We start from the raw sequence: 41,141 nt of genomic DNA on the forward strand, positions 1-41,141 counted from the left end.
TGAGAAGAAACCGAAACATGCCAATTGTTGCTCTACTTGCTGTCTTCTTACTGGTATTTATTATTGTTATTGCGATTCGACATATAAAGGTGTACATCGTGTTTAGTTCTGGATTAGGACCTTTTATTATCATCGGCTTGATCATCTTACTGATTCTTTTTGTTTTTTTCAAAGGCTTGTAAAAAAGGATTTTACCGGAGATGTATCGAACATATTCTTATATAGCGTTTTGTTAAGGAGGAAAGATAGATGGATGTAAGGTACCCAATTGGGAAATTTCAAGTAGATAGTGAAATCACTATGGATCTCGTGCAGGGGTGGATCGAAGACGTGGATCAATTACCTGGACAATTACGGGAAGCGGTTGAGGTACTAAACGATGAACAGCTTGATACCCCTTATCGTGATGGAGGGTGGACAGTACGACAGGTTGTTCATCATTTAGCGGATAGTCATATGAATGCATATATTCGATTTAAGTTAGCTTTAACAGAGGAGAACCCGATCATTAAGCCATATGAAGAAGCGGAGTGGGCGAAATTACCAGACTCCGAGTTACCAGTTGAAGTTTCGTTAGCTATATTAGAAAATGTGCATTTACGTTTAGTGAAAATTTTAAACAGTTTAGGTCCAGAAGACTTAGAAAAAACATTCGTTCACCCTGATTCAGGGCTAACAGCGGTGGCAAAAAACATCGGATTGTATTCCTGGCATGGACGTCATCATCTTGCCCATATTACTTCCCTATGTTCTCGGAAGGGATGGAAAGTGTATTAATAAAAGGGGACTCCTTTTTAGCGGAGTCCACTCTAAAATTATTAATCTTTCCACTCAGAAAAGAAGACGCGCAAGTATTCTTCCATAAATTGATGTCGTTCCTCTGCAATCTTCTTCGCGTAATCCGTATTGATTCTATCCTTCAGTTTTAATAGTTTTTCATAAAAGTGATTGATTGCCGTTGACTTGCCGTTTCGATATTCCTCTTTTGTCATCGATTCTCTTGGTTTGATAGCAGGATCATGGATTAAATCGCCTTTAGAACCAGCATAAGCAAAGGTGCGTGCGATTCCAATTGCTCCTAGTGCATCTAAACGGTCCGCGTCTTGTACGACTTTGGCTTCAAGTGAAGTCAGAGCAGGTTGTCCACCACCTTTAAAAGAGATGGTTGAAATAATCGCAATGATTTTTTCAATTACTGATTGCTCAACCCCAATGCTTTCTAACCAATTCGTAACTTTTTTCAAACCTTCTACTTCAGATGCATTTAATTTTTCATCCGCAATATCATGTAGCAACGCTGCCATTTCACAAATAAATAAATCAGCTTTTTCCTCTGTCGCAATTCTTCTTGCCATTTCTGTTACACGGGCAATATGCCACCAGTCATGACCACTTGGATCATTCTGTAATTCGTTATGAACGTATTCCTTCGTTAGTGCTATCCAATTATCATGACTCACTAAATTCACCTACCAGAATTTCATCTTTATGAATGTAACTTATATAACAACAATTTCCATTGTAGATGATATTTTCTTTTATGGCTATCTAATTTCCGCATATTCTTTCCTTTTTGAGAAAGGATAAAAAGACGGAGGTTGATAGAAAATGAAGAAATTTTTATATGCTCTATTTTTCAGTGCATCGCTTTTCTCGCTTGCAGGCTGCGGGGACGATGAAATGCCTGAAGAAGGAGAAGAAATAGAAGAAATTGAAGAGGAAGATGAAATCGGAGACGGTGAAATAAATGATGAATGAGGAGGGCATGTGCTCTTCTCTTTTATTTTGTTCGCATGTAAATAGCCAAACAATAATATAGATAGAAGTAAACAGGCTAGGAATAACTTGGATTTTTATAAAAAGGGGGGCGTGACATGCTACACATCGTAGCTTGTATTAAACAGGTACCGGATACGAAAATCATAAAAATGAATCCGAAAACAAACACGATGGACCGAAGAACTGCTCCAGCAATACTAAATCCTTATGATGCACATGCGGTTGAAGAGGCGGTCAGAATAAGAAATCGTTATGGTGGGACTGTTTCCGTCGTGACGATGGGTCCACCACCAGCGGTAAAAGCGATCAAAAAATGTATTGAGATTGGTGCAGATGAGGGATATTTAATCACCGATCGAAGATTTGCAGGAGCAGACACTCTTGCCACAAGCTATGCAGTTACAAAAGCGATCGAAAAGATTTCCAAAACAAATCCTGTTGACTTGATAATTTGCGGAAAAATGTCCATTGACGGGGATACAGGACAAGTGGGACCAGGGATTGCAAGACGTCTTGATATTCCGCCACTTACATCTGTGAATAAGGTCGTGGAGGTCAATCAAGAACAGGGCTATGCCATTGTTCACCGAAAGTTTGAGGACGGTCATGAAGTGGTTCAATCGACTTTGCCATGCCTTCTCTCCGTTGAAAAAACAATTAATGAAGTCCCATATTCATCTTTCCCCAACATGTTAAAGGCAGCAAAATACGAACCCCATATTTGGTCTGTTGATGATTTAGAGAATGTGGATATTAAACAATTAGGCTTGAAGGGCTCGCCAACGATCGTTTCAAAAGTATGGACACCATCAAAGCCGGAAGGTGGCACACTCTTGGAAGGCGATGCAAAGGAACAAGTAGAACAATTGCTTTCTATCATTCTAGAAAAGAAAGAATTGTTTACTGTGAAGGAGGAATCTTAATGGATTTCCAAGATTACAAGGATGTTTGGGTGTTCATTGAGGAAAAGGATGGCGTAATTGCTCCGGTTTCTCTTGAATTATTAGGAGCTGGTAGAAAGTTGGCTGATAAAAGGGGTTCCGAGCTTGCAGGTGTGTTGATTGGTGAAAATATTAAACACCTGACTTCGACGTTATTTGAATATGGGGCAGATATTGTTTACGTCTATGACCAGCCTATTTTCAAGCATTATCGCACTGAATCCTTTATGAAGGCATTGCTTCATTGCTCAAACAAATATAAGCCGGAAATTATTTTATACGGAGCAACTTCTACGGGAAAAGACTTGGCGAGTGCTGTCGCGACAGACCTTCCAACTGGACTAACAGCGGACACGACAGAGTTAGATGTCGAGGAGGATACAGGATTACTTTTAGCAAGTCGTCCTGCCTTCGGTGGAAATATTATGGCGACGATTTTGTGTAAGAAGTATCGCCCTCAAATGGCTACTGTTCGAGCGAAAGTTATGAAAGCGCTCGCGCCTGTCCAAGGCCGAAAAGGGACTGTGATTGAGGAACATATAGACTTAGCGGAAGAGGATATTCGCACAAAAGTGTTAGAGATTGTGAAGGAAACAACAAAAAAGGTGCGTATTGATGAAGCTGATATTATTGTTGCTGGTGGAAAAGGTTTAGGGAGTGCAGAAGGCTTTCAGCTCATTCATAGACTAGCCGAAACATTAGGTGGAGTAGTTGGCGCTAGTCGTGATGTGGTGGAGGCTGGATGGGTCGCGCATGCTCATCAAGTCGGACAAACGGGCGTAACCGTTACCCCGAAAATCTATTTTGCGATCGGAATTTCAGGAGCAATTCAGCATATCGTTGGCATGAAAAACGCTGGATTAATTATTGCGATTAACAATGACAGTGAGGCTGCGATTTTTGAAGCATGTCATTACGGCATTGTTGGGGATGCCTTTGAAATTGTTCCGATCTTAATCGAAGGATTTAAAAATGCATTGACGAGGGAGGAGGTAAGTCATGTCAGAGAAGTTTGATGCAATTGTTGTAGGAGCAGGCCCAGCTGGCATATCGTGTGCTCATGACCTAGCAAAAGGAGGAGCGAATGTCCTATTAATTGAACGAGGCGAATACCCAGGTTCTAAGAACGTTATGGGTGGCGTCTTGTATCGAAAGATGATGGAGGATATTATCCCAGAGTTTTATAAGGAAGCACCACTTGAGCGACCTATAGTGGAACAACGATTTATGATGATGGAAAAAGAGTCCGCCCTTACTTTTAGCTACAAAGGTTTGGAATGGGGGAAGGAGCCGTATAACAACTTTACGGTATTACGAGCAAAATTTGACCAATGGTTTGCAGACAAAGCGGTTCAACAGGGAGCGATATTAATCAATGAGACAGTCGTTCTTGAATGCATTGTCGAGGATGGAAAAGTCGTTGGGGTGAGAACAGACCGTCCTGATGGAGAAGTGTATGCAGATGTCGTCGTACTTGCTGATGGTGTGAATTCATTATTGGCACAGTCATTAGGTTTTCATAAAGAATATAAGCCGAATGAAGTAGCATTAGCAACGATGGAAGTGCTCAAGCTTGATAAAAAAGTCATCGAGGACCGATTCAATTTAGAAGAAAATCAAGGCTGTACGATTGAATTGTTTGGCGATGCGACAAAAGGGATTGTTGGCACAGGATTTCTTTACACAAATAAGGACACATTGAGCCTTGGTGTAGGAACACTTTTATCAGGGTTAATCAAACATAAAATTAAGCCTTACGAATTATTAGAATATGTGAAAAATCATCCAATGATACGACCTTATATTCAAGGAAGCGAACCACAAGAATACTTAGCTCACCTCATTCCTGAAGGTGGCTACAATTCAATGGGGAAAATTGTAGGTGATGGCGTTATTGTCATTGGCGATGCTTCTCAACTTGTCAATGCGATTCATCGAGAAGGTTCGAACTTAGCTATGACATCGGGAAGGCTTGCAGCAGAAACTGTTCTTTTAGCGAAAGAAGCAGGAGATTTCTCAGAAAGAAGGCTTGATCATTATCGCGTCAAATTATTGGACGGATTTGTCGGCCAGGATATGAAAAAATACAAGGACTCCACTCATCATTTCGAAAAGTTCCCTCAATACTTCGAGCAGTATATTCCAATGATCAATCGGGCAGCCAGTCAAATGTTTACTGTTGATGGTTCGTCCAAATGGGAAAAACAGAAGAAAATTATGAAGGATCTTGGCTCTACCAAAGAAAAAATGAAACTTGCTCGTGATATTTATCGAGCTTGGAAGGTGGTCAAATAATGGGGGAACAGAAAAACGCTCAGTCCATTGAAGCGAAGCAATATCTTGTGCGCTTTAACGCAGATACGAAATCACATCTTCATGTGAAAGACGAAGATATTTGTTTAACCCAATGTCCTGATAAAATTTGTACGATTTTTTGTCCAGCAGAAATCTACAAATGGGAAGACATTCGCATGCATGTAGGCTATGAAGGCTGCCATGAGTGTGGAAGCTGTCGAATTGGATGTCCACATCAAAATATCCGATGGGAATATCCGAAAGGCGGTCATGGAATTGTCTTTAGGTTAGCATAAGGAATAGACGAGGGGTGGAGGACTAAGTTCTTTGCCCTTTTTATGTGGAGTAAAAGGTATGTACTTTTTTCACAAGGGATGACAAAAGGAGTGAGGAATGATCCTCTATAATTGTGGCAAGTATGGAGTGGCGATGAGCTGGTCGTTTTTTGCTTTTAATTCCATTTCTCTTAAACAGGCAATAGCTTCATGAAAGGTTGCATGATAAGGAGATTGAAAGTAGGGAAGAAATTGATTAAATGAGCCTATTTCATTTGAAGGAAAGATTACGACTCGCCAAGCGTATTTTTTTTCACGAGCTTCAAGGCCTTCTAATGCTAGCAACCAATGGGTAAAACCTGCAAACATTTTTTCATATTTGTCTTCACATTCAATTGCTTGTAAATCGGATTCGTTAATGGGAATAGGTGTAATTTGATAAAAATCGCGATAATTAAATCCTGTCATTAACATCCCCCCTATCGTAAAAGTAAGGTTAATAAACATTATATGAATGAAGTCAGAAAAAGATTTGTGTTTTCGAAATATTTTCATTTTACTTAAGGTTATGGCATGATGGTACCAGAGGTGATGCACGTGTTACGAGGAAATCAAACATATTTAAGAGAACTTAATGTAGCTGATGCAGATAGTTTACTAGAGTTACAGTTGAATAATCGCCCGTTCTTTGAACAGTTTTCAATGTTACGGACAGAAGAATACTATACGTTAGACAAGCAAAGGCACTTAATTGAAGAGTGGAAACTGAGTGCAGAAAAAGATGAAGAATATCGTTTCGGGGTATTTTTAGATGAGAACCTAATTGGTACAATCAATCTTTATCAAGTTATTCGCAGCTCCCTACAAAGTGCTGTCATTGGTTATTTTCTTGACCAAAAGCATAATGGAAAAGGGTATATGACGGAAGCGGTACAGCTTTTGATTGAATATGCTTTTAATGAATTGAAATTGCATCGAATTGAAGCCGGAGTTATGCCACATAATATTGGTTCGATTCGTGTACTTGAGAAATGTGGATTTCATAAAGAAGGAATGGCACGCAAAAATGTCAAAATTAATAATCGTTGGGAAGATCATCAGGTATTAGCAATCATTAATCCGCATGACGAATAGTTATTGGAAATGGGGAGGTACCTATGGAACATAAATACAATGATTTGATTGGGGAAATTCTTGAGAGGTCGGGGCAAAAGGACAATTTCGACGTGAAAGGGAAAGGCAAGCCGCTTCCGAAAGACTATCTTCAGATGGATACATTTCAGCACTTTCAAAAGATTGCCAAGGATGCTGGTTACCTGCCACCGTGGTTAAAACTGCAAAAGGAAATTTCACGAATGGTTCATGCTTGCGAAACGGCAAAGGAAGTAAAAGAAATAAATAAGAAAATTAAGCAGCATAATAAACTCTGCCCACTTCCATTGCAAAAAGGCTTGGTTAGCTTTGAAAATCTGGAAAAGGCGAAGGAAATTTGGTAATGGGAGCTATTACTTGGTTCTTCATCATTCTGAAAAGGCTTGGGAAAATTCCCAAGCCTTTTTATGGCTTTTCTATTATTTTTTTGCGGTCGGTCGCTTCTGGTATTTTTTCCATCCACCCCTTATTAATCGTAATCTTTATAGCATCTTCCACAAATAACGTGAAACTAATTAAGGACCTTGTGTACATAAAGCCGATATCATGTCGTCCGTTTACGGCCGCAGAGTTACCAAAGTTTCGAATTTTTATGGAAAACATATCTGTCTTATGGTAGAGCATCAACTTATCTGAAAAAGGTGCCACTGTCGAAGTGGTAACCAAATGGTCCAAAGTAGATGGGAAAGGTAAATTAGCTTCGCTCAGATAATCCATGTATTGTTGCAACGCTTTTTGTGTTAGTTCTGATCCTCTAAGGAACAATTCTTTGATCTTTTTGTCTTGTACCACTTGGCTAAAGCCCAGTAGGAGTGCCTTGCTCGCAATATTGGTTTCGATATTATCATAAAGATGGGTCACTTCTAATGCGTGTAAAGGGCGTACATGCCCAAGATAGCCATTTAAAAAGTCGCTCTCCACAAATTCTACCTTTTCTGGTATAGGAATCAGTGGGGGCTTTATAATAAATCCTTTTTTCATTAAAATGTCGTTGATTTCCTCCAGTAATTGCATGGTAGCGTGCATTGTATGGATGAAGAAATCCTTCACATCTTCACGATACATTAATGGGACAGCTATAAGATATAAACTCATTCCTGCTTTGGCAGCATATTTCAAATAATGAACGTAAAACTGGTCTTCAAAAAGACGAGGTGCATTTAAATTCGCATCCTTTTCTGTAAATCCAATCGGGATAGGAAAGTTCTCTTTTTCAAAAATGTTCTTAATCGTAAGTAGAAATTCCTCGCTTAGACTGAGTGCATGTTCTAACAGTTTCTTTATTTCATGATCATCCACATGCTTTAAAAAATAGAGAAGAATCCATTTCGACATGCTATTGCCCATGTAAGTTGCCCACAGCTTTCCCATTTCAGCGGCTGTAAGTTTTTCTAATTGTTCCGAATTATTGTCTTCCAAAAGAAAATCCCCCCTAGCTGTTTTTGTTTATTTTTTCCTTACAGAGAGAAAATATCCAAAAAATTGAACAGGGGGATCTAGACTATTCAATTATGCTTATCCATTGCTAATTTCAATCCGAATCCGATCAACACAATCCCCGTTGCTTTATCGAGGATACCTTGGACCTTAGGAGACATGAGCCATTCACGTAAAATATTAATAAATAGAACGTATACGATAAACCAGGCGATAGAAAGCAATGTGTACGTCGTACCCATGAGAATAAGTTGTAAGGTCGTATTCGTGTCCGTTGATACAAATTGCGGTAAAAATGTGATGAAAAAGACCGCGACCTTTGGATTTAGCACGTTGGATAATAAGCCTTGTTTGAAGGCCGATTTTTTTGGTTCTGGTTGTACCATGGCTTTTTGTTTGTCTTTTCTTTTGATAAAAGAGGACAAACCAAGGTAAATCAAGTAGATGGCTCCAATATATTTAATCATTTCGAAGGCAAAAGCTGACTGCATTAATATCGCTGAAAGTCCCAATGCAGCGGCAAACGTATGAACCAAGCAGCCAGATGTAATTCCAAGAGCGATTATAAAACCCGCTTGGCGTCCATCTGAAATCGTTCTTTTTGTAATGATGGCTGTATCAATTCCAGGACTCATAACGACAAATAATGAAAGCAGTAAAAAGGTCAAAAAATCATTCATACGCGTGGCTCCTTTTTCATGAGGTTAATTCACATAATTTAATGAATAGTTTAACATATTTTCGTGGATGAAAAAGGATAAATTGCACTAAAAAGCGAATAGGAGTAAAAGGTAATTTTATTAAAGGGGCTATTCTGATGTTATCAAGGGAAGAGATTCTTCTATTAATAGAGAATGACAAGTGGATGATGGAGATATTAGAAAATGTTAAAAAGCTAGGTCTGCCAGATTGGTGGATTTGTGCAGGGTTTGTACGGTCGAAAGTTTGGGATGTGTTACACGGTTTTGAGGAAAGAACGCCAATGCCTGATGTGGATGTCATTTATTTTGACGCCAATAATCTAGATGAAGTGGAAGAGAAGAGGTTAGAAGAAAAGCTGAGAATGATGCAACCAACGATTCCATGGTCGGTCAAGAATGAGGCGAGAATGCACTTGAAGAATGGCTTTCCTCCCTATAGTTCGTCGGTGGATGCCATTTCAAAGTTTCCAGAAACAGCGACGGCCCTAGGGGTAAAATTAGACGAGCGTAACAATCTTCTGTTAGCTGCCCCACATGGTATTAAGGACGTAACAAAACTTGTAGTAAGACCGACACCTTATTTTGCTGATTCTGATGATCGAATGCATATGTATCACGAAAGAATCGAGAAGAAGAACTGGAATTCGATTTGGCGTAATGTCAGTTTTTATTATGGCGAAAGGTAAATCAAATAATGAACGGTTGGGGGATTGATTATGATATTTGAAATAACGAATCAGGTGAGAGTGACAAACATTATGGATGGCCAAAAATGGTATGAAACAGTATTAAAAAAGAAACCTGATTTCATCCCCCATGAAGGATTCGCTGAGTGGGAGCTAATTCCAGGGTGTTGGTTGCAGGTAGCAGAAGGCATTCCTACGGTAGGAAATGGACCAATCCGATTTGGAGTAACCAATATTGAGTCTGAAAGAGAGAGGCTTGTAAAAGAGTTAGGAATTGAAGAATTCGAAATTCATTCAAGACCAGAGGTACCAGTAAAATGGGGAGCTTTTTCTGACCCTTGGGGAAATCAACTAGGTTTTTTTGAATATCAGGATAAAGTGGCAGAACAGGACCGAATCAAGATCATCCTTGGAAAGATAGAGGTGTAATGCACAGGGTTTGTCGAGAATCTAAAACAAAACAGCAAGGTTCGAATACCTTGTTGTTTTTATTACCTTTACAACGTAACAGTGTTATGTTACATTGACAACAAGAGGTGATCGTGATGGATGAAACACTCATATCCAAAAAGGATCTTTTAGAAGAAACGAATATTACGTATGGTCAGTTATATCGATGGAAGAGAAAGAAGTTAATTCCCGAGGATTGGTTTATAAGAAAATCTACATTTACAGGGCAGGAGACATTTTTCCCAAGAGAAAAAATCCTCGAGCGAGTGAACAGGATTAAGGAGTTGAAAGAGGATCTATCCTTAGATGAGTTAGCCAATGCTTTCTCACCGAGTACCAAAGACATCGAATTGTCTAAGGGAGATTTCGAGAAACATAACATTGTTTCGAAAAATACTATGCAAATTTACGAAGAGCAGCAAGGAACTTTGAAGACGATTACGTTCCAAACCGCTTTGTATTTGTATATTTTAGATAAGGCATTGGAGACGGGTGAAATTGGTTGGGAAGAAGGAAAGCAGCTAACTCAAACATTGTCGGACTATTACCCGAAACTAGAACAAACCCATGCTTCTGTTGTGGTATTAAGGAAATTGGGTGTTGCATCAGTCTTACTTGTTACAAATGCTAGTCCCTTTTTTGTAGATTCCAAAACGAAGGTGGCTGTGCACTTGAAAATTGAAGATGTCATTAATGAAGTAATTAATGTGTTTGTGAGGAGTGGGTACTGAGATGGGGAATTATGCGATGAAGGACTTGAAAATTGTTGGTGATGGGAGCTATCCTGGCGGAAATTATGAAAAAGTTGCCATCATTGGTAACGGGATTGTTAGCGGGGATGTAACTGCCGGGGAAGGAAAATTTACTGGGAGCTGCGCTGTACAGGGGAATGCCTCGTTTGAGATTTTTCGAATGGTGGGCCAGGGAGATATTGATGGAGACCTGATAAGTGAAGAGGTCAAAGTAGCTGGTGAATTGAATGTTAAGTCGATTCGGTCAGAACTTTTAAAAATAAAGGGATTTTTGAATTCGTCTGGAAATATAGAAGTAGAAGAGATGAACGTCAAAGGTGGATTTGATATCAAGGGTTCCCTAAATGTAGGTCAATTAAGTGTGAATTTACAAATTGCACCGAGTACTGTAACGGAAATTGGTGGGGAAGAGATTACGATTAAGAGTAGGGGGTTACTAAATCGTACGTACAGACTTGAGGCTGAATTAATTGAAGGTGATTCAATTTATCTAGAGTATACAACTGCAAAAGTCGTCAGAGGGAACGATATTGAGCTTGGACCTGGGTGTCAAATTGGGTTGGTGGAGTACCGAGAGAATTTTGAAAATAAAGACTCAAAAGTTGGAGATGCCAAAAAGATCTAATGGGAGGATTTTGCAAATGGCTATAGGACAAAAAGGTGATTTAATCATTTCTGGACATGGAAAATCAGGTGGAGGTTCATTTGAACGGGTAATCATCAATGGACATGGTGTTATTCATGGAGATATCACTGCCAGGGTTGTAGTTATAAATGGCATTTCCAAGATGCATGCTAGTGTTTACGCTGAAGAAATGGAGATAAATGGTCATTCAAAGAATGAAGGACGTGTAACCTTTAGGAAAATGGAGATCAACGGAAAGGCATCCTTCTTAAACAGTATTGAGGGAAAAGAACTACAACTCAATGGAATGGTGAAAATTGAAGGGGACTGTGAAGTTGAAAACGCCGAATTAAATGGTGGTTTTACGATTGAAGGTCTTTTAAATGCTGACACAATTGCCATTTCCTTGAGTGGACGTTCAACTGTAAAAGAAATTGGAGGAGAGACTATTTCGGTGAAAAGGGATAAACAGAGCTTCTTGCAATTAGATAAATTATTTTCCATCTTAAATAAAGAGCTTACGGCTGATATGATTGAGGGAGATGTAATCGAACTAGAAAATACGATAGCGAAAACTGTTCGAGGAAAACATGTTCATATTGGGCCTGGCTGCCAGATTGACTTAGTGGAATACCGAGAAGATATCCGGATTTCAGAGGAAGCAGATGTGAAGAAATCTGTTAAAATATGAAAAAAAGTCGATCCTCTTGATCGACTTTTTTCATGTTCATGATGGTTTACGTTTGTTATAGCCTTTTTCATCGTATGGTTGAAGTTTCTCTAACCATTTATTTTCAAGCTCCTCTAATGCTTCCTTCTCATTATAGTATGGGTCGTCTTTCTTTTTTAAGACCTCCAAAACTTCAATAATAAAGGCATCTTTTCCGAATTGCTGCCACTCTTTTTGGACCTCTGTGTAGATGGAATTACCACCGTTTGTTTCAAGCATAAATCTTAATCCATTTAATGTTTTCAAATTTTTAGTACTGCCAACGAAAATTTTTCCGTTTAGCGTATTTTTAATTTGATAAATTCCAGCTTCTATTTCAATTTCTTTAAATTGTTGTTTTAATTCCTTTTTACGTTCCATCTTTATCACCTTTATCTATTTTATTAGCCAATATTGACTTCCGTCTGGCTTACGATCAAGAAACCCATATTCGATTAAATATCTTCTAATCAAGACGTAATCCTCATAGAAATCCTTTAGAGACTGATTCAATTCATTTTCGTTGTAAACATAATCTACTTTCAACTGCTTAGCAATTTCCTGAAGTGCTACCAATCTTTGTTTTTCTTTTGGAGGGAATTTCATCAACTTACCATTTGAGAAAAATTTCTTAATGATTTTTAATTGTTCTTCTTCGGTAACGTTATAACGCTCATCGACCATTTTCGCTGTTTTATGAACAGGAATAAAGGCTGGTGCATATTCGTCCTTTTCTTTTAATAGCTCCATTAATGCTAAAAATGTTTTTGCTTGTCGTTCCTTTTCTTTTAACGCAAAACGATGGTGGCGAATGGTTGAGGTACTTCCAATTCCAAGCTCAGTTTGTACCTCAGTATCGGTTTTTCCTTGATAAAAAAGGTCGAGTAGTCCTTTTTGATGATCGGTTAGCCCGGTAAGTTTCTTATCCATTCTAAGTAAGTACTCAAATACAGATTCGTGAGACAATTCGATATGAATACGAATAAAACGTTCTGCCTCATATAGAACATCGTTGTATGGATAAATCACACCTTTATCAATTTTCTCACCACATAGGAGGCACGTATAAGCATTCTTTTCTTCGATATAACCTCTCTTTAGTTCTTCTAACGAAGCATTCCAAAATAATTCTGATACATCCATGTCATTCCCGCTTCCTAAACAAATATATGATTTATTTTCTTAATAACAAACATTTTAATAAAAAGTTTGTGTTTAGTCAAATAAAATTGATTTATGTTTGTCTATGAACTAACAAATCGGAAATATGTTTATCAAAAAAATATAGAGGAAATTTCAGTCGTTTGTAGAAATCATAAAGAAGGGAGGAATTATTTTATGAAACAAATCATCGCTTTAGGTGGGGGCGGGTTCTCGATGGAGCCTGAAAATACACTATTAGACTCTTATATTCTTAAACTATCAAATAAGGAAAGACCTAAAATCTGTTTTATTCCAACAGCCAGTGGAGATTCAGAGGATTATATTTCACGTTTCTATCAATTTTTCGAAAAGATGAACTGTGAACCATCTCATTTATCTTTGTTTGTTCCTCCAACGAGAGATTTGGAAGGGTACATTTTAGAAAAAGATATTATATATGTCGGTGGTGGAAGTACGAAAAATCTAGTGGCTCTATGGAAGGAATGGGGTTTAGATTCCATCTTGAAGAAAGCATGGAGTCAAGAAATAATCATTGCAGGAATCAGTGCCGGAGCGATTTGCTGGTTTGAAGAAGGTGTCACAGGCTCTTTCGGAGGGATGGATCCGATTGGTGCTTTAGGATTTTTAAAGGGAAGCTATTGCCCGCATTACGATGGGGAAGTCGATAGAAGACCAGCTTATCGGAAGTTAATTGAGGAAAAAGAAATCATTCCTGGGTATGCAGTGGATGATGGGGCAGCACTTCATTTTATAGATGACAAGCTTTATCAGGTTGTAACTTCACGGCCAAATGCTAAAGCTTATCGAGTATTTTTAGAAGATGGCGTTATCGAGGAAGAACTTGAAAAGAAATACTTAGGTGAAGAATGAAAAAATTAGCAGTTACATTAGGGCTAGTACTTGGTCTTGTAATGGTTTTAGTCGCGGGAGGATTTGGAATTGGACTATTGGTAGCCATAACTTACGAGAGTGGGGATGCATCAGGCTTGCTCTTCATTATCGTACTACTGATACTCCTGTTTGCGCTCATAACCATCATAGGTGTGTTTAAGGTAAATCGTCCTGGGTGGTTGCGATTTTACGTCGTTTATTGTTTTATTCTTGGTATAGCATCTTTGATTGCCTTCTTTATTTTGAGAGGAGCAATCGGAGTTTATATGGAAGGCGCAATTCTTATCATGGGTATCTTATTTATTTGTTTGGGTGTTATTGTGAAAAAAATTCCATGATAAAAGGCTGTTTTTGCAGTCTTTTTTCATTTGGACAAATCCTTTAGATCGGTACGATGAAGCAACCTAGATCAAATTATTTACCTATAGAACTAGGAATATAATTCTAGTTTTTGATTAAAACGCTGATGAATTGTCAAAAATATTGTAAAATAAGTTTACAATATAATACCATTTACTGTTATAATAGGTAATAATTTCTCTGATATTGTTTTTTTAGGAGGATTTATCCATGAAGATAGATGCGAAATACACAGACTTACATAAAAACATAGAACATCTTAGAAGCAAAATGATGAAGACTGGATATAATAAAGGATTGTTAAATTCAGAAACCATTAAATATAGCCAAAAGCTTGATGAATTAATTATCCAACATCAAACTTCACAAAGAAAAAATTAATTAGGTCAATTGTTCTATTTCAAAACGATGCTTTTAAAAAGTATCGTTTTTTCTCATTTAAAGGGAAATGTTATATCTGTATAGAATTAGAAGTGAAATAGTTTAAAAGGAGCGATTATATGGTAATTAGAGAAATAAGAATCGAGGATGCTAGAAGATTTGTAGATCTAATCAAGCGAGTTGAAAGTGAATCTGATTTTATGCTAATGGAGCCTGGGGAACGAAAGCTGACAGTCGAGCAACAGATTAAAAGAATAGAAGGAATGAAGAAGTCCAGTAACTCTACTATTTTCCTTGCTGAAAAAGATGAGGAACTAATTGGCTATCTGATCGCGGTAGGTGGCACAGCAAAACGAAACAAGCATTCTGTCTATCTAGTAGTGGGGATATTACAGCAGTACCGAGGATTGGGAGTTGGAACAAAACTATTCCAACAATTAGATGAGTGGGCGATTGCGAAGGAAATTCATCGATTAGAATTAACCGTTATCCAGCGGAATACATCAGCCCTTGCGTTGTATCGGAAAATGGGATTCGAAATTGAAGGTACGAAAAAGCACTCCGTTAAAATTGGTGATGAATTTGTAGATGAGTTTTATATGGCAAAGTTTTTACCGACTACCGGAGAAGGTGAAAAATCACTTTTAACAGGAATGGAAGGGGTCTTTATTTCTGTTAAAAGTCCACAAGTATCGGCAAAGTGGTATGAGGAAGTACTTGGTTTTTCAATGGTTTATCAGGAAGAAGAGGCTGCTGTTTTGCGAATTGCCGAAGAGTCTCAAACGGTTGTCTGTCTTGTAAAAACGGAAAATTATCAACCAATGCAGTTCCCTGAGAACTATTTTGGTGTTGGAAAGTACTATAACTTTATTCCAAGAGATTTGGAAAAAGCATACGAAAGATTAGTAGAACAAGGCGTTCAAGTTAATCAGATTGACGGAGAAGGTAATACGAGATTTTTCACTTTTTATGATCCGGATGGAAATCCGTTAGGGGTATGTGGAGAGTAATGGTCTGTCCTGAGAAAGCATGAAATGACAGGATTGCTTTCTTTCAGATTGCTAAGATTGGTTCAAGGAGTGAGTCATATGGGTTGGGTTGAATCGTTACAGAGGGCCATTGATTTTATGGAAGCAAATTTGCTAGAAGAAATTTCAATTGAGGAAGTTGCGAAAGTCGCGAATTCATCGCAATTTCATTTTCAGCGAACCTTTTCCATTTTAACCGACATTTCTGTTGGAGATTATCTCAGACAAAGACGGTTGTCATTGGCAGCACAGGAGCTAGTTAATACGGATGTGAAAATTATCGACATTGCCCTCAAGTATGGCTATGACACTCCCGAGGCTTTCTCGAAGGCTTTTCGCAAACAGCATGATGTTACACCATCTGAAGCACGAAAGTATAAGGGGAAGCTGAAATCTTATAATCGCCTGGTCATTCAGGTGAATTTGAAAGGGGCAGAACCAATGAGGTACAAGATTGTCGAGAAGGATGCTTTTCAGGTAATTGGGGTAAAAAGGGAATTTTCGCTAGTGAATGAAGAAAATCTAAGGGGAATTCCAAAAATGTGGGATCAGGTACATGCGGATGGTACCAACGATTTGTTGATTTCATTGAATGACGGTGAATTGAAAGGGGTGCTAGGAGTTTGTGTTGACAAAAGAGAAGGACAGTTGGAGGAAATTGAATATTGGATCGGAACAAATTCATTAAGTGATGTACCGAACCATTTCGAAACCATCGTTATTCCTCCATCAAAATGGGGAGTGTTTGAAGTTCATGGGCCAATGCCGCATTCCATGCCAAACACATGGAAGCAAATTTTCTCAGAATGGTTTCCTTCCCATCAATATGAACATGCGGGAACACCTGAGTTAGAAGTGTATCCAGCAGATAACCCGAATGATCCAAACTATTATTCTGAGATCTGGATTCCGTTGAAGTAAGAGGTTAAAGCAGAGCATCTGATAAAATGATGCTCTGTTTTTTTTGTACACGGAAACCCTGTCAGAAATCTTTACAAGAAGATAGAAGGGGAAGTAAAAATATGTTACATTTACTAACATTATAAATGAACGAGGAGGAGTAATAATGGGAGCTTTTGCGGTCACTGTTCGCCAGGTGCTTGAGAATTCATGTTTTTCAAAAGCGTCGGTCGTTGCAGGTTTTGAAGGGCTAGAACGTGTCATCAGGTGGGTTCATGTGATGGAAGTACCAGAGGTGAGGGCTCTTCTGAACGGAAATGAACTTATTCTTTCAACAGGAGTTGGCTGGGGACAACAAATTAAGCCTACATCATACTTGCGTGAACTAATTGAAGCGGGGGCAGCTGGACTTTGTGTAGAGCTCGTGAAATACAAAAATGAAATCCCTCAAGACATGATTGAGCTTGCGAATGAGCATCATTTTCCGATTATTGTTTTTCGTGAAGAAGTCCGCTTTATCGACATTACTCAATCCATTAATACTCATTTAATGAATAACCAGTATAAACTCCTCAGTGATTTAGAAAGCTTTTCAAGAAAGCTCAATCAAACACTTCTATTACCCAACGCGTTTAAAAGAGTTTTGAATCTTCTATATGAACATCTAAATGTGCAGGTCCTCTATCAATCAAAGAATGGGGATGAGGTACTGTTTGCCCCTGTTCAAAACAAAAAAGAACAGGAGCGGTATTTTCATCTAGTCGAGGGTTATAAAAAGGACCGAATTTATAATCAGAACAAGCAATTCCAAACTCCTTCAGCTGACTATGCAGGACAGTCCATTCAAACACTTGGACATAACTTCGCAGAATTAATTATTTTTCCTCAAGATAAAATGGTCAGCGACTATGACTTAGTAGTTCTTGACCGCTGTGCAACAGCTATTTCCCAAGACCTGCTTCGCATTTTCTACGTGGAAGAACAGAATAAATACAAAGAAAGGCAATGGATTCAAGAATGGTTAAACGGGGAGCTTTCTCAGGGACAACTTGAAAAAACACTACAATCGATTTTTCCAGCTGTGAACCCATATGGTGCCTTCGTTTGTGTCTGTGAGATTGATGAAAAAATAGACGAGTCAACTTATTCCTATTACAAATCGATTTTTCGAAATATCTTCCAAAATTACGGCCTGTATTTGTATACAGTTGAAGACCATCAAGAATTGAACTTCGTTTTATTGAACCTCAGAGGAGATGATTGGAAGCTAAGAATGAAAAAGGCGTTGCAACTAATCGAGAAGACAGACCTTTTTACGCAAGCTTCTAACAATACCCCGCATTTCGGTGTTGGAAAATATACGACATCAATTCATCAGATATCGGACAGCTACAAGACAGCGAAAGAATCCTTAAAAATTCAGAAGAAGGTTGGGCTGTCAAACGAAATTTTTTACGAAAATTTGCATATTTACCGTTTGATATCTTCGTTAGATAAGCAGGGTCACCTTGATGAATATATGACTGAATATATTGGTTCAGTGATTGAGCATGACAAAAAGCATAATAGTGAGCTTTTGAAGACATTGTCTGTGTTTTTAGAATCGAATGGTTCTAAAAAGGATGCTGCAAAAGAGCTTTATATTGTGAGACAGACGCTTTATCATCGCCTAGATAAGTTAAAGGAATTGCTTGGGGATGATTTTATGGAGTCATTTAAACGTCCTGCAATCGAGTTCGCTTTATATGCGTATCGCTATTTGATGTCTTGTGAAAAAGAAACTTCGTTATTACGAGCGATTCGTTGAAAGAACAGATGAGTTTGTTTGACATTGTGTCCATTGAAGCACCTGTTGGGAAGACCTATACTTTTTAATATCAGAAAATTCGGTTAAAAAAGGAGGTCAATTACATGAGTCTCAAAAGTATTTCTTATGAAGATTTAAGCAGTAACTTTGATGAGGTTGAGGCTGGTCTCTCTAATAGGGAGGCATTGGAAGAAGCGAATCGCTGTCTCTATTGCTATGACGCTCCTTGTATTCAAGCATGTCCAACGGGAATTGATATCCCTACCTTTATTAAAAAAATTGCTTCTGGCAATCTCAAAGGTTCAGCGAAAACGATTATGAGTGCCAATCCGGTTGGTGCTAGCTGTTCCCGCGTTTGTCCAACAGAAGAATTATGCGAAGGAGCATGTGTGTTAAATCATGCGACAAAGCCGATTATGATTGGAAACTTACAGCGATACGCGACCGATTGGGCCATGAAAAATGAACAGCTTTTATTTACTGCTGGCGAAAAGTTAGGAAAGTCAGTTGCGATTGTTGGCGGTGGACCTGCTGGTTTATCTGCTGCAAGAGAGCTAGCTTTACTTGGATATGATGTGACCATTTTTGAAGCTGAGGAAAAAGCAGGTGGCTTGAATACGTATGGGATTGTTTCTTTTCGGCTTCCGAAAGCTGTCTCGTATTGGGAGGTTGAGCAAGTAAAGAGTCTGGATGTAGAGATAAGAACGAACACAAGAGTAGGGCAGGATATTTCGGTAAAAGAGATTGTAGATTGCTATGATGCTGTACTGTTGGCGATTGGGATGGCTCATGTCCCGAGTTTGGGTATTCCTGGTGAAGAGTTAGCTGGAGTCTATGATGCAATAGAATTTGTAAAGGAAACAAAGACGAAGCCGATAACAGATACGCTTTTAGGCAAAAAAGTGGCGGTTATTGGCGCTGGTAATACAGCAATTGATGCAGCTACTTGTTCGGTAAGGTTAGGAGCAGAAAATGTCAAAATCCTTTATCGCAGAACGCTTGAGGAAATGACTGCTTATGATTTTGAATATGAATTTGCTAAGCAGGATGGAGTGGAATTTCGTTGGTTGACTGCTCCAACCAAGCTTATTGGTGAAAAAGATAAAGTAGTTGGAATCGAATGTATGAAGATGGAGCTAGGTGAACCTGGAGAAGATGGTCGCCGTCGACCAATTCCTGTTGAGGGTTCAGAATTTACATTAGAGGTAGATGCGGTGATTAAAGCGATAGGACAGTCAAGATATCTGGATTTAATCGAAGCGTTCGAGATTAGTCATGATGGCGGAGTGGTCACGATTGATTCAGAAACCTTTCAAACAACGAACGCGAAAATATTTGCTTGTGGCGATGTTATTTTTGGCAAAGGACAAGGTGAAGCCATGGTTGTTTCCGCAGCTCAACAAGGTAAACAGAGTGCTTATAGCATTCATCAGCTGTTGGTGCCGACGATGGAAACGGTGTGAGAATAGGAGGGTAAAAGAATGGCAGATTTAAGTATCAATCTAGCAGGCATTAAATCCCCCAATCCCTTTTGGCTTGCCTCGGCGCCTCCGACCAATTCCGGATATCAGGTCCAGAGGGCATTTGAGGCTGGTTGGGGAGGAGCCGTGTGGAAAACGCTGGGAGAGCCTATTATCAATACAAGTTCACGATTTGCCGCAATAAGTTTTAACGGACAAAGAGTCGCTGGTTTTAACAATATTGAACTGATTACAGATCGTCCGTTAGAAGTGAATTTGAAGGAAATTTATGAAACGAAGAAACGGTTTCCAAACCATGCGATTATTGCTTCGTTAATGGTCGAGCCACAGCAGGAAAAATGGCATGAGATTGTAAAAAAGGTCGAGGATGTCGGTGTGGATGGGCTTGAACTGAACTTTGGTTGTCCGCATGGGATGGCAGAACGAGGAATGGGTGCTGCCTCTGGTCAGGTTCCAGCCCTTGTTGAAAAACAAACTTATTGGGTAAAAGAAATGGCGCAAACACCTGTTATCGTAAAACTTACACCGAATATCACTGACATTACCGCTACAGCAGAAGCGGCTGTTCAAGGTGGTGCTGACGCCATTAGTATGATTAACACAATTAATAGTTTAGCAGGTGTAGATATTCATAGTTGGAACACGATTCCACATGTGGCAGGAAAAGGGGCACATGGAGGCTATTGTGGTCCAGCGGTAAAGCCGATTGCCTTACACATGGTTGGAGAGTGTGCAAGAAATCCACGCATTAATATACCGATTTCCGGAATTGGTGGAGTTTCTAATTGGGAAAATGCGATTGAATTTATGTTGATGGGAGCAACAGGTGTTCAGGTATGTACGGCAGCTATGCACCACGGTTTCCGTATAGTCGAGGACATGATTGAAGGCTTGAATAACTATTTAGATGAAAAAGGTATTGCTTCTGTTAATGACCTAGTCGGAAAGGCGGTTCACAAGTACTCCGATTGGGGAGATTTAGACCTAAACTATAAGGTTGTTGCACGAATTAATAACGATGTTTGTATTAACTGCAACAAGTGTCATATTGCATGTGAAGATACGTCCCATCAATGTATTGACATGCTGAAGGATGGGGAGGGAAATCCAATTTTACGCGTGCGCGAGGAAGACTGTGTCGGTTGTAATTTATGTTCCATTGTGTGTCCTGTTGATGGAGCGATAGATATGGTCGAGCTGCCAAATGAATTCCCGCCGATGACATGGAATGAAAGACAAGCAGCCATCGGGGCATTGGCATGTGCAGTAGATACAGTCAAATAACGAGGAGGGTTTTGAGTGAAAAAAGTAATCATTAATGGAACTATTGTAACAGCAAGCGATACGTATAAAGCCGATGTATGTATTGAAAATGGTGTTATTACGCAAATTGGTACTAGTTTATCGACTGAAGGAGCAGAAGTCATTGATGCAAAGGGTAATTATCTTTTTCCAGGTGCCATCGACCCTCATACCCACCTCGATATGCCATTTGGTGGTACGGTCACGAAAGATGATTACGAAACGGGTACGATAGCTGCTGCTTTCGGCGGCACAACAACAATAATTGATTTCTGTTTAACATCGAAGGGCAAACCACTGCAAAGTTCGATTGATACTTGGCATGCTAAATCAAAAGACAAAGCAGTTATCGATTACGGCTTCCATCTTCAAATCGTCGAGGGTAGTGATGAAGTATTGAGTGAATTACCGAAGGTCGTTGAGAATGAAGGTATTACTTCCTTTAAGGTCTTTATGGCGTATAAAAATGTTTTCCAAGCAGATGATGAAACTCTTTTTAAAACTTTATTGGCCGGAAAAGAATTAGGGGCACTTGTTATGGTGCACGCGGAAAATGGAGATGTAATTGATTATTTAGTGAAAAAAGCATTGGCTGAAGGGAATACAGAGCCAATTTATCATGCGTTGACTCGACCACCTGAAGCAGAAGGAGAAGCGACAGGAAGAGCAGCCACTTTAACAGCTTTGGCAGAGTCTCAGCTATATGTCGTACATGTTAGCTGTGCCGAAGCTGCTCGAAAAATTGCTGAGGCCAGAAGCAATGGTGTTGATATTTGGGGAGAAACTTGCCCGCAATATTTGGTGCTTGATCAAACCTATTTAGAGAAACCGGATTTTGAAGGGGCGAAGTACGTTTGGTCTCCTCCATTACGAGAAAAATGGAATCAAGAAGTATTATGGAATGCTTTAAAATCAGGAACTTTGCAAACAATTGGTTCGGACCAATGTTCGTTTGATTTTGATGGACAAAAAACGCTTGGGAAGGATGATTTTTCAGCGATTCCAAACGGAGGTCCGATTATTGAGGACCGTGTAAGTATTCTTTTTTCCGAAGGTGTGAAAAAGGGGAGAATCTCACTAAACCAGTTTGTTGATTTAACATCGACTCGAGCAGCAAAGCTATTTGGCTTGTATCCGAAAAAGGGTACCATCGCTGTTGGAGCCGATGCGGATATTGTGATTTTTGACCCGAATGTGGAGCGAGTGATTTCAGCGGAAACGCATCACATGGCTGTCGACTATAACGCCTTTGAAGGAATACAAGTAATTGGAGAACCGGTATCAGTACTATCCCGCGGTGAGTTTGTCATACTGGATAAACAGTTTGTTGGAAAAGCAGGTGCTGGTCAGTATTTGAAGCGAGGGAAGTACGGGGAAGAAATTGTTTTAGAGGAAGTCAGTTCGGTGGTGAGCTGAGATATTCTAGGAACAACCTAAATTGGCTAACCATGAACTATCCCCCTCAACAACAAACATGAAAGGAGGCTATAAATCATGTCGGATTACCAGCAATACTTACAGGAGCGGGACCGAATTGACTATTTATATCAGAAAGGCTACAAAATTACGAATATCAAAGAGGATTTAGAGGGAGCTCAAATCGAATTCCAACGAGCTGAAGAAGACAAAGAAACCCTTCATATTTTAACAGCGGAGGGGCGAAAGTATTTTTCCGTAAGAGTAATCCAACAGAATTAATAAGGAGGATCGAAAATGGAAAAACAGAAAATTTTAATAAATGGAGAACGCCTGAAAGATACGCTTGAAGAATTCGCTGACTTTGGTCGCACGGAAAATAACGGTGTGACGAGGCTTGCTTTATCTGAGGAAGACCGTCTTGCAAGAGACTATTTCTATAAATGCTGCCACGAGCTTGGTATGTCTGTGAGGATCGATGACATGGGTAATATTTATGCGACACTTGAGGGAGTGGATAATAGCAAACCTCCAATCGTTATTGGCTCCCACTTGGACTCGGTTAAAAAGGGTGGACGCTTTGACGGAGTGCTGGGGGTAATCGCAGGACTCGAGGTTGCGAGAACACTCGTTGAAAATAACATCAAGCCACGTGTTCCACTAACAATTATGGATATCACAAATGAGGAAGGAGCAAGATTTGAGCCTTCGATGATGTCTTCAGGCGTTCTGTCAGGGAAGTTTGAGAAGGGAACAATGCTTGCGAAGAGAGATATAGACGGGATAACTTTCCATGAAGCACTGCAAGCGATTGGCTATGAAGGTGACGAAAATGCGAGATTGAAAGAAGCAACCGCATTTCTTGAACTACATATCGAGCAAGGTCCGATTTTAGAAAGAGAAGGATTACCTGTTGCGGTCGTTGAAAGTGTACTTGGCATGGTTTGTTATGAGCTGGTAGTAACCGGTGAGTCAGACCATGCAGGCACAACGCCGATGGATATGCGGAAGGACGCTCTTTTTGCAGCGACAAATATGATTGCCCAAGCACGGGAAAAATTGCGGGCACTTGACAGTGACTTAGTGTTTACGATGGGGCGGATTAACGCCTACCCTAATATTCATACGGTCATCCCAAATAAAGTAATCTTTACTCTTGAGGCGAGACACAAGGACCCAGCAATCATTCAAAAGGTAGAAGAAATCATCCTTGAATTGACTAAAATTTCGTCAAACGAAGGCTGTAATATTACAGCAGAAAAGCTTTGGGACCGACAGACAGTTTTTTTTAATGAAGAGCTATGCGATAAAGTAGAAGAAGCGTGTAAAACCTTGGGTTATCCATATAAAAGAATGGATAGCGGCGCGGGCCATGATGCTCAGTTCCTCGCTAGCTATATCCCAACCGTGATGGTGTTTGTGAAAAGCATTCATGGAAAAAGTCATTGTGAAGAAGAGCTTACCATGTGGGAGGACTGTGAAAAAGGGGTCAATATTTTGCTCGAAACAGTTCTATCATTGTAGCGATCTACTATTTATTATATAGTAGATTTTTTTTCGCCATTGTTTAACAAAGTGTCTAATGAACGGACCATGCATCTAAACGATAATAAAGGCAAAAGGAGGCGAGTCGGATTGTTAATTAAGAGTGAAATGACGATATTGAAAAATTACTTAAATGGTGAATGGGTTCAGTCTAAAAGTGTTGAAACGGTTGATGTTTTGAATCCTGCCACTGGGGAGTTATTAGCAAAGGTGCCGCTTTCAACGAAGGATGATGTGAATGAAGCAGTCCAGGTTGCAAAGGAAGCGTTCAAGTCATGGAAGAACACACCGGTTCCAAAGCGTGCGAGAATCTTATTCAAATATCACTACTTGCTAACGGAGAACCATGAGAAACTAGCTAAACTCATCGTGCAGGAAAATGGGAAAGCCTATAACGAGGCATATGGTGAGGTCCAGAGAGGGATCGAATGCGTTGAATTTGCTGCAGGTGCCCCAACATTGATGATGGGAGAAACATTATCAACCATAGCCCCAACAATCGACTCTGAAATGTTTCGATTTCCATTAGGAGTTGTCGGAGGAATTACACCATATAATTTTCCGATGATGGTGCCATTGTGGATGTTCCCGCTAGCTGTAGCTTGTGGAAATACTTTTGTGTTAAAACCTTCTGAACGAACGCCGTTATTATCTATTGAACTCACTCGATTGTTTACAGAAGCAGGAGCCCCAAACGGGGTTTTGAATGTAGTTCACGGAGCGCATGATGTTGTCAATGGTTTATTGGAGCATCCTGATGTCAATGCCATTTCCTTCGTTGGTTCACAGCCTGTGGCGAAATATGTGTATGAACGAGCTGCTACCAATGGTAAGAGGGTTCAAGCTCTATCAGGTGCAAAGAATCATCATATTGTCATGCCTGATGCAGATATTGGAAAAGCAGTCGACAACATTATCAGTTCTGCTTTTGGCAGTGCCGGCCAGCGATGTATGGCATGCAGTGCCGTAGTGGTTGTAGGAGATCGAGATGAATTCGTCGAGGCTCTTAAGCAAAAGGCTGATGAGTTGATTATTGGCAATGGTTTAGATGAAGAAGTGTTGCTGACACCAGTTATTCGTGAATCGCATCGGACGAAGGTACTTGAGTATATTGAAAAAGGTGAAGATGAAGGGGCAACCCTAATTCGTGATGGTCGGAAGGACATGGAGGATAAAGAAGAAGGTTATTTCTTAGGGGCAACGATTTTCGATCATGTAAAACCAGAGATGACGATTGCAAAAGAAGAAATATTTGCACCAGTTCTTAGCCTCTTGCGGGCAAAGGATTTAGATGAAGCACTAAATTACATTAGTAAATCCCGTTATGGAAATGGGGCAACGATTTATACAAAGGATGCAAAAGCGGTTAGACAGTTCCGAGAAGAAGCAGAGGCGGGTATGCTCGGAATTAATGTAGGAGTACCTGCTACGATGGCGTTCTTTCCGTTCTCCGGTTGGAAGGATTCCTTTTATGGAGACTTACATGTTAACGGCAAGGACGGGGTCAATTTTTACACGAAGAAAAAAATGATTACATCTCGATTTGATTATTAAAGGGGTGAGACGATGACTGGGATCGAAGCGGAAGTGGATATTGCCACAAAGGATAAGGAGTATGTTTGGCATTCGATGAAGGCTTATAACCCGGATGCCACGATGATTGCGGAGAAGGCAGAGGGCTCTTGGGTAACAGACCATACTGGGAAAAAATATCTAGATGCGATGTCAGGACTTTGGTGTGTGAACGTTGGTTATGGGAGAACTGAGCTTGCAGAAGCCGCCTATGAACAATTGAAGACGATGGCATATTTTCCTCTTTCGCAAAGTCATAAGCCTGCAATACTATTGGCAGAAAAACTGAATGAAATGCTTGGAGAAGAGTATGTCATTTTTTTCTCGAATAGTGGTTCGGAAGCGAATGAAACGGCTTTTAAAATTGTGAGACAGTATCACCAGCAAAAGGGTGACAACCATCGCTATAAGTTTATTTCTAGATATCGTGCCTATCATGGTAATTCGATGGGGGCGTTAGCGGCTACCGGTCAAGCAGAGCGGAAGTACAAATACGAACCGCTTGCTCCTGGTTTTATCAAGGTAGCTCCACCTGATGAGTATCGTGACCCTGAAGAGAACCCACATAAGCTGAAATCGGTTGAGGAGATTGACCGCGTGATGACGTGGGAAATGAGTGAAACGATTGCGGGCGTAATTATGGAGCCGATTATTACCGGTGGTGGCGTTATTATGCCACATGAGGGGTATCTAAAAGGTGTCCAGGAGGTTTGTCAAAAACACGGAGCCCTTCTTATTGTCGATGAAGTAATCTGTGGGTTTGGTCGTACTGGTGAAGCGTTTGGATTTATGAACTACGGCGTTAAGCCAGATATCATTACGATGGCAAAGGGAATTACGAGTGCCTATTTGCCATTATCTGCAACCGCTGTGAAAAAAGAAATTTATGACGCGTTTAAAGGGACTGAAAGCTATGATTACTTCCGCCACGTCAATACATTTGGTGGGAATCCTGCTGCCTGTGCGCTAGCCCTTAAAAATCTTGAAATCATGGAAACCGAGAAACTATATGAACGTTCGAAATTAAAGGGAACCTTTTTGAAAGAGACGTTATCCGAACTTCTGAAAGATAACGCCTATGTGGGTGATGTAAGAGGAAAAGGACTTCTCATCGGGATTGAACTTGTAAAAGATAAAGAAACAAAGGAACCGTTAGCTGTAGAATTGGTGAATCAGGTAATTGCCGGCTGTAAGGCAGTCGGTGTGATTATTGGAAAAAATGGGGCAACAGTTTCAGGGTTTAATAATGTCATAACGCTCGCACCTCCACTCAATATTACAGATGAAGACCTCGGTTTTTTAATTGGCACGATTTCGAAAGAATTGAATAAGCTTTGAAAAGGGTCCCCTCAAATGATGAGGGGATTTTTCTTTGGCAGAACATCTGACAAGTATTAATTGTTTGACATTTTGTCTAATGTATTTGCCGATCGTTCTCGCTAAAATGTAATAAAACATCACAATAAGGGTCGTTTTTATGGGAAGGAAAGGAGAGAGCGAAATGACGACAACGCAAGTGTATACACCTGAAATTGAACTGGACCATGTGAGTATGCGATATCAAACGGAGAAGAGTGAGGTATTAGCGCTCGAAGAAGTTACAGTTGATATTCGAAAGGGAGAGTTTGTCTCTCTTTTGGGACCCTCTGGTTGTGGGAAAACGACACTCCTTCGGATTATGGCCGATCTGATTCAACCAACAAACGGAGAAATAAAGATTGCTGGAGGAACGGCAAAGGAAGCGCGGCTCGCACAAAAATATGGGATCGTTTTTCAAAGTCCTGTCTTGTATGACTGGCGCAAAATTAAGAAAAACATTTTGTTACCGCTCGAAATGATGGGTGTCTCCAAAGAAGAACGGGAAAAACGAGTTGATAGCTTACTAGGGTTAGTGGGACTGAGTGATTTTAAAGAAAAATATCCGTGGCAGCTTAGTGGTGGGATGCAGCAAAGGGTTGCGATTGCAAGAGCGTTAGCGATTGAGCCAGAGATTTTACTCATGGATGAGCCGTTCTCAGCGCTGGACGAATTCTCAAGAGAACGGTTGAATGAAGAGCTTCTCTCCATTTGGAGCAAAGTCAATAATACAGTCGTCTTTGTCACCCACAGTATTCCAGAAGCTATTTTTCTATCAGACAGAGTCTTTGTCCTATCTCCTCATCCTGGGCGATTATCTGCAGTTGTCGAGATTCCTTTACCAAGACCGAGGACAAAGGAGCTGCGAAATAGCAAGGAATTTTATGACTTAATTTCCGTAATCCGAGACTGCTTTGAAGGGGTGTAGTCGATGAGAAATTCCTTGTTGAAGAATCGTGTTGCACCAGCAGCGGTTTGGTTCGTCGCTATATTAATCGGTTGGCAGTGTCTATCCTGGCTGTTTCTTGAAGTATTGGAGCTTCCTTTAGCCCAGTCAAAGCTACCGTATTTACATGAGCTCACGAGAACTTTGCTTGATTATGCCGATGTTCTATTAACAGAAGGAGCCGTTACTTTTTCAAATGCAGCACTAGGATTTCTATTTGGTGCAATAGCCGGCATACTTTTAGCGATTTTGATGAGTATTTCAAAATGGGTAGAACAGTTAACATTTCCCTATGCTGTGGCTTCTCAAATGATTCCGATTCTTGGATTAGCTCCGATTGTTTATGGAATTGTTCATGATGATCAGATATCGCGCATTCTGATTGCGGCGTACATTACGTTTTTTCCGGTTTCACTCAATATGTTAAGAGGACTTCGAAGTGCAGAGCCTTCTGCAGTTGAACTGATGTACTCCTATGCGGCAAAACCGTGGGTGATTTACTGGAAGTTGAGATTGCCAGCCGCATTGCCGGGATTATTTAGCGGCTTGAAAATTGCTGCTCCACTTGCGGTAACAGGAGCTATTTTAGTTGAATTGATGGGAGCAACTCAAGGCATTGGCGTTATCATGCTTCGAAATCTTTATTATGGACCGTCCCATAATTATATGTTCTGGCTCACTGTCATTACCGGTGCATTCCTTGGAATCATTAGTTATTTACTTATTAGTTTGTTTGAGCGAATTTTAACGCCATGGCAACCAGAATTTCGCAAAACTGGAGGTGAGGATTAATGTCTGGAAAACCTGCAGAAAAGGAAGTTGGTTGGGTCAGTCAGCCAGTGGTGAGCATTCCTTCTGTGAAAAAAAGGAGCCAGCGGTGGAAATTCAGTTATATGCAAAAAATAGCCTTACCACTCGGTGCAGGAATTCTTTTTCTCCTATTGTGGCAACTTCAAGTTTTTCATGCCATTCTTGGACTCCGTACATATCAATTGCCACTGCCATCTTCTATAGTTGAAGCAATCTTTGAAAATATCGATATCCTGCTTTCGTATATGGTCTACACCTTGTCAGAAGCCGTCCTCGGCATGTTCCTTGGTTCATTGCTTGGGTTTATTTTAGCACTAATCGCAACAGCCTTTCCGAAATGGGGAAAGGGTGGACTCTTGGTGGTCGTTGCGTTAAATGCGGTCCCAATTGTGGCTCTTGCTCCGATTATGAATCTATGGTTTGGAGATGGAATTGGTTCACGAGTAGCGATTGTCACGGTAGTCACGATGGCTGCCATGGCTATCAATGCCCATAAAGGAATGACGAGCGTCAATCCACTCGCATTAGATCTGATGCATTCTTACGCTGCTAAAAAAATCGCAGTTTTTCGGTACTTGCGAATATCCAACAGTCTCCCTTTTGTATTTACTGCGTTGAAAATCAACACGACTGCAAGTATGATTGGCGCGATTGTCGGAGAGTTCTTTTTTTCCTCAAAGGGGCTCGGATACTTACTCTCAAACTCTGTTAAAGTAGCGAAAATGCCTCTTGGCTGGGCATGTATTGTAATGGCGGCAATTGGCGGAGTTCTTTTCTATTTAATCGTAGAAGGTTTAGAGAAAATCTTCTTAAAATGGCATTCCTCAAGACGCGAACATAATTGATTGTTATTTTGATTTTTGTCTAGAGCAAAAATCTCAATATAGTAAATGATAGGGGGAAAGCGAATGAAAGGTAAGTTTGGAAAATTAGTAGTTTTTATGGTTATGGTCGCAGGAATCATTTTAGCTGGCTGTGGAAGTGATTCTTCTTCTGGCGATACAGAAGGGGATCTAGTACCAGTCAAACTTCAGCTGAAATGGGTACCTCAAGCACAGTTTGCAGGGTACTTTGTGGCATTGGAGAATGGATACTTCGAAGATGAAGGACTAGATGTCACGATTGTTCCAGGCGGACCCGATATTGTTCCTGAACAACAGGTAGCAAACGGGGCAGCAGAGATTGGAATTGGTTGGGTAGCAAGCTTGTTACCGCATCAGGAACAGGGTTTACCACTTGTGGAAATTGCACAAATTTATCAAAAGAGTGGACTGCTTTTAGTATCGAAAAAGGATGCGGGGATCAATTCACCAGCTGACCTTGCTGGTAAAAATATTGGGAACTGGATGGGAGGAAATGAATTCGAGATCTTGGCCCTATTTGATAAATATGGACTGGATCAAAACAAAGACCTATCCTTCGTGAAACAAGGCTTTACGATGGACCAATTCCTTGCAGGCGAAATTGATGCAGCATCAGCCATGACATACAACGAATATCATGTCGTACTTGAGCAAGGAGTTCCAGAAAGTGATTTATCTGTTATCGATATGAACGAAGAGGGAGTCGCAATGCTAGAGGATAATCTTTTTGCAAACAAAGAATGGCTCGAAGATAACAAGGAAGTGGCAGCTAAATTCATTCGTGCCTCCATTAAAGGATGGCAGAAGGCAATTGAAGACCCAGAGGCTGCCGTTGATGCAGTCATGAAGGAAGCAGAGGAGGGGAGCAGTACGAGAGAGCATCAGTTGACGATGATGGAAGAGGTCGCGAAGCTAGTCGTGCCGGAAGGATTTGATTCGAAAAATATAGGGAAGATTGACGATGAAATGTTCAAACAAACAGCGGATATCGCTCATAAATTTGGCGTTATCAAAGAGCCAGTTAATTTAGATGAGGCATATACGCACGAGATTATGGATATGGCGTTGGAAGAATAGAATACGAAGTCGTTGCCCAGGCCTCTGTTGAAACAGATGGCTTGGGTTTTTTATTATATTTTTAGAATGATTGCAGGAATATAAACCGTTTTTGGAGGTCATAAGTGCTGAAAAGAATATTTTTGAAACTTTTTCTTTTGTTTTTAAGTCTTACTCTTATAGGATGCATAAACAGAACTCCAAAAGTAGCATCAAACGAATTCAGTTTTAGTCTGACCTATGGTACATATGGTAAACAAAAAATTGGTACCTTTTATTGGACCATCCTTTATTTTTATAAAGGTGCTAATCTCCGTTCATATTTATTTCATATTCTCTTGATAAACTTTAAATAACTTCAATTTAATCCAGAAGGAAGCTCAAATGTGCTTCCTTTTTAGCATGTAGGAAGGAGATATTAGTAGAATGAAAGGACAAAAGAAAAACAAATCTCTCTCAATTCGGTTGAACATATTATTTTTGATCGCATTTCTTTTATTCTTTATCTTAATTTTACGTTTAGGTTTTATTCAAATAGTTAAAGGAGAGGAGTATAAAAGTGAGAGTGAAAAAACAACGACAACAGTCTATGCATGGGATGCTCCACGGGGAAAAATCTATGACAGAAATAGAAACGTTCTTGTAGATAATGAAGCCGTTAATACATTAACTTATAAAAATGTGAATGGAGATTCTCAAAATGAAAAGCTTGAACTGGCGAAAAAACTCGCAGAGTTGATCGAAGTAGATACTGAACGAGTGACGGAAAGAGACAAAAAGGATTTTTATATTTTAACTAGAAAAGAAAAAGCCTATGGGAAGTTAACAGAAAAGGAAAAGAAAGAACTAGATGATGATGGAGAATATAAGCTAATTCTTGAACGTATAACAGACAAGGACCTTTCTGCTTTATCTGATGATGAGATGGAAATTTTGGCGATAAAAAGAGAAATGGACATTGATTCTGCCTCGGAAAACCGAATTAAATCAGGATTAACACTCGAAGAAATGGCTAAGGTTAATGAACGTTTAGGGGAACTGCCAGGAATTAATATTAAATTAGATTCAAAGCGAAAATATGTAAACGGAGATACGTTGCGTCAGATCTTTGGAAATGTAGGACAAATACCTGAAGAAGAGGCAAAATCATATAAAAAAGATGGTTATGAATTGAGCGACCTCGTTGGTACAAGTTTTCTAGAACAGCAATATGAAAAGTGGCTACGAGGAAAAAAAGAAAAACAGACCTATGTAGAAGGTCCAACTGGTGAAATCACTGATGTAAAAATAACGCCAGGGGAAACAGGAAAAGACTTAGTTCTTACGATTGATTTAGACTTTCAACAGAAGGTCGATAAAATTCTCGAAGAAGAGCTAAAAAGTGAAAGTCAGGCTGAAAGTGCTTATGCAGTTGTAACGAATCCGACTACTGGTGAAATACTCGCGATTTCAGGTAAGAAGAAATCAGGAACAAAGATTGTAGACGAAACTTATGGAACTATTTATAACTCATATGCCATGGGTTCGGCGGTAAAAGGAGCTACCGTTTTAACAGGCTATGAAACAGGAGTCATTTCACCTGGAGATACATTTGTGGATGAACCAATCAAAATAAGTGGTACTCCTATTAAGAAATCATATTCGAATATGGGAAGAATCAATGATTTAACTGCTCTTGAACGTTCATCCAATGTATATATGTTTAATATTGCAATGAAAATTGGAGAATATGATTATGCAAAGAGATCTGGATTTAGGAATCCAGAAAAAGCATATGAAACGATGAGAAAGTATTTTTCTCAATTTGGATTAGGTATTGAAACGGAAATCGATTTGCCAAAGGAGGCAATAGGATACAATGGTGGCGTACAAAAGTTAGGAAACTTAATGGATTTTGTCATTGGCCAATTTGATACTTACACACCTCTACAATTAGCTCAATATGTGTCTACAATTGCTAATGATGGTAAACGAGTACAGCCTCATTTTATGAAAGAAGTGAGTGAGCCGAACCATGTAAGTGGAAGTCCTGGAGAAGTTATTGAAGAATTTGAACCAAATATTTTAAACGAAGTAGATATGGACCTTTCTTATATTGAACGAGTTCAGGAAGGATTTCGATTAGTTATGAATGGGAGTCGTGGTACAGCTACTTCCTATTTTAAAGGCGTAACATATGACCCAGTTGGGAAAACAGGCACTGCACAAGTCTCGGATGGGAATGGGGGATACAACTATAATTTAACACTTGTTGGTTATGCTCCTTATGAAAACCCTGAAATTGCTATTTCTGTCGTAGTTCCAGACGTTGAGACAGATGGTAGTTCCATTAATAAATATATCGGAAAAAGAATACTGGATACTTATTTTGAAAAGAAGTAGTCGACATTTCAGTATATATAGAGCTTAGGAACATATTCCCAAGAACTTATCGAATGGACGTTTGAATAGATTATATTAAATTTTTGCAAACCTGTATTTATTCCTATCGAACACCTTAAAGAAGAATAAAATGCTTAGTGGCTCAAACCCCTGTTTAAACAGATGTTTGAGCTTTTTTGTTTCTTCTTTTCATCTAATTTTTTTTGGATGATTGCAGGACAGTTTTCAAACATAATTCTTAAATACATTATTTTTACAGCAGTGGTCTGTATTGTGCTCTTTTTCTGTGGAAGCATATTACAAAGAATCTTAGAAAAAATCACGAAAGGGGTTCTTCCAAAAAGATAAAGTGCTTTCCTGGAAAAGGGGCTGAATACACAGCCCCTTTTTCTACCCCTTCTGCCTCAAATACTTCTTATCATGCATAAATAAACTCCAAAAATAAATAAATCCCGGAAAAAGTATAGCGAATCCAACGATATAGGTAATGAATACCGCGCGAAACGAATTCGGGTCGGTGAAAGCTGATTCAATCGTGACATTCGGATAAATAATATAGGGCAAGTGCGCTTTTCCATAAACATAGCTTGCGACTAGATACTGTAAAGTTGCCGCAATAACGGATAGCCTCGGCATTCCCATAACCCCTTTCTGAAAAAAAGAAGGGGCGTATAAGCCGATACCGATAATCAAAAAGAAGGCAACGGAAATTAGCAAGAGAGGCAGGTCGTCCATCATTCGTTCATAAAGCCACGCTGCTTCACTTCGTAAAGTTAACATGATCAAGAATGCGAATATCAATGAAATTGGACCAAGGAGGCGACCATCTCGTAAATAGACACGATAGGCATCCATTTCCCCAGCAGTCTTCGAGTAGTCTGCTAATAACAAGGATGAAAGAAAAAGAGTACTACAGATCGCAAATCCGATGAATGCATAAACATTTGGACTAGAAAACAATCGGGCCAAATTTAAATTTGCGAATCCATCACCATAATCAACAAACTTTCCATGGGTGATTGGCAACACACTAATCAAAAGCCCAGGGATGATGATTCCAGCAATTCCTGAGATGTATGTGAGAGGCTTTTTATATTCGGTTGCAATATTTGAAAAAACTAAAAATGCGCTACGTAATGCCAATAAAAGGAGAATGATACTACCTGGAATAAGTAGGATTGTTCCAAGATTATATGCAGCTGTCGGAAAAAGGCTATACACCGCCACAACTAGAGCAACAATGAATGTATTCGTCACTTCCCAAGTAGGAGATAAATAGCGATTGGCAATATTAGTGGCTCTCGTTTTTTCTCGATTGATGTAGACCATTGACCAAAAGCCTGCACCAAAATCCATCGTGGCCATGACAGCATATATAAAGACGAATCCCCAAAGCACGGTAATTGCGATGAGTGCATCGGCCATTTGAATCTCCTCCTATGTATTTGAACTGTAGAGTGGGACATTTTTCTTTTCAGCACGCTCGATATCGTCGAGTTCGGTGTTTTTTCTAAAAAAATAGAGCAATACGAGCACGACAGCGATGGCTAAAATGATGTAAACTGCTATGAATAAGATGAAAAGGGTGCTTAAATTAGTAGCGGTCGTAGCTGATTCAGCTGTTTTTAAGATTCGATAAATGACCCAAGGTTGGCGTCCAGTACATGCGAATATCCAGCCGAACTCAATCGCGAGAACAGCTAACGGACCGGTACATACTAGAATCCAAAGCAGAGGTTTTGGATAATGGTCTTTCTTTAATAGTTTTCTCCAAGCCCAAACTAATAACGGAATCACAATGAGGATGGAACCAATTCCAACCATACCATTAAAAAGAGTATGGATAAAAAGGGGTGGCCATTCTTCCTCAGGAAAATCATTCAAACCCACAACGACTGTATCGAAGCTATTTCCTGCGAGAAAACTTAGAGCCCATGGTATCTCAATGGCTCCTTTAATCTCTTTCGTTTCTTTGTCAGTCACTCCGCCAATGGCAAGAGGGGCGTGGGATTGGGTTTCAAACAAGCCTTCTGCAGCAGCTAGCTTCTCTGGTTGATATTCATGTAAATATTGTGCCGATTCATGTCCGTTTAAGGCAGTCAAAAAGGCAAAAAGGCAGCCTAAAATAAGTGTTAGCTTGAGTGCTTTTTGATGCAATTGATACACTCTTGTTCCAGTTTTATGTTTCCTCATTTTAAAAGCAGCGACAGAAGCCACGACAAATGCCCCAACGACATAGGCTGACAAGGCGACATGACCTGCGGTTACGAAGAAGCTTGGATTAAAAAAGGCTTCCCACGGATTAATATCTGTAAATTGTCCATTTTCATAGCGAAATCCTGCGGGCGTCCCTTGAAAAGCATGGACATTTGTAATCAATACTGCTGAGGATAAGGCGCCAATGGCGACGAGGATGAGGCTTGCAATTCTCATCCATGGAGCGATTCGTTCTGCCGCATAAACATAGATGGACATAAATAAGGCTTCAATAAAAAAGGCGTAGATTTCAATTTGGAAGGGAAGGGGCATGACACGTCCAATTACTTCCATGAAACCTGGCCATAATAATGATAATTGAACACCAGCGATGGTTCCTGTAGGGATACCGACTCCAAGAAGGACAGCAAAAGCTTTTGTCCATCGTTTTGCCATCACGACATAATCTTGGTCTTTTGTTTTCTGATAGGTAAGCTCCGCAGCTAAAATCATAAGTGGTAATCCCACGCCAATCGTCGCAAAAATAATATGAAAGGCCATCGTCGTCCCAAATAGGGACCGGGCTATAAATAGATCATCCACAGTTTAATCTTCCTCTCGAAAATAATCTTCTATGTGATTATTTCCTTCTGTGGAAAAAATATGTAATCTTTATTCGCATGCAAAAGAATTGTCTTTTCTCAAAAATAAGGAAGTATTTTAGATGAAAGTGTATCTATTCACCGCCATCATCAAAGTCACTGCCATCAAATCCATCTGTATGACCATCATTGTTGAAAAAATCGTTTATGTAATCTTTTAAAGTAGTTTTTGGACCTAAATACTGTCCAGTCATGAAACTTTTAAGTGTCATTGCTTGCATAGTCTTCTTCGTATTCTTGGTAAAATTGTATAGGTAAATACTTATTAAGAATGATACGATTAGAATACTGAAAATTAAAACACTAAACAAAATGTTCAACCCCCTTTTCTTGTCCGTTTGTAATTAGTATGAAATGGCGCAGTTTTCGATGCTTATTTTAAGAAGGAGTTGATCCTCATTCAGGTCAAAGTTAATTATCCATTTATCTATTTTTTGGTTAAACACAATCTCGTCCTTGTCTATCATATCAAAACGAGTAGCTATGTTACCATTTCAAACATGAATGAAAACGGTGAATGCAATGCATATGAATTAAATGGTGAGATTCCTTTTGGAGAATTTAATCATGAAAAACACAAGTATTTGGAAGGGAGATCATTCTTTGTTAACGAAGAGGGTTTGAACATGATGGTGAGTGAAATTAATAAACAAATTCAATTACATCGTCCAATCGTTGATTCAGGTCCTGTCCATATTGTCTCAATGGAATCGGCAGCAGGATCCCTACGAGTTGGACTTCCAAGACCTAGGACTGTCATTGGATTTCCCGACTCTCTTTCGATTGGTCCCATAAGCAATTTGCATACAGAAGCTGGGCGTTCCCATCGCAATGAATGGTTATATGAAAATATTAATTCTGAGCAGGAAGACAATGTTCTTGAAAATCAAATAATGAACACTTTGCGGGAAATTGAAGACATTGCCCCAGATGGTCCAATTTATGTTTGGTATGGGAATAATGCTATTGAACAAGTAGGACTCCGTTTTTTTCTCTATCAATTGCGAGAAAAAACTAATGTGATATTTTTGATAAATTCACCAGAGCTCTATGAAAGTAGTAAGGATGAGGAACCTATCTTTTACACAAGTCAAATTGAATCGAGTGAATTAAGCATAATTTTTGAAAAAAATAAAAAACCTTTATCTGATGAGGAACGAACACGATATCATATAGAATGGGAACAACTATCGGAAACAAATGAAGTGCTCCGAATATGGGAAGATAATGAAATTAAAAGTGTGTCAGAGGATTATTATGATACGTTTATTATTGAAACACTGGAAGAGATGCATCTCGAGCAAGAACAGAAGGATTTTATCAAAACAGCAGATTTAATCGGAGAGATATTAACGAGAAATTTGCAGATTGATATTTTCTACCTAGAATCTCGTATCCGTCATTTAGTTTATAGCAAGGTATTCGAATTAAAGGGAATCCCAAAATCGATGCGTCATTATAGCGTAAAGCTTAGGTGAAACTAAAATAGGAATCCACTGGATTCCTATTTTGAGTTTATATAGAAGCTACAGCTTCTTTCTTATTCTTCACCGATAAGCTTCCTTTTGTTAATTTCACAACGACATCGGACGCTTCGGCAATGGATGGGTCATGGGTAACGACAATCACACATTTTCCTACTTCATGAGCGAGTTCTTGAAAGATACGAACGATTTCTTTCGCAGTATCTTCGTCAAGATTTCCAGTTGGTTCGTCCGCAACGATTAGGTCACTCTCACAGCAGAGGGCACGAGCGATGGCCACACGCTGCTGTTGACCGCCGCTCAATGTTAAAACTTTTTGCATCGCATTTTTTTCGGAAATCCCCATCTTCTCAAGCATTTGCAAAGCGAATTGTTTTTTGTTAGGCTGCTTTGAACCGGTAATCTCCATAGCAGTAAGGACGTTTTGTAAAGCCGTCATATAGGGTAAAAGATTGTAAGACTGGAAAACAATCGAAACATATTTATTACGGAAGTTCGTCAGGCCAATTTTTTTAATATCTTTCCCTTCATACAAAACTGTTCCTTCTTTTGGTACATCTAAGGCACTGGCTAAGGCAAGGAATGTTGTTTTTCCTGATCCTGAAGGGCCAATAATCGTGTAAAAAGAGCCTTTGTTAAATTCAACATTAACGTTTTTTAAAATATCGTGGCGCTTGTTCGCTTGATTGTACCAATAACTAATATCTTTAAATTCTAATAGAGCCGTCATCTTGAAATCACTCCTTATCTTAATCTTGCTTTGTTAAAATCACTTTTGGTTGTAAACGTAAAACGGATAGGGAAGGCAATAAAGCTGAGAAAATAGCGATGATGGCTCCGATTATGGCTAACATGCCAAGATCGTTTCCAGTTACTTGAACATTTAGTTCGTCAATAACTGCTTGTTGATTCTGCATCATGTTCGTAGCGCCCATACGTCCACCCAGTTGGCCTCCAAACATTCCTCCACGACCACCAAACGATTCTGGCATATTGCTTGTTTCCGCGGAAGTAACTTCCTGATTAAGGAGTTGTTGGCCCATTTGGTCAGCCACATAATTCCCACTTACAGTGGCAATTCCGAGAGATAATACCGCAACTAAAAGAATTTCCGCGATAAATTGGCCGATTAACTTCCAGCGTTTTTCTCCAATCGCAAGCAGTACACCCATTTCATATTTTCGTTCGCGGATCGACATCATGACGATAAGTCCAAGAATAACAGCACCTGCAATTGAAACTAGGTAAACAACATTTTTAGAAAAAGAAGCGACGTTTTCGATTGGTCCAACCATTTGCTGATAGAGCTGATCGTTCGCATTAAGAGTGAACGTATCAAAATCGATGCTACTTTCATTTTTCGCTTGTTCAACAAAACTTTCCATGTCAGCAGGATCATCAATATAGTAAATAGCACTATCAATAGTTCCTGCGTAATCCGTGCCTTTTAATGTAGAGGCAGCTGTATATGGAACGTAAATTTTGTTATATGGATTCATCGCTGCAAGATTCATCCCTATATCAGAACCGGTCGAAGTGGTTGAATAAATACCTACAATTTCGAGAGTTGAGCTTATACTTTCATCAGAAGGATTGGCAACGGTAATGCTGTCTCCTACAGATAAATCGTTATTTTCTGCTAAGCTTTGTTCAATTACGGCAACATTTTTATCTAAATCTTCCGATGTAAGGTGTCTACCTTCCACAATCGTTGCATTTCCTTCCATAAAATCAGTTTCCGAATCGGTAAAGGCTACACCTTGCAATGTGACATCACCTAATGCCATTCCACCACGTATCATTCCACCTGGACCTTCTTCCTCTGCGTTTTCAGTAGAAGATTCATTTTCAATTGGTTCAAAATCGGACGCTAGTCCAGTGGTAGAAGAATAAAAATTATACCCTTTTATTTGCTCATAAGTCGTTAACTCTTCAGCAGCTGTTACGTCTATAGGTGTACGTTCAATTCGCATTCGACCGCCACCTTCGCCTGATGTAGCCATTTGTTCTTGCATTTTCTCACGCATCTTGTCCATATCCTGTTGCAATGTCACATCAGCACCAAGCTTTTGTCGTGCTAAATCACTTGATTTGTCCGCAGCCGATTGAATCGAAAGCCCAGCTAGTACTAAAACAAAGATGGCAGAAAACACAATGATCTGTAGTAGGCTTTTTCCTTTCCGCGTTTTCACGCTTAACCATGAACGTTTTAAGAAATTCATTTTCTCTATTCTCCTTTAAATGTAATATGATTGCTTTCGCCTAGAATGTGATTTTCTAAGCAGTATTTCTAGGTGTTCTTTCGTAGAGTCTTCAACGAGGAGAGCCCTTGATATAGACAAGCTTATGCAATAAATGTGAATAATCTATGAATAATTTCGGAAGTAATGATTAATAAATGGGGAAAAAATTTGGGACAATCGACCACTTTTTGCATAAAGAGGAATAAAAATTTCCATGACAACACATCATAACCATGCTTGTCTAAAATTTAGCTAAAAGGAGAAATGCAATGAGTATTAATCGACTTCTAGGAAAACGAAAGCCGGTAGTTGCTGTTCTTTTGCTGGGGCTTTTGCTCTGTCAAACGGTCACGGTTCATGCAGAAAAAATTGAAAATGTACCGACAGCAGCCATTGCCATTAATGGAAAAGTAGTAAATGGGATTAACCCGATCAAAATCGACGGCGTCTATTTTCTGCCATTTGTCCAATTAGCAAAAGCGCTTGGATACAACTATATTAAGTTTGAAGAAAAGACTTTAACCTATGAAGTGACTGATGGTTCTACCGATATACGTATTACGATGGGTGGAACGCAGGCAAAAAAGGGGAATGAATATGTCAACATCAAAGCCCCTCGCTGGATCAATAACACGGCCTATGTTTCATTACACGCAGGTGGGGCATTATTCAATTCTTACATTACTTTTAAAACGGAAAATGGTTCGATACAAGTACAAAAACCAGCACAACAATACATTGTCCATTCTGGGGATACGCTTTGGAACATTTCTCGCTTGCACCATACAACAATAGATGCTTTAAAAGCGGCAAATAATCTTACTTCAAATATCATTAAAGATGGCCAAGTTTTAAAACTACCGAATAGCGGATCGCCAAAAGAGATGGAGCCTGTCAAGGAACATGAACCAGTCAAAGATAGTAGTAATGCTTCTGTTTCTACACAAAGGAAAAAGGTACTCGATGCGGCGAAACAGTATATCGGTGCAGGGTACAAGTTTGGAGCTACTGCAGCAGAAGCACCAAGACTATTTGATTGTTCCTCTTACACGCAGCTTGTCTTTAGTCAAGCAGGAATCAGTCTTCCACGTGTATCGAGGGATCAAGCAAGTAAAGGGGTAGCGGTTACTCAGTTAGAGGCAGGAGATTTAATGTTCTTCACGATTAAGGATTCCTATTCTGACGGACGCGTTGCCCACGTGGGTATTTACATGGGTGATGGAAGTATGATCCATGCCTCTTCCTCACTCGGGGTTGCGATTACGAAGAATGTGATGCAGAACCGTTACTGGGCTTCAAATTATTTGTTCTCTAAAAGAGTTATTCAATAACACCTGAACAGGCTAATTCGCGAATGAATTAGCCTGTTTTCTATTATGCTTTTTAAACCACACGCTCTGCGTGTGTGAAAACGAAACTTCTAGAGTTGTATTAATAAACAAAAAAATCTCCAATCGTTATAATAGATCTTGGCCGTCAAACCGAAATCTAAAT

General features: G+C 39.6%; 44 protein-coding genes and 1 pseudogene (1 of these 45 cut by a window edge). 35 read left to right on the forward strand and 10 right to left on the reverse strand.

Annotated elements, in window-relative coordinates; all coding sequences use genetic code 11:
- Both FAR12_RS04125 and FAR12_RS04130 read left to right on the forward strand, forming a co-directional pair.
- A protein-coding gene (locus FAR12_RS04125) for a hypothetical protein (RefSeq protein ID WP_126406626.1) crosses the window boundary here: on the forward strand, positions 1-182 show its 3' portion. It extends 1 nt beyond the left edge of the window; the window shows 182 of its 183 coding nt (coding positions 2-183); only part of the start codon is in view: it crosses the left edge, with 2 bases visible at positions 1-2; the stop codon is at positions 180-182.
- A 67-nt stretch (positions 183-249) separates the two neighbouring features.
- Positions 250-777: a YfiT family bacillithiol transferase gene (locus FAR12_RS04130; protein WP_126406629.1), complete on the forward strand. Its 528-nt coding sequence runs from the start codon at positions 250-252 to the stop codon at positions 775-777.
- Positions 778-818: 41 nt separating this feature from the next.
- On the opposite strand, the gene FAR12_RS04135 is transcribed toward FAR12_RS04130, so the two are convergent.
- Complete coding sequence (locus FAR12_RS04135; protein WP_246010289.1) at positions 819-1,460, reverse strand: HD domain-containing protein; 642 nt, start codon at positions 1,458-1,460, stop codon at positions 819-821.
- Positions 1,461-1,608: 148 nt separating this feature from the next.
- On the opposite strand from FAR12_RS04135, the gene FAR12_RS23290 reads away from it, so the two are divergent.
- The 5 genes from FAR12_RS23290 to FAR12_RS04155 all read left to right on the forward strand — a co-directional run bounded on the left by FAR12_RS23290 (position 1,609) and on the right by FAR12_RS04155 (position 5,311).
- The gene (locus FAR12_RS23290; protein WP_170972082.1) at positions 1,609-1,758 is read left to right on the forward strand and encodes a hypothetical protein; all 150 of its coding nucleotides are present in this window, start codon (positions 1,609-1,611) and stop codon (positions 1,756-1,758) included.
- 116 nt (positions 1,759-1,874) lie between these two features.
- A complete protein-coding gene (locus FAR12_RS04140; protein ID WP_126406631.1) occupies positions 1,875-2,702 on the forward strand; it encodes an electron transfer flavoprotein subunit beta/FixA family protein in 828 nt (275 codons plus the stop codon).
- Positions 2,702-3,736: an electron transfer flavoprotein subunit alpha/FixB family protein gene (locus tag FAR12_RS04145; protein WP_126406634.1), complete on the forward strand. Its 1,035-nt coding sequence runs from the start codon at positions 2,702-2,704 to the stop codon at positions 3,734-3,736. The genes FAR12_RS04140 and FAR12_RS04145 overlap by 1 nt, the downstream gene beginning before the upstream one ends.
- Positions 3,720-5,015, forward strand: coding sequence for an FAD-dependent oxidoreductase (locus FAR12_RS04150; RefSeq protein WP_126406636.1), 1,296 nt, complete (start codon positions 3,720-3,722; stop codon positions 5,013-5,015). Before FAR12_RS04145 ends, FAR12_RS04150 begins: the two co-directional genes overlap by 17 nt.
- Positions 5,015-5,311, forward strand: coding sequence for a ferredoxin family protein (locus tag FAR12_RS04155; protein ID WP_170972083.1), 297 nt, complete (start codon positions 5,015-5,017; stop codon positions 5,309-5,311). Before FAR12_RS04150 ends, FAR12_RS04155 begins: the two co-directional genes overlap by 1 nt.
- Before the next feature lie 105 nt (positions 5,312-5,416).
- Here the strand turns inward: FAR12_RS04155 and FAR12_RS04160 are convergent, their stop codons facing one another.
- Positions 5,417-5,758, reverse strand: a complete 342-nt coding sequence (locus FAR12_RS04160) for a hypothetical protein (protein ID WP_126406640.1) — start codon at positions 5,756-5,758, stop codon at positions 5,417-5,419.
- A 129-nt stretch (positions 5,759-5,887) separates the two neighbouring features.
- Here FAR12_RS04160 and FAR12_RS04165 point away from each other — a divergent pair, with 129 nt between their 5' ends.
- Together FAR12_RS04165 and FAR12_RS04170 are read left to right on the forward strand one after the other, a co-directional pair.
- Entirely contained in the window at positions 5,888-6,424 is a 537-nt protein-coding gene (locus FAR12_RS04165) for a GNAT family N-acetyltransferase (RefSeq protein ID WP_126406734.1), read from the forward strand.
- 23 nt (positions 6,425-6,447) lie between these two features.
- On the forward strand, positions 6,448-6,786 hold the full coding sequence (locus tag FAR12_RS04170; RefSeq protein WP_126406642.1) for a DnaJ family domain-containing protein: 339 nt from the start codon (positions 6,448-6,450) through the stop codon (positions 6,784-6,786).
- A gap of 61 nt (positions 6,787-6,847) precedes the next feature.
- On the opposite strand, the gene FAR12_RS04175 is transcribed toward FAR12_RS04170, so the two are convergent.
- Entirely contained in the window at positions 6,848-7,861 is a 1,014-nt protein-coding gene (locus tag FAR12_RS04175) for a DUF3231 family protein (protein WP_281275631.1), read from the reverse strand.
- A gap of 86 nt (positions 7,862-7,947) precedes the next feature.
- Positions 7,948-8,559 carry a LysE family translocator gene (locus tag FAR12_RS04180; RefSeq protein WP_126406644.1) on the reverse strand — a complete coding sequence of 204 codons (612 nt, stop codon included), beginning with the start codon at positions 8,557-8,559 and terminating at the stop codon, positions 7,948-7,950.
- Between the two features lie 131 nt (positions 8,560-8,690).
- Here FAR12_RS04180 and FAR12_RS04185 point away from each other — a divergent pair, with 131 nt between their 5' ends.
- The 5 genes from FAR12_RS04185 (at position 8,691) to FAR12_RS04205 (ending at position 11,784) form a co-directional block, all read left to right on the forward strand.
- Positions 8,691-9,266: a nucleotidyltransferase family protein gene (locus FAR12_RS04185; protein ID WP_126406646.1), complete on the forward strand. Its 576-nt coding sequence runs from the start codon at positions 8,691-8,693 to the stop codon at positions 9,264-9,266.
- 30 nt (positions 9,267-9,296) lie between these two features.
- Complete coding sequence (locus FAR12_RS04190; RefSeq protein WP_126406648.1) at positions 9,297-9,695, forward strand: VOC family protein; 399 nt, start codon at positions 9,297-9,299, stop codon at positions 9,693-9,695.
- Between the two features lie 116 nt (positions 9,696-9,811).
- Complete coding sequence (locus FAR12_RS04195; protein WP_126406650.1) at positions 9,812-10,447, forward strand: YhbD family protein; 636 nt, start codon at positions 9,812-9,814, stop codon at positions 10,445-10,447.
- Between the two features lies 1 nt (position 10,448).
- Positions 10,449-11,093, forward strand: coding sequence for a hypothetical protein (locus FAR12_RS04200; RefSeq protein ID WP_126406652.1), 645 nt, complete (start codon positions 10,449-10,451; stop codon positions 11,091-11,093).
- Positions 11,094-11,109: 16 nt separating this feature from the next.
- On the forward strand, positions 11,110-11,784 hold the full coding sequence (locus FAR12_RS04205; RefSeq protein ID WP_170972084.1) for a polymer-forming cytoskeletal protein: 675 nt from the start codon (positions 11,110-11,112) through the stop codon (positions 11,782-11,784).
- A 36-nt stretch (positions 11,785-11,820) separates the two neighbouring features.
- Here the strand turns inward: FAR12_RS04205 and FAR12_RS04210 are convergent, their stop codons facing one another.
- Both FAR12_RS04210 and FAR12_RS04215 read right to left on the reverse strand, forming a co-directional pair.
- Entirely contained in the window at positions 11,821-12,183 is a 363-nt protein-coding gene (locus FAR12_RS04210) for a GIY-YIG nuclease family protein (RefSeq protein WP_126406656.1), read from the reverse strand.
- Positions 12,184-12,198: 15 nt separating this feature from the next.
- Positions 12,199-12,945 carry a DUF2087 domain-containing protein gene (locus FAR12_RS04215; protein ID WP_126406658.1) on the reverse strand — a complete coding sequence of 249 codons (747 nt, stop codon included), beginning with the start codon at positions 12,943-12,945 and terminating at the stop codon, positions 12,199-12,201.
- 195 nt (positions 12,946-13,140) lie between these two features.
- Here FAR12_RS04215 and FAR12_RS04220 point away from each other — a divergent pair, with 195 nt between their 5' ends.
- The 19 genes and pseudogenes from FAR12_RS04220 (at position 13,141) to FAR12_RS04310 (ending at position 33,062) form a co-directional block, all read left to right on the forward strand.
- A complete protein-coding gene (locus tag FAR12_RS04220) occupies positions 13,141-13,836 on the forward strand; it encodes a Type 1 glutamine amidotransferase-like domain-containing protein (protein WP_126406660.1) in 696 nt (231 codons plus the stop codon).
- Positions 13,833-14,195 (forward strand): hypothetical protein, encoded by a 363-nt coding sequence (locus FAR12_RS04225; RefSeq protein WP_126406662.1) that lies wholly within the window; start codon positions 13,833-13,835, stop codon positions 14,193-14,195. Before FAR12_RS04220 ends, FAR12_RS04225 begins: the two co-directional genes overlap by 4 nt.
- Positions 14,196-14,427: 232 nt before the next feature.
- On the forward strand, positions 14,428-14,598 hold the full coding sequence (locus tag FAR12_RS04230; protein ID WP_126406664.1) for an aspartyl-phosphate phosphatase Spo0E family protein: 171 nt from the start codon (positions 14,428-14,430) through the stop codon (positions 14,596-14,598).
- A gap of 119 nt (positions 14,599-14,717) precedes the next feature.
- Positions 14,718-15,179: pseudogene (locus tag FAR12_RS04235) on the forward strand (N-acetyltransferase family protein); the annotation flags it as partial.
- Positions 15,180-15,251: 72 nt separating this feature from the next.
- Positions 15,252-15,608, forward strand: a complete 357-nt coding sequence (locus FAR12_RS04240; RefSeq protein WP_126406738.1) for a VOC family protein — start codon at positions 15,252-15,254, stop codon at positions 15,606-15,608.
- A gap of 78 nt (positions 15,609-15,686) precedes the next feature.
- Complete coding sequence (locus tag FAR12_RS04245) at positions 15,687-16,547, forward strand: AraC family transcriptional regulator (RefSeq protein ID WP_126406669.1); 861 nt, start codon at positions 15,687-15,689, stop codon at positions 16,545-16,547.
- A gap of 145 nt (positions 16,548-16,692) precedes the next feature.
- Complete coding sequence (locus FAR12_RS04250) at positions 16,693-18,333, forward strand: PucR family transcriptional regulator (RefSeq protein WP_126406671.1); 1,641 nt, start codon at positions 16,693-16,695, stop codon at positions 18,331-18,333.
- Between the two features lie 104 nt (positions 18,334-18,437).
- Entirely contained in the window at positions 18,438-19,796 is a 1,359-nt protein-coding gene (locus FAR12_RS04255; RefSeq protein ID WP_126406673.1) for an NAD(P)-dependent oxidoreductase, read from the forward strand.
- 18 nt (positions 19,797-19,814) lie between these two features.
- The gene (gene preA, locus FAR12_RS04260) at positions 19,815-21,098 is read left to right on the forward strand and encodes an NAD-dependent dihydropyrimidine dehydrogenase subunit PreA (RefSeq protein WP_126406675.1); all 1,284 of its coding nucleotides are present in this window, start codon (positions 19,815-19,817) and stop codon (positions 21,096-21,098) included.
- 15 nt (positions 21,099-21,113) lie between these two features.
- Entirely contained in the window at positions 21,114-22,532 is a 1,419-nt protein-coding gene (gene hydA, locus FAR12_RS04265) for a dihydropyrimidinase (RefSeq protein WP_126406677.1), read from the forward strand.
- 78 nt (positions 22,533-22,610) lie between these two features.
- Positions 22,611-22,814, forward strand: a complete 204-nt coding sequence (locus tag FAR12_RS04270) for a hypothetical protein (protein WP_126406679.1) — start codon at positions 22,611-22,613, stop codon at positions 22,812-22,814.
- A gap of 15 nt (positions 22,815-22,829) precedes the next feature.
- Complete coding sequence (locus tag FAR12_RS04275; protein ID WP_126406681.1) at positions 22,830-24,056, forward strand: Zn-dependent hydrolase; 1,227 nt, start codon at positions 22,830-22,832, stop codon at positions 24,054-24,056.
- A gap of 129 nt (positions 24,057-24,185) precedes the next feature.
- A complete protein-coding gene (locus FAR12_RS04280; RefSeq protein ID WP_425456139.1) occupies positions 24,186-25,631 on the forward strand; it encodes a CoA-acylating methylmalonate-semialdehyde dehydrogenase in 1,446 nt (481 codons plus the stop codon).
- 12 nt (positions 25,632-25,643) lie between these two features.
- A complete protein-coding gene (locus FAR12_RS04285; RefSeq protein ID WP_126406683.1) occupies positions 25,644-26,987 on the forward strand; it encodes an aspartate aminotransferase family protein in 1,344 nt (447 codons plus the stop codon).
- Positions 26,988-27,150: 163 nt separating this feature from the next.
- Positions 27,151-27,933, forward strand: a complete 783-nt coding sequence (locus tag FAR12_RS04290; RefSeq protein ID WP_170972085.1) for an ABC transporter ATP-binding protein — start codon at positions 27,151-27,153, stop codon at positions 27,931-27,933.
- Positions 27,934-27,936: 3 nt separating this feature from the next.
- Positions 27,937-28,743, forward strand: a complete 807-nt coding sequence (locus FAR12_RS04295; protein ID WP_126406684.1) for an ABC transporter permease — start codon at positions 27,937-27,939, stop codon at positions 28,741-28,743.
- Positions 28,743-29,606: an ABC transporter permease gene (locus FAR12_RS04300; protein WP_126406686.1), complete on the forward strand. Its 864-nt coding sequence runs from the start codon at positions 28,743-28,745 to the stop codon at positions 29,604-29,606. The genes FAR12_RS04295 and FAR12_RS04300 overlap by 1 nt, the downstream gene beginning before the upstream one ends.
- Positions 29,607-29,669: 63 nt before the next feature.
- Positions 29,670-30,701: an ABC transporter substrate-binding protein gene (locus tag FAR12_RS04305; RefSeq protein ID WP_126406688.1), complete on the forward strand. Its 1,032-nt coding sequence runs from the start codon at positions 29,670-29,672 to the stop codon at positions 30,699-30,701.
- Positions 30,702-31,145: 444 nt separating this feature from the next.
- Positions 31,146-33,062, forward strand: a complete 1,917-nt coding sequence (locus FAR12_RS04310) for a peptidoglycan D,D-transpeptidase FtsI family protein (protein WP_246010290.1) — start codon at positions 31,146-31,148, stop codon at positions 33,060-33,062.
- 390 nt (positions 33,063-33,452) lie between these two features.
- Here FAR12_RS04310 and FAR12_RS04315 read toward each other — a convergent pair whose 3' ends face one another.
- Both FAR12_RS04315 and FAR12_RS04320 read right to left on the reverse strand, forming a co-directional pair.
- Complete coding sequence (locus FAR12_RS04315; RefSeq protein WP_126406692.1) at positions 33,453-34,487, reverse strand: cytochrome d ubiquinol oxidase subunit II; 1,035 nt, start codon at positions 34,485-34,487, stop codon at positions 33,453-33,455.
- A gap of 12 nt (positions 34,488-34,499) precedes the next feature.
- The gene (locus FAR12_RS04320) at positions 34,500-35,861 is read right to left on the reverse strand and encodes a cytochrome ubiquinol oxidase subunit I (protein WP_126406694.1); all 1,362 of its coding nucleotides are present in this window, start codon (positions 35,859-35,861) and stop codon (positions 34,500-34,502) included.
- Between the two features lie 493 nt (positions 35,862-36,354).
- Between FAR12_RS04320 and FAR12_RS04325 the strand changes: the two genes are divergently transcribed.
- The gene (locus FAR12_RS04325; RefSeq protein WP_212734376.1) at positions 36,355-37,398 is read left to right on the forward strand and encodes a DUF1835 domain-containing protein; all 1,044 of its coding nucleotides are present in this window, start codon (positions 36,355-36,357) and stop codon (positions 37,396-37,398) included.
- Between the two features lie 37 nt (positions 37,399-37,435).
- On the opposite strand, the gene FAR12_RS04330 is transcribed toward FAR12_RS04325, so the two are convergent.
- Together FAR12_RS04330 and FAR12_RS04335 are read right to left on the reverse strand one after the other, a co-directional pair.
- Positions 37,436-38,134, reverse strand: coding sequence for an ABC transporter ATP-binding protein (locus FAR12_RS04330; RefSeq protein ID WP_126406698.1), 699 nt, complete (start codon positions 38,132-38,134; stop codon positions 37,436-37,438).
- 19 nt (positions 38,135-38,153) lie between these two features.
- The gene (locus tag FAR12_RS04335) at positions 38,154-39,626 is read right to left on the reverse strand and encodes an ABC transporter permease (protein WP_126406700.1); all 1,473 of its coding nucleotides are present in this window, start codon (positions 39,624-39,626) and stop codon (positions 38,154-38,156) included.
- A 290-nt stretch (positions 39,627-39,916) separates the two neighbouring features.
- Between FAR12_RS04335 and FAR12_RS04340 the strand changes: the two genes are divergently transcribed.
- Positions 39,917-40,978, forward strand: coding sequence for a C40 family peptidase (locus tag FAR12_RS04340; protein ID WP_126406702.1), 1,062 nt, complete (start codon positions 39,917-39,919; stop codon positions 40,976-40,978).
- Positions 40,979-41,141: the final 163 nt, after the last annotated feature.

The organism is Bacillus yapensis (assembly GCF_005280205.1).
In the GTDB taxonomy this organism is placed as follows: domain Bacteria; phylum Bacillota; class Bacilli; order Bacillales; family Cytobacillaceae; genus Robertmurraya; species Robertmurraya yapensis.

What these genes read in the sequence shown, in the direction of transcription:
- FAR12_RS04130 (WP_126406629.1), top strand. Translation starts at nt 250, where the DNA reads ATGGATGTAAGGTACCCAATTGGGAAATTTCAAGTAGATAGTGAAATC.
- FAR12_RS23290 (WP_170972082.1), top strand. Translation starts at nt 1,609, where the DNA reads ATGAAGAAATTTTTATATGCTCTATTTTTCAGTGCATCGCTTTTCTCG.
- FAR12_RS04140 (WP_126406631.1), top strand. Translation starts at nt 1,875, where the DNA reads ATGCTACACATCGTAGCTTGTATTAAACAGGTACCGGATACGAAAATC.
- FAR12_RS04145 (WP_126406634.1), top strand. Translation starts at nt 2,702, where the DNA reads ATGGATTTCCAAGATTACAAGGATGTTTGGGTGTTCATTGAGGAAAAG.
- FAR12_RS04150 (WP_126406636.1), top strand. Translation starts at nt 3,720, where the DNA reads ATGTCAGAGAAGTTTGATGCAATTGTTGTAGGAGCAGGCCCAGCTGGC.
- FAR12_RS04155 (WP_170972083.1), top strand. Translation starts at nt 5,015, where the DNA reads ATGGGGGAACAGAAAAACGCTCAGTCCATTGAAGCGAAGCAATATCTT.
- FAR12_RS04160 (WP_126406640.1), bottom strand. Translation starts at nt 5,758, where the DNA reads ATGACAGGATTTAATTATCGCGATTTTTATCAAATTACACCTATTCCC.
- FAR12_RS04170 (WP_126406642.1), top strand. Translation starts at nt 6,448, where the DNA reads ATGGAACATAAATACAATGATTTGATTGGGGAAATTCTTGAGAGGTCG.
- FAR12_RS04180 (WP_126406644.1), bottom strand. Translation starts at nt 8,559, where the DNA reads ATGAATGATTTTTTGACCTTTTTACTGCTTTCATTATTTGTCGTTATG.
- FAR12_RS04190 (WP_126406648.1), top strand. Translation starts at nt 9,297, where the DNA reads ATGATATTTGAAATAACGAATCAGGTGAGAGTGACAAACATTATGGAT.
- FAR12_RS04195 (WP_126406650.1), top strand. Translation starts at nt 9,812, where the DNA reads ATGGATGAAACACTCATATCCAAAAAGGATCTTTTAGAAGAAACGAAT.
- FAR12_RS04200 (WP_126406652.1), top strand. Translation starts at nt 10,449, where the DNA reads ATGGGGAATTATGCGATGAAGGACTTGAAAATTGTTGGTGATGGGAGC.
- FAR12_RS04205 (WP_170972084.1), top strand. Translation starts at nt 11,110, where the DNA reads ATGGCTATAGGACAAAAAGGTGATTTAATCATTTCTGGACATGGAAAA.
- FAR12_RS04210 (WP_126406656.1), bottom strand. Translation starts at nt 12,183, where the DNA reads ATGGAACGTAAAAAGGAATTAAAACAACAATTTAAAGAAATTGAAATA.
- FAR12_RS04215 (WP_126406658.1), bottom strand. Translation starts at nt 12,945, where the DNA reads ATGGATGTATCAGAATTATTTTGGAATGCTTCGTTAGAAGAACTAAAG.
- FAR12_RS04220 (WP_126406660.1), top strand. Translation starts at nt 13,141, where the DNA reads ATGAAACAAATCATCGCTTTAGGTGGGGGCGGGTTCTCGATGGAGCCT.
- FAR12_RS04225 (WP_126406662.1), top strand. Translation starts at nt 13,833, where the DNA reads ATGAAAAAATTAGCAGTTACATTAGGGCTAGTACTTGGTCTTGTAATG.
- FAR12_RS04230 (WP_126406664.1), top strand. Translation starts at nt 14,428, where the DNA reads ATGAAGATAGATGCGAAATACACAGACTTACATAAAAACATAGAACAT.
- FAR12_RS04240 (WP_126406738.1), top strand. Translation starts at nt 15,252, where the DNA reads ATGGAAGGGGTCTTTATTTCTGTTAAAAGTCCACAAGTATCGGCAAAG.
- FAR12_RS04245 (WP_126406669.1), top strand. Translation starts at nt 15,687, where the DNA reads ATGGGTTGGGTTGAATCGTTACAGAGGGCCATTGATTTTATGGAAGCA.
- FAR12_RS04250 (WP_126406671.1), top strand. Translation starts at nt 16,693, where the DNA reads ATGGGAGCTTTTGCGGTCACTGTTCGCCAGGTGCTTGAGAATTCATGT.
- FAR12_RS04255 (WP_126406673.1), top strand. Translation starts at nt 18,438, where the DNA reads ATGAGTCTCAAAAGTATTTCTTATGAAGATTTAAGCAGTAACTTTGAT.
- preA (WP_126406675.1), top strand. Translation starts at nt 19,815, where the DNA reads ATGGCAGATTTAAGTATCAATCTAGCAGGCATTAAATCCCCCAATCCC.
- FAR12_RS04270 (WP_126406679.1), top strand. Translation starts at nt 22,611, where the DNA reads ATGTCGGATTACCAGCAATACTTACAGGAGCGGGACCGAATTGACTAT.
- FAR12_RS04275 (WP_126406681.1), top strand. Translation starts at nt 22,830, where the DNA reads ATGGAAAAACAGAAAATTTTAATAAATGGAGAACGCCTGAAAGATACG.
- FAR12_RS04280 (WP_425456139.1), top strand. Translation starts at nt 24,186, where the DNA reads ATGACGATATTGAAAAATTACTTAAATGGTGAATGGGTTCAGTCTAAA.
- FAR12_RS04285 (WP_126406683.1), top strand. Translation starts at nt 25,644, where the DNA reads ATGACTGGGATCGAAGCGGAAGTGGATATTGCCACAAAGGATAAGGAG.
- FAR12_RS04290 (WP_170972085.1), top strand. Translation starts at nt 27,151, where the DNA reads ATGACGACAACGCAAGTGTATACACCTGAAATTGAACTGGACCATGTG.
- FAR12_RS04295 (WP_126406684.1), top strand. Translation starts at nt 27,937, where the DNA reads ATGAGAAATTCCTTGTTGAAGAATCGTGTTGCACCAGCAGCGGTTTGG.
- FAR12_RS04300 (WP_126406686.1), top strand. Translation starts at nt 28,743, where the DNA reads ATGTCTGGAAAACCTGCAGAAAAGGAAGTTGGTTGGGTCAGTCAGCCA.
- FAR12_RS04305 (WP_126406688.1), top strand. Translation starts at nt 29,670, where the DNA reads ATGAAAGGTAAGTTTGGAAAATTAGTAGTTTTTATGGTTATGGTCGCA.
- FAR12_RS04315 (WP_126406692.1), bottom strand. Translation starts at nt 34,487, where the DNA reads ATGGCCGATGCACTCATCGCAATTACCGTGCTTTGGGGATTCGTCTTT.
- FAR12_RS04330 (WP_126406698.1), bottom strand. Translation starts at nt 38,134, where the DNA reads ATGACGGCTCTATTAGAATTTAAAGATATTAGTTATTGGTACAATCAA.
- FAR12_RS04335 (WP_126406700.1), bottom strand. Translation starts at nt 39,626, where the DNA reads ATGAATTTCTTAAAACGTTCATGGTTAAGCGTGAAAACGCGGAAAGGA.
- FAR12_RS04340 (WP_126406702.1), top strand. Translation starts at nt 39,917, where the DNA reads ATGAGTATTAATCGACTTCTAGGAAAACGAAAGCCGGTAGTTGCTGTT.